Annotated in this window: 48 protein-coding genes and 2 tRNA genes (2 of these 50 cut by a window edge); 23 read left to right on the top strand and 27 right to left on the bottom strand. The window is 42.8% G+C overall.

Features of this window, described 5'->3' with window-relative positions; genetic code table 11:
- Together mpl and ACTUJY_RS17365 are read right to left on the bottom strand one after the other, a co-directional pair.
- Window positions 1-588, bottom strand: partial view of a UDP-N-acetylmuramate:L-alanyl-gamma-D-glutamyl-meso-diaminopimelate ligase gene (mpl, locus tag ACTUJY_RS17370; RefSeq protein WP_463617393.1) — the start only. It extends 759 nt beyond the left edge of the window; the window shows 588 of its 1,347 coding nt (coding positions 1-588); its start codon is at window positions 586-588; its stop codon lies off the left edge, out of view.
- The gene (locus tag ACTUJY_RS17365) at window positions 585-1,097 is read right to left on the bottom strand and encodes a hypothetical protein (protein WP_463617392.1); all 513 of its coding nucleotides are present in this window, start codon (window positions 1,095-1,097) and stop codon (window positions 585-587) included. The genes mpl and ACTUJY_RS17365 overlap by 4 nt, the downstream gene beginning before the upstream one ends.
- Window positions 1,098-1,191: 94 nt before the next feature.
- On the opposite strand from ACTUJY_RS17365, the gene ACTUJY_RS17360 reads away from it, so the two are divergent.
- The 5 genes from ACTUJY_RS17360 to ACTUJY_RS17340 all read left to right on the top strand — a co-directional run bounded on the left by ACTUJY_RS17360 (window position 1,192) and on the right by ACTUJY_RS17340 (window position 5,993).
- A complete protein-coding gene (locus ACTUJY_RS17360; RefSeq protein ID WP_463617391.1) occupies window positions 1,192-2,463 on the top strand; it encodes a 6-phosphofructokinase in 1,272 nt (423 codons plus the stop codon).
- Between the two features lie 263 nt (window positions 2,464-2,726).
- The gene (locus ACTUJY_RS17355; RefSeq protein ID WP_463617390.1) at window positions 2,727-3,536 is read left to right on the top strand and encodes a hypothetical protein; all 810 of its coding nucleotides are present in this window, start codon (window positions 2,727-2,729) and stop codon (window positions 3,534-3,536) included.
- 55 nt (window positions 3,537-3,591) lie between these two features.
- Window positions 3,592-4,494, top strand: coding sequence for a hypothetical protein (locus tag ACTUJY_RS17350; RefSeq protein ID WP_463617389.1), 903 nt, complete (start codon window positions 3,592-3,594; stop codon window positions 4,492-4,494).
- 609 nt (window positions 4,495-5,103) lie between these two features.
- Entirely contained in the window at window positions 5,104-5,307 is a 204-nt protein-coding gene (locus tag ACTUJY_RS17345) for a hypothetical protein (RefSeq protein WP_463617388.1), read from the top strand.
- Window positions 5,256-5,993: an IS110 family RNA-guided transposase gene (locus ACTUJY_RS17340; protein WP_463617387.1), complete on the top strand. Its 738-nt coding sequence runs from the start codon at window positions 5,256-5,258 to the stop codon at window positions 5,991-5,993. The genes ACTUJY_RS17345 and ACTUJY_RS17340 overlap by 52 nt, the downstream gene beginning before the upstream one ends.
- A gap of 482 nt (window positions 5,994-6,475) precedes the next feature.
- On the opposite strand, the gene ACTUJY_RS17335 is transcribed toward ACTUJY_RS17340, so the two are convergent.
- From ACTUJY_RS17335 to ACTUJY_RS17325, 3 genes are all read right to left on the bottom strand, one after another.
- Window positions 6,476-7,048: a hypothetical protein gene (locus ACTUJY_RS17335; RefSeq protein WP_463617386.1), complete on the bottom strand. Its 573-nt coding sequence runs from the start codon at window positions 7,046-7,048 to the stop codon at window positions 6,476-6,478.
- A 182-nt stretch (window positions 7,049-7,230) separates the two neighbouring features.
- Entirely contained in the window at window positions 7,231-8,604 is a 1,374-nt protein-coding gene (locus ACTUJY_RS17330; protein ID WP_463617385.1) for an HD-GYP domain-containing protein, read from the bottom strand.
- A gap of 215 nt (window positions 8,605-8,819) precedes the next feature.
- Window positions 8,820-10,109: a S8 family serine peptidase gene (locus ACTUJY_RS17325; protein WP_463617384.1), complete on the bottom strand. Its 1,290-nt coding sequence runs from the start codon at window positions 10,107-10,109 to the stop codon at window positions 8,820-8,822.
- A 226-nt stretch (window positions 10,110-10,335) separates the two neighbouring features.
- Between ACTUJY_RS17325 and ACTUJY_RS17320 the strand changes: the two genes are divergently transcribed.
- From ACTUJY_RS17320 to ACTUJY_RS17310, 3 genes are read left to right on the top strand one after another with little or no spacing between them, the layout of a single operon-like run.
- Window positions 10,336-10,830, top strand: coding sequence for an RNA polymerase sigma factor (locus tag ACTUJY_RS17320; protein ID WP_463617383.1), 495 nt, complete (start codon window positions 10,336-10,338; stop codon window positions 10,828-10,830).
- Window positions 10,827-11,579 (top strand): anti-sigma factor family protein, encoded by a 753-nt coding sequence (locus tag ACTUJY_RS17315; RefSeq protein WP_463617382.1) that lies wholly within the window; start codon window positions 10,827-10,829, stop codon window positions 11,577-11,579. Before ACTUJY_RS17320 ends, ACTUJY_RS17315 begins: the two co-directional genes overlap by 4 nt.
- 4 nt (window positions 11,580-11,583) lie before the next feature.
- The gene (locus ACTUJY_RS17310) at window positions 11,584-12,102 is read left to right on the top strand and encodes a CC0125/CC1285 family lipoprotein (protein ID WP_463617381.1); all 519 of its coding nucleotides are present in this window, start codon (window positions 11,584-11,586) and stop codon (window positions 12,100-12,102) included.
- 82 nt (window positions 12,103-12,184) lie between these two features.
- Here the strand turns inward: ACTUJY_RS17310 and ACTUJY_RS17305 are convergent, their stop codons facing one another.
- From ACTUJY_RS17305 to ACTUJY_RS17275, 7 genes are all read right to left on the bottom strand, one after another.
- Window positions 12,185-15,325 (bottom strand): error-prone DNA polymerase, encoded by a 3,141-nt coding sequence (locus ACTUJY_RS17305; protein ID WP_463617380.1) that lies wholly within the window; start codon window positions 15,323-15,325, stop codon window positions 12,185-12,187.
- Window positions 15,326-15,345: 20 nt separating this feature from the next.
- Entirely contained in the window at window positions 15,346-16,821 is a 1,476-nt protein-coding gene (locus ACTUJY_RS17300; protein WP_463617379.1) for a Y-family DNA polymerase, read from the bottom strand.
- 11 nt (window positions 16,822-16,832) lie between these two features.
- Window positions 16,833-17,636, bottom strand: coding sequence for a translesion DNA synthesis-associated protein ImuA (gene imuA / locus ACTUJY_RS17295; RefSeq protein ID WP_463617378.1), 804 nt, complete (start codon window positions 17,634-17,636; stop codon window positions 16,833-16,835).
- 287 nt (window positions 17,637-17,923) lie between these two features.
- Complete coding sequence (locus tag ACTUJY_RS17290; protein ID WP_463617377.1) at window positions 17,924-20,971, bottom strand: WD40/YVTN/BNR-like repeat-containing protein; 3,048 nt, start codon at window positions 20,969-20,971, stop codon at window positions 17,924-17,926.
- 30 nt (window positions 20,972-21,001) lie between these two features.
- Window positions 21,002-21,754, bottom strand: coding sequence for a hypothetical protein (locus tag ACTUJY_RS17285; RefSeq protein WP_463617376.1), 753 nt, complete (start codon window positions 21,752-21,754; stop codon window positions 21,002-21,004).
- Window positions 21,755-22,037: 283 nt separating this feature from the next.
- On the bottom strand, window positions 22,038-23,279 hold the full coding sequence (locus ACTUJY_RS17280) for a DUF4124 domain-containing protein (RefSeq protein WP_463617375.1): 1,242 nt from the start codon (window positions 23,277-23,279) through the stop codon (window positions 22,038-22,040).
- A 133-nt stretch (window positions 23,280-23,412) separates the two neighbouring features.
- The gene (locus ACTUJY_RS17275; RefSeq protein WP_463617374.1) at window positions 23,413-25,074 is read right to left on the bottom strand and encodes a type IV pilus assembly protein FimV; all 1,662 of its coding nucleotides are present in this window, start codon (window positions 25,072-25,074) and stop codon (window positions 23,413-23,415) included.
- A 277-nt stretch (window positions 25,075-25,351) separates the two neighbouring features.
- Here ACTUJY_RS17275 and ACTUJY_RS17270 point away from each other — a divergent pair, with 277 nt between their 5' ends.
- On the top strand, window positions 25,352-25,999 hold the full coding sequence (locus ACTUJY_RS17270) for a class I SAM-dependent methyltransferase (RefSeq protein WP_463617373.1): 648 nt from the start codon (window positions 25,352-25,354) through the stop codon (window positions 25,997-25,999).
- Here the strand turns inward: ACTUJY_RS17270 and ACTUJY_RS17265 are convergent.
- The 7 genes from ACTUJY_RS17265 to hemA all read right to left on the bottom strand — a co-directional run bounded on the left by ACTUJY_RS17265 (window position 25,985) and on the right by hemA (window position 34,786).
- Window positions 25,985-26,467, bottom strand: coding sequence for a hypothetical protein (locus ACTUJY_RS17265; protein ID WP_463617372.1), 483 nt, complete (start codon window positions 26,465-26,467; stop codon window positions 25,985-25,987). The two genes, ACTUJY_RS17270 and ACTUJY_RS17265, sit on opposite strands and share 15 nt — an antisense overlap.
- Window positions 26,468-26,534: 67 nt before the next feature.
- Entirely contained in the window at window positions 26,535-27,407 is an 873-nt protein-coding gene (prmC, locus tag ACTUJY_RS17260) for a peptide chain release factor N(5)-glutamine methyltransferase (RefSeq protein WP_463617371.1), read from the bottom strand.
- Window positions 27,408-27,431: 24 nt separating this feature from the next.
- On the bottom strand, window positions 27,432-30,836 hold the full coding sequence (locus ACTUJY_RS17255; protein WP_463617370.1) for a M4 family metallopeptidase: 3,405 nt from the start codon (window positions 30,834-30,836) through the stop codon (window positions 27,432-27,434).
- A gap of 22 nt (window positions 30,837-30,858) precedes the next feature.
- On the bottom strand, window positions 30,859-31,374 hold the full coding sequence (locus ACTUJY_RS17250) for an outer membrane beta-barrel protein (RefSeq protein ID WP_463617369.1): 516 nt from the start codon (window positions 31,372-31,374) through the stop codon (window positions 30,859-30,861).
- A gap of 99 nt (window positions 31,375-31,473) precedes the next feature.
- On the bottom strand, window positions 31,474-32,355 hold the full coding sequence (locus ACTUJY_RS17245; RefSeq protein WP_463617368.1) for an aspartoacylase: 882 nt from the start codon (window positions 32,353-32,355) through the stop codon (window positions 31,474-31,476).
- A 57-nt stretch (window positions 32,356-32,412) separates the two neighbouring features.
- Window positions 32,413-33,501, bottom strand: a complete 1,089-nt coding sequence (gene prfA / locus ACTUJY_RS17240) for a peptide chain release factor 1 (protein WP_463617367.1) — start codon at window positions 33,499-33,501, stop codon at window positions 32,413-32,415.
- A 13-nt stretch (window positions 33,502-33,514) separates the two neighbouring features.
- Entirely contained in the window at window positions 33,515-34,786 is a 1,272-nt protein-coding gene (gene hemA, locus ACTUJY_RS17235) for a glutamyl-tRNA reductase (protein ID WP_463617366.1), read from the bottom strand.
- Between the two features lie 256 nt (window positions 34,787-35,042).
- Here hemA and ACTUJY_RS17230 point away from each other — a divergent pair, with 256 nt between their 5' ends.
- From ACTUJY_RS17230 to ACTUJY_RS17190, 9 genes are all read left to right on the top strand, one after another.
- Window positions 35,043-37,022, top strand: coding sequence for a tetratricopeptide repeat protein (locus tag ACTUJY_RS17230; RefSeq protein WP_463617365.1), 1,980 nt, complete (start codon window positions 35,043-35,045; stop codon window positions 37,020-37,022).
- Entirely contained in the window at window positions 37,019-37,660 is a 642-nt protein-coding gene (lolB, locus tag ACTUJY_RS17225; RefSeq protein WP_463617364.1) for a lipoprotein insertase outer membrane protein LolB, read from the top strand. The genes ACTUJY_RS17230 and lolB overlap by 4 nt, the downstream gene beginning before the upstream one ends.
- Window positions 37,653-38,528, top strand: a complete 876-nt coding sequence (gene ispE / locus ACTUJY_RS17220; protein ID WP_463617363.1) for a 4-(cytidine 5'-diphospho)-2-C-methyl-D-erythritol kinase — start codon at window positions 37,653-37,655, stop codon at window positions 38,526-38,528. The genes lolB and ispE overlap by 8 nt, the downstream gene beginning before the upstream one ends.
- 11 nt (window positions 38,529-38,539) lie before the next feature.
- Window positions 38,540-38,614, top strand: a tRNA-Gln gene (locus ACTUJY_RS17215).
- 192 nt (window positions 38,615-38,806) lie between these two features.
- A complete protein-coding gene (locus ACTUJY_RS17210; protein WP_463617362.1) occupies window positions 38,807-39,754 on the top strand; it encodes a ribose-phosphate pyrophosphokinase in 948 nt (315 codons plus the stop codon).
- Window positions 39,755-39,970: 216 nt separating this feature from the next.
- Window positions 39,971-40,588 (top strand): 50S ribosomal protein L25/general stress protein Ctc, encoded by a 618-nt coding sequence (locus tag ACTUJY_RS17205; protein WP_463617361.1) that lies wholly within the window; start codon window positions 39,971-39,973, stop codon window positions 40,586-40,588.
- Window positions 40,589-40,615: 27 nt separating this feature from the next.
- Complete coding sequence (pth, locus tag ACTUJY_RS17200; protein WP_463617360.1) at window positions 40,616-41,203, top strand: aminoacyl-tRNA hydrolase; 588 nt, start codon at window positions 40,616-40,618, stop codon at window positions 41,201-41,203.
- A gap of 254 nt (window positions 41,204-41,457) precedes the next feature.
- Window positions 41,458-42,549 (top strand): redox-regulated ATPase YchF, encoded by a 1,092-nt coding sequence (gene ychF, locus ACTUJY_RS17195; RefSeq protein ID WP_463617359.1) that lies wholly within the window; start codon window positions 41,458-41,460, stop codon window positions 42,547-42,549.
- 362 nt (window positions 42,550-42,911) lie between these two features.
- Entirely contained in the window at window positions 42,912-43,925 is a 1,014-nt protein-coding gene (locus ACTUJY_RS17190; protein WP_463617358.1) for a class I fructose-bisphosphate aldolase, read from the top strand.
- Window positions 43,926-43,939: 14 nt separating this feature from the next.
- Here ACTUJY_RS17190 and ACTUJY_RS17185 read toward each other — a convergent pair whose 3' ends face one another.
- On the bottom strand, window positions 43,940-44,365 hold the full coding sequence (locus tag ACTUJY_RS17185) for an SRPBCC family protein (protein ID WP_463617357.1): 426 nt from the start codon (window positions 44,363-44,365) through the stop codon (window positions 43,940-43,942).
- Window positions 44,366-44,474: 109 nt separating this feature from the next.
- Window positions 44,475-45,104 carry a peroxiredoxin-like family protein gene (locus ACTUJY_RS17180; RefSeq protein WP_463617356.1) on the bottom strand — a complete coding sequence of 210 codons (630 nt, stop codon included), beginning with the start codon at window positions 45,102-45,104 and terminating at the stop codon, window positions 44,475-44,477.
- Window positions 45,105-45,280: 176 nt separating this feature from the next.
- Here ACTUJY_RS17180 and ACTUJY_RS17175 point away from each other — a divergent pair.
- Window positions 45,281-45,357, top strand: a tRNA-Met gene (locus ACTUJY_RS17175).
- Window positions 45,358-45,436: 79 nt separating this feature from the next.
- Here the strand turns inward: ACTUJY_RS17175 and ACTUJY_RS17170 are convergent.
- The 6 genes from ACTUJY_RS17170 to ACTUJY_RS17145 all read right to left on the bottom strand — a co-directional run bounded on the left by ACTUJY_RS17170 (window position 45,437) and on the right by ACTUJY_RS17145 (window position 50,024).
- Window positions 45,437-46,492, bottom strand: a complete 1,056-nt coding sequence (locus ACTUJY_RS17170) for an RES family NAD+ phosphorylase (protein ID WP_463617355.1) — start codon at window positions 46,490-46,492, stop codon at window positions 45,437-45,439.
- Window positions 46,492-47,463: a sce7725 family protein gene (locus ACTUJY_RS17165; RefSeq protein WP_463617354.1), complete on the bottom strand. Its 972-nt coding sequence runs from the start codon at window positions 47,461-47,463 to the stop codon at window positions 46,492-46,494. Before ACTUJY_RS17165 ends, ACTUJY_RS17170 begins: the two co-directional genes overlap by 1 nt.
- A gap of 13 nt (window positions 47,464-47,476) precedes the next feature.
- Window positions 47,477-48,331 carry a sce7726 family protein gene (locus ACTUJY_RS17160; protein ID WP_463617353.1) on the bottom strand — a complete coding sequence of 285 codons (855 nt, stop codon included), beginning with the start codon at window positions 48,329-48,331 and terminating at the stop codon, window positions 47,477-47,479.
- A gap of 676 nt (window positions 48,332-49,007) precedes the next feature.
- Window positions 49,008-49,151, bottom strand: coding sequence for a hypothetical protein (locus ACTUJY_RS17155; protein ID WP_463617352.1), 144 nt, complete (start codon window positions 49,149-49,151; stop codon window positions 49,008-49,010).
- A gap of 9 nt (window positions 49,152-49,160) precedes the next feature.
- A complete protein-coding gene (locus ACTUJY_RS17150; RefSeq protein ID WP_463617351.1) occupies window positions 49,161-49,358 on the bottom strand; it encodes a hypothetical protein in 198 nt (65 codons plus the stop codon).
- A 126-nt stretch (window positions 49,359-49,484) separates the two neighbouring features.
- Window positions 49,485-50,024 (bottom strand): hypothetical protein, encoded by a 540-nt coding sequence (locus ACTUJY_RS17145; protein WP_463617350.1) that lies wholly within the window; start codon window positions 50,022-50,024, stop codon window positions 49,485-49,487.
- A 450-nt stretch (window positions 50,025-50,474) separates the two neighbouring features.
- Here ACTUJY_RS17145 and ACTUJY_RS17140 point away from each other — a divergent pair, with 450 nt between their 5' ends.
- The 4 genes from ACTUJY_RS17140 to ACTUJY_RS17125 all read left to right on the top strand — a co-directional run.
- Entirely contained in the window at window positions 50,475-53,834 is a 3,360-nt protein-coding gene (locus tag ACTUJY_RS17140) for a zinc dependent phospholipase C family protein (RefSeq protein WP_463617349.1), read from the top strand.
- Window positions 53,835-54,357: 523 nt separating this feature from the next.
- Complete coding sequence (locus ACTUJY_RS17135; RefSeq protein WP_463617348.1) at window positions 54,358-56,316, top strand: TonB-dependent receptor plug domain-containing protein; 1,959 nt, start codon at window positions 54,358-54,360, stop codon at window positions 56,314-56,316.
- A gap of 169 nt (window positions 56,317-56,485) precedes the next feature.
- Complete coding sequence (locus tag ACTUJY_RS17130; RefSeq protein WP_463617347.1) at window positions 56,486-56,680, top strand: hypothetical protein; 195 nt, start codon at window positions 56,486-56,488, stop codon at window positions 56,678-56,680.
- 306 nt (window positions 56,681-56,986) lie between these two features.
- On the top strand, window positions 56,987-57,671 hold the 5' end (the start) of the coding sequence (locus tag ACTUJY_RS17125) for a phytoene desaturase family protein (RefSeq protein ID WP_463617346.1). It continues 1,034 nt past the right edge of the window; the window shows 685 of its 1,719 coding nt (coding positions 1-685); it begins with the start codon at window positions 56,987-56,989; the stop codon falls past the right edge of the window.

The following is a 57,671-nucleotide window of genomic DNA, read 5'->3' as shown; positions in this document are numbered from 1 at the left end:
ATCGAATATATCAGCATGATCAAACTCCAAATTATTTAATATGGTCGTTCTTGCCCGATAGTGTACAAACTTGGATCGTTTATCAAAAAACGCCGTATCGTACTCATCGGCTTCGACTACGAAAAAAATGGAATCGGTTAAACGAGCCGATACCCCAAAATTTTCGGGCACACCGCCAATTAAGAATCCGGGGTTCATTTCTGCGTATTCCAGTATCCAGGCTACCATACTCGACGTGGTGGTTTTTCCGTGTGTCCCGGCAACGGCAATGACCCACTTGTCGTGCAAAATATTTTCGGCCAACCATTGTGGACCAGAACGATAGTTTAGCCCTCGCTCTAACATATACTCCACTTCTGGGTTGCCACGTGACATCGCATTACCGACTACCACGCAGTCGGGCTCCGGCTTTAGATTATCGGCGTTAAATCCTTCTATCAGGTGAATACCAGCTTGCTCCAGTTGCGTACTCATAGGTGGGTAACAGTTTTTATCGGATCCAGAAACACGAAACCCTTTTTGTTGCGCCAACTGTGCAATACCTCCCATGAAAGTACCGCAAATTGCAGAAATATGAATATGACTCACTCAATCGCTCCTGTGGCATAACCCATTGCAGCCGTAAGCATTACATTGGCTACCAATATAATGAGCACTAATGCAAACGATTTAAACCAGCTGATTTGCAGTGCTATTTTGTAAATGAAACCGCCCACCATCATTTTCCAGGCAAAGATCAGTTGAAACAATAATACCAGAAACAGATTTTCCTGAGAGGCATCAATCAAGTGCAACGCAATAAATAATGGTAAATACAAAATAATCTCGACGCCAAACAACGCCGTTAACCCTTGAACGGCACGATTCGAATACCCCAAAAGTTTAAAAGGTAACCAACGCAACAACAGAAATAACCCAATACTCAAATAGCGCAGGCTGTCATAGGCGTCATCGAGCGATTGCTGTTGTGCGAAATATTCCATTGTGACCAACAACAATACAATAATCACCAGGTTGCTGTAAGAATGTTTGAGTTCGCTTGGAGAACGCTTTAACCAGATAATTCCCCATAGTTTTACAATTTCATTAAATAGCACAAAAAGTCGTCGCTGTATGATTTATGATACGTACCGAATACTCTATAATAACGCCTTATAAACCTACCAGGCCAATAAAAACAGAGGATGCCCCATGGCTCGCGCGAAAAAATACAACGCATTTTACGCTCAATCCGGTGGAGTAACCGCCGTAATCAATGCTTCCGCCTGTGGAGTGATCGAAGCCGCTCGCGAACACAAAGATAAAATCGGTAAAGTATACGCCGGTCGCAATGGTATCATCGGCGCATTAACGGAAGATCTCATTGACACCAGCAAAGAATCCAAAAAAGATATCGCTGCGCTTCAGTACACACCGTCAGGTGCATTCGGCTCATGTCGTTACAAGCTTAAATCGTTAGAACAAAACCGCGCAGAATATGAACGACTCATCGAAGTATTCAAAGCACACAACATTCGCTACTTTTTCTACAACGGTGGTGGCGACTCTGCCGATACCTGCTTGAAAGTTTCTCAATTATCCGAACAGATGGGTTATCCGATACAAGCGATCCACATACCGAAAACCGTCGATAACGACCTACCCTTTACCGATAACTGTCCGGGTTTTGGATCGGTTGCCAAGTACATTGCTGTCTCTATTCGTGAAGCCGGTTTCGATGTTGCCTCAATGGCAAAAACGTCTACCAAAGTTTTTGTTATGGAAGTGATGGGACGTCATGCTGGCTGGATTGCCGCTGCTGGAGGTTTAGCCGCCGAGAATGAAGGCGACTCACCGCACATTATTTTGTTTCCCGAAATTCCATTTAACGAAGAGAAGTTTTTGAAACGCGTGGATCGTTGCGTAAAAAAATTCGGCTATTGCGCTATTGTGGTTTCCGAAGGTGCGCAATATAAAGATGGTACCTTTCTCGCCGATGCTGGTACAACCGATGCATTTGGTCATAAACAACTCGGCGGTGTCGCACCAATGATTGCTCAACGAGTTAAAGATAAACTGGGTTACAAATACCATTGGGCGGTCGCGGATTATCTGCAACGTGCAGCACGCCATATCGCATCCGCCACCGATGTGGAGCAAGCTTATGCCGTTGGTCGTGCCGCCGTAGAGTTCGCTTTACAAGGCAAAAACTCGGTTATGGTGACGATTGACCGCAAAAAAGGAAAACGTTACGGTTGGACTATTGGTGAAGCACCATTGGATAAAGTCGCCAATGTCGAAAAAATGATGCCTCGCAATTTTATTACCCGTGATGGCTTTCATATTACCGACGCTTGTCGCGAATACCTGTCACCTTTGATCAAAGGTGAATCCTACCCTCCGTATAAAAATGGACTACCTCAATACGTCACGCTAAAAAACGTTGCCGTTGAGAAAAAGCTAAAAAATAAGTTTTCAGTTTAGCGAGTACAGAACGCACACAGTACAACTTTGTACTGTGTGCTTTTCCATTGAAACTCTGCTGACGCCTAGTCTGATGCAATCATTGGCACTTCAACAATAGCCTCGCCGACCCGCCTTATTAACACGCCTTAACTTACTGAGCAGAACTGTGACAAACCTCACAGTTTCTACATCATTAGAGTATTTCTTTATTTCCTCGTGAATAAACCTCATTGCTGAGTCGTCACCCTAGTGAAATCACCGACAACAAAGAGGTAATCACAATGAACTCTAAATCTGAACTTTTAATGCTTATTGCAGCTTGCACTCTAGCTTCCAGCTCTGCACTTGCCGCTAAGGTTGATGCATCAGCGAATGCTAAAACCGAAGCTGAAGTTAATGTCGCTGTTAAAAACAAAGCACACGATGAAGCCAAGCCACAGCAAAACAGAGAGGGCGAAACTGAGCAAAAAAGTGATGACCAAACCACTCAAGGCAGCACTTCTGCGTCTGCTGATACTCGAGCATCGGTTAGTGTTCAACTTCATGGCAAAGCAGAAAATAGCAACGAAGAACCTGAAGAGCCAACCGAAGAAGAAATGGAAAGCGCTGGTAAGTTAGCGGTTAATCAGCTCACTCAAGTCGCTTCCGAAGTCGATGTTGAAACCACAAGCTCTGAACTATTCGCTTCTGGTGAAGCACTCGTTGATATGTCTTCCGAAGTCGCTACCGAAATGACCAGCGAAGCGGAATACCAAACTTCTGCAGCGATTGAATCATCACAGCAATTAGCTTCGGATGTTACAGCGCAGGTTGAAGCAACAGGCTCAGAAGCGATCGATGCCACATCGCAATTAGCCTCCGATGCATCAGCGACGGCTTCAGCAGCAATCGATACGACATCCAGTTTAAAGGGATCTGCGGAAGCGAGTAACCATAGCGAAGCTGCAGTAAACCAGGCAAATGCAATAAAAGGACAAGTGGCAGGTCAAGCCAATGCTTCGGTAGACAAAGCCGTTAAATCAGCTATCGAATCATCTGTGGATGCGACAATCAACTCTGCTTTGAAGCAAAGCCTGAATATTGACATTTAACCCAAGTTATATCGCCGGTGTTTTTGCACCGGCGCATTTATATGAGGAGTCGATCATGAAAAACCAATTATCATTATCAGTCATACTGGCATTAATAAGCATGCAACCCGCTTTTGCTGAAAACTATAAACTTAACGCTCAAATAGAAGCAGGACACCTTTCAGACAGTCACCTGAGTATCGATGACATTGATAGAAACACCGAACAAGGCGACAATGCCAGAACGTATCAATTAGGACTCTCCGGCGAGCTTATTCCTTTTGAAAACCTAACCATGAAAGGCAGCTACAGTTACTCAGATAAAGATTTTGAGCAACAGTCTAGCTACGATCAAAATTTAAGTTTTCTTAACCTAGAAGTGGCTTATGATTTTTCACCATTGACAATAGGGATAATGCGAAATTACGCCGACGCGGATTTAGCAAACGAAAGCTTTCTTGAATTAGAACAAAACTCGCTTTACATCTCTAAACTTATGTTTAATCAATTATTTGTTCGATTATCTAAAGAGCAACAAAAAAAGCGCTATGATACTTTAGTAGAGTACGATGCCAATACTGAAGGCTTTACTGGCGACCTATTCCTATTCAATCCGTCTGCCACTTCTTTTATTCAGTTTTCCTTCAATTCACGAGATGAAAATACGCAGGATGACGCCTTTGACTATACCGGTAAAAAATATTCCATTCGCCTCTCCAATCAATTTTCTTTATTTGACTTTGAAAACCAAGTACAACTTGGATGGCAAAAGCAGAAAAATGACTATAAGCATCCGCAAGAATTTTTAGCCGATACTCGAAAAGACGAAATCACTCAATTAGAGCTAAACTGGAAGTTTAATATTAGTGAAAACTTTGCACTGATCAGTAAAGCAGAGCGTAAAGAGCAACGCTCAAACCTTGAAGAACAAAACTACGATTCAGAACAATACTCACTGCTCATTAGAGTCGAGTTTTGATACGAAACACCCATTACTATAACGGGTAATGGGTGTAGTTTTTTGCTCGTTCAGTTTCAACTCCGCCTTTAGCCTCTTCAACATCATTTCACTTCAATTTGATATCTTTAGGCTTTGCAGGATGGATTAATTCCCATTCTATTTGCTACAATCGCGTTCTTCCGTAGTATGTGGTGGAGCGCAGCGTAACCCATCAATAAAAACAGCATTGACTCGATATAAACATCCAAATTTAATCATTTGAAAGAGATGGGTTAACACCCATCCTACAACTGCTAATTGCTACAAACGTGTTTTCCGTAAGATGTGGTGGAGCGCAGCGTAACCCATCAATAAAAACAGCATTGACTCAATATAAACATCCTTATTTAATCACTTGAAAGAGATGGGTTAACACCCATCCTACAACTGCTAATTGCTACAAACGTGTTTTCCGTAGGATGTGGTGGAGCGCAGCGTAACCCATCAATAAAAACAGCATTGACTCGATATAAACATCCAAATTTAATCACTTGAAAGAGATGGGTTAACACCCAATGGCATGGACTCCTCCCCACTCAAGTAAAATTTCGCTAAAGTGGGAGGCGACAAAACCAAAGGAGCCATACCATGAACAATAGTACAACAATTTGTATCGATTTAGCTAAAGGTGTTTTTCAAGTTGCGGTTTTCAATAAATTCGGAAAAGCCAAATCAAACCAAGAAGTATCCGCGAAGAAAATGTGCGCAATCATTGACAGCATCTCCATGCTGACATTTATATGGAAGCTTGTGGTTCTGCGCATTATTGGGCCAGGCGTTTTACAAAGTTAGGGCATAAGGTAGGTTTAATACCGCCCCATATTGCGGCTAAGTTTCGCACAGGAAATAAAAATGATCGAAATGATGCTATCGCCATATATGAAGCCAGCAAAAGCTCACGACTTCACTGTGTTCAAATCAGAACGTTAGAGCAGCAAGATATCGCCACATTGCATAAATATCGACAAGGTTACAAAAAGGAGCGCGACCAGACTGCCAATCGAATAAGAGGGTTTGCCAGAGAATATGGGGTTAATTTTCCGTTAGGGATTAATGCACTTCGCCAACAAGTACCGGAAGCGTTGGAAGACGCAAGTAATGAATTAACCGCTATCAGCCGAAAAATATTACTTGAACTGTTAGAACACCTTATTTATCAAATTGAACGATTTGATAAAGTGAGCAAAGAAATTGAAGCGTTGGCTAAGCAAATTGAACCATGTAAAAGACTGGTAATTATGCCTGGGATTGGTTGGCTGAGTGCTAGTATGTTGTACGCCAAGTTAGGTTCGGGCGATGGATTTCAATGTGGAAGAGATGCGAGCGCCAGCTTGGGTTTAATACCGGCACATAGTGGCAGTGGTGGTAAAGTGAAAATTGGTTCCATCACCAAACGCGGTGATGTTTACCTAAGAAGTTTGTTAATTAATGGAGCACGTTCTGCAGTGATCCATGTGAAAGATAAAAGCGACGGTTAGAGCTGTTGGATTAGGCAGTTATTAAGCATCAAAAGTTTTAATAAAACGGTCGTGGCTGTCGCCAACAAACTGGTCAGAATGGCACTCGCCATTCTGAAAAGTGGTGATGAATATCGTCAACCTGTCGCAAGGTAATGATGTATTCAATCAGAAAGTAAAAAATCAGTACTCACCTAAACAGTTAGCAGTAAACATTAAACGGAAATAACAGCAGCGAGCTAATCAGACAAAACCTGAGTAGGATGGTGGTTTTACAAAACCTCTGCACCCAATAAGGAGTCTGGTTTACGGCGAATGCCGTTTAGGCCAGGAGTCGCTCTCCATCAAAAGGCCGAATATACGACAGCTAACGCAGTCTGTGAAACGGGTAATGAAGAGAGCTAAATGCCATGAAGTACGAAAGATTTTTTAAATGAGAAGCCAGGGGAAAGCAATTTATATTGCAATCCCTGAGGAGTCCATATACATCCTACACTTGCTTACTAAAGTGAATAATCGTCTCCAACCGAAAGATCACTCCGCATTTCTTTAACCAAATTATCTTGCATTTTACTGAGGATCGGATGTAGTTCACTATAAATACTTGCTCCTATTTCTATAACCTCAGAAAGAGTCTTTGCAGAGAAAATAGCTTGATCAACCTCACACTTCTTCTTAATGTATTCATCGATTAACTCATATACGGAAGGTGAAAAATACAGTTTGTTTGTCGCATTTATCTCAGTAACTTTATTATAGGTAAAATTTATGTCCTGCATTCGTGCATTCAGATAGGGTTCGTCATATAAATCACGGCGCTGAACGCTGTAATTAAACTGGTTAACCGCAAGAAAGTATGCGTCAACAGCTATCAATAGCTGCTCATATCGCTCTCTCTTTATATCCCAAAGTTTTTCATTTTTGCTTTTTCTCAATTCTGCATTAAGTTTGACTTCGGTAGTCTTGTTAGTTCTCCACCAAGTGGCAAAAAACGTAATTACACCTACAGCTATTGGCCACAATACTGCGAACCACCCCACAATATTGCTGGGCACTTCACTAGATTCGACTGCCATTCTAACTAACCCCTCGAACCAAAATCAATTCTATCATTCATACTCAACAAAAATCACATTTCAAATTATATTAGATGAGTGACAATATTCGCTTGAAGATAAAATCCGGCTATTACACGCCACGCAAAATCGAATTTCACTCTCCTGCTTTACAAAATCAGATTCCAAACAATCATCTAATCTTAACATTCAGCCTCTACTCGGTACATCAACATCACTTTTTCCAACTTATCAATAAACTTACGATCAATTTCCTGAAGCACTTTTTGCTTTTCTTGAGCCTTCGTTTTAACCGTTAATTCATGAAACACCAACCAGAATCGACGGAAAGCAAAACTCAATTCGTATTGCAAAATATAGAGCTCAGCTATATCTTGCTCGTCTAGAGGATGACTCTCCATATCGTCCAGCCAATTGTTATATCCTTCATCAAAAATTCCAGCGCGTTGAACCGTTGTTAAAGTACACGTTCCTGCATGAATCACAACATTAATACTTTTCACACTGGGTAAAGTTTTCAGTACTTTTACCGCATTAATCATCAATAAATTAAGTTCAATTAAGCGGTGATTTTGCTTAGGCAATTTAGCTAGCACGTCCACCACTTTTTTTTCATTAATTCGAAGTTGTTCAGGACGTTTCGCATGTATAATAACGCCGTAAGCCGCTTGATAAATCTTCATAAAACGCGTTGCGTTGTTTACTCGAATGTAAGGGATCGCATTATTCAGGCTTTGATTTTTTGTAAATGGGCATTTTCTTATACCGTACAGCTTATCCGCCAACCCAACGAGCTGCCCGGACAAACTTAAATCGTCGCCGTACAAATGGTGTGGAAAGCCCGTTCCATCGCAACGCTCGTGATGCTCTTCTACTCCTTTTAATACGTCTTCAGAAAACATGCCAGTATTTGCTAAAATTAATTTCCCAATCCTACCGTGACTGTTTTTCGCTCGTTGCTGCTCTTCGGTAAGTCCTTCATATTTCTCTACAATGCTATGTTCAATATGAAGCAACCCTAAATCGTGAAACAATCCGACATAAAAAGCATCAAGAACGGTTTCGAAAGGCTCTTCTGCTTTGGTAGCAATTACCGGCCCTAACCAGGCACAAAACAACGAGCGTTGATAAATATTGGGAAACCGCTCTTTTAGAACCGTTAATTTTTGCATGACCACACGAGGTAAATCACGAAAAGTGCATAAGTGATATAACGTTCCGGAAAACTCCATACGCAAATGAATGATGGCTAAATCTGAGTTAGTACTGATAAATTGATCAAAGTCTTCAACCAGGCTTTGTTTATTCAAACACTGTGCGACAGACACCACTTCATCCAATGGTTGACTCACACGGTGCTCAAGCAATTGGTCTCTGATTTTTCTTGATATGAGCGTACCTCTTGGAACCAATAAGGCACCTTGCTGATTGAAAATATCTTGATGCGCAACCACTTGTTGGGAATCGGCAACGCTGTTTAAATGTTCCAAATAGCAAGCACTTTCCTGTGACATTTTTTCTGAGTCTGACTGACTAACATCCACTTGTTGATTCATGTTGATTTAAAGGATCCTGTATTAAGTCGGTATCCTTTTGAGTCTGGAACAGAGGTTGACGTTTTGCAAACCAAGTTAAACCGACGCTTCAATAAACCTCAAAAAGCGATTTACTTGAAAGCGAAAGTTATAAATATTTCAAACCCTGATAATAGAGAGCCACTTTTGATTTTTAAAATTACGATGGTGAGATATTACGAGATAAACACATTCAACTACTTAAGCCATCCAAAACCAAATACGGGATCTTTTCCAGGCTTGCCCAAATCCATAACCCTTTGCTGTAGCTTTTGAACGCTTTTTTCAAAAGGTATTGTTGCCAACTGGCACGCCAAATAAGCTGCAACAACAGGAGAAGCGAGTGATGTTCCGCTTTCAAAACCATACTCACCATTGGCTCTTGCTGTTTTTACCGAAACTCCGAATGCTGAATAGTCGATGTAATCGCCCTGGTTCGCCCATCGATAAATTTGTCCTTGATGATTCACCGCGGTCACAGCGATAACCCCTTCATAAGCTGCAGGAAACATTGGAGGTGCAGCCGGCCCTTCATTACCTGCAGCAGCCACCAAAACAATGCCACTGTTAACCACGTGGTTGATAACACGCTTAAGCATTCGATTATCGGGCCCGGTTAAACTGAGGTTGATCACCGGCACTTTTTGTTCTGCCATCCAATTTAAAGCGGATAATAAAAAACTCAGCGGAGCACCTTGTGAATAATCGTTGCGGGAATAAAAGACCGAAGCTGCAAATAACTCTGCCCTTCGTAACAGTGGCACAAGCTCCGCACTTTGACCGACTAATATTCCTGCGACAGCTGTTCCGTGATTTTTGGGCATACTTAAAGAGTCGGGCAAAAAGTTTTGGCGTTGAATAGAGGCCTGTTGAAAAGCGTCGTGCGTGTGTAATATATCCGTATCAATCATGCCAATTCGCGTTTCCGTGTCACAAAACGTACGAGAAATATTACGATCAAACGAAGCCTGTGCCGAATCACTTTGCGACGCATACACATGATTACGATCGAGCGTGTCTAAAATATGTTTGGGTAAATGTTTCGCTAAAACATCTCGACTGTCGAACGCACTTTCAACTTTAAAGCGTGTCAGTATTAAGCCGAGGCCTTTCATATCTTGCCTGGACAAAACACGCGCAGATAGGGATTGAAGATGCGTTAATTCCGATTCTGAGAAAATTCCAATCCATTCACCCGCAATGGCACGAAATCCCTTTTCAACTTCAACATCGACAAATAAAGTTTGCCCCAGCTTGTCAACCACCGGTATTTCGGCAGGAAGCTGATCCAACGATGTCGCTTGGCTCACCTTATCATTCAGCGACTGTGTCGTTTCAGTAACAGACTTCAGATTTCGCTTTACGTCATCCACCACAGGAGGTCTGATTGTCGGCAGGGTCACCTTTGGAGGTTTTACCAGTTCAGCAGCCATCAACCAATGACAACCGAACACCGAAAAACTGATAAGAAATTGCTTTAGATTCATACCCATAACTTTACTCACTTTCATTGCTACTATACTCGATCATAAGGGCTTCAAGTACCTCAAATCGACGAAATATGTGAACGGATTATCGCCCTGATGGTCGATTAATTAGTGAAAAAACACCTTGTGTTTCAATAAAATAACGTATGAGCAGAGAAAATATTCATTTTTTAAAGAATAAATTGGGAGGATGTTTCGTCTTCTTAGTGAGAGAAGAGGAAAAGTAATGATGAAAGAACAATTACAGACGCTTGTACCGATGATTCGGCGCTTTGCCTACTCCTTAACCGGAAGCTTGCACGATGCCGATGACCTGGTTCAAAACACCATTGAACGGGTACTTTCACGCGAATTACCCAATGATGTGGATCTCACCAAATGGTGCTTTCGGGTGTGTCGTAATTTATGGATCGATGAATACCGAGCCCGTAAAGTTCGTCAAAAAGTGGTGGATGTCCCCGAGTTGACCGAAAACCAGGTCATTGATGGCGAAAAGCACATTCATAATCAGCTAACGGTAAAGCAGGTTGTCGAGCAGATTGAGCAGTTACCTGAAGATCAACGCTCCATTCTTTCGCTGGTGGCCATCGAAGGCCTTTCCTACAAAGAGGCCGCAGAAACTCTGTCGGTTCCGGTAGGTACGGTTATGAGTCGACTGGCAAGAGCCCGGCGCTCCATCGCCGACTGGATAAACACACAACCCGGAGGGGCTTGCGCATGACGATTACTGACCAACAATTATCGGCATTTCTTGATAGTGAATTGCCCGAAAATGAGATGGAAGCGATTCGCAATGCGATTGTAGAAGACGAATCACTGGCCGGTCGACTGGCGGAGCTGGCGTTAGTGGATAATTTGGTACAACAAAGCATTAAAAAAATTGATGACGTACCGATCCCTCAAAACATTTCTGAAATATTGCAAACGCCAACAAACAGCGAAAACGTGATTACTTTTCCCTGGTGGAAAACGGCAAAACAAAAACTGCAACAAGCGACGCCTCAATACGGAATGGCTGCAGCGATCACGTTGGTACTCGTCGGCGCACTATTAGGGCCCGGGATGTTTCATGTGGATACATCGCTAGAGCAACAACAATGGTCGATGGTTAGCGATGCTCTTAACAATCAACCCAGTGGTTTTGAAATCAGTCTCAATCATGAGCAATCCATCAAACCACGCATCAGTTTTAAAAACAAACAAGGCCAGTTCTGTCGACAGTTTCAATGGCATTCAACACAGGGCAGTAGTGAAAACATTGCTTGTTTTCAAGCGCAACAATGGCAACTGATTGCCAGCGTTAATACGGAAAAACGCAACAACGCTGAATATCAAACGGCGTCTGCAAATCGTTCGCTCGATGCTCACATCGATCGCATGATTGAAGGTAACTTTTTTAATGCCGAACAAGAAGCCAGCTTGATTCGTCAAAACTGGACCGTCGAAACCGAGTTGAAGAATGAGGAGTAACATCATGAAAACGTTTATCACCAGTTTAACCACACTGATTTTACTTTCCGCTTGCGCTTCGCAACCCGCTTATCGGCCAGCAACAGGCAGCGGATACGGTTATAAAGAAACCGCCATCAGTAACAACCAATATCGGGTTCACTTTAAGCTTCGAGGACAAGATGCCAACAAGGCACGCGACCTGGCATTACTGCGCGCCGCTGAATTAACATTACTTAAAGGATACGACTGGTTTGAAATCATTGAGCGCGAAACATTGGTTGAAAGAGAAAAACAGCCACAAAGTGGGATTGGAGTAAGTCAACGCACCAGAGTGACACGCGACTGTGGCTTATTAAACTGCACCACCCGAGTAGAACCAGAACGCGAATACCACATGCAAATGCATATGGGCGATCAACGCGATCAAATTGAACGCTCTATAGAAATCATGATGGGTAAAGGCATGCGACCGGATAATCGCACCACGTACAGTGCAGCAGAAGTTCGTGAAAATTTATCGCGCAGTTATCAAATCCCTTAAGTTTAGCGAATTCGTTGAATTGACCTAATGAAAACGCAGACGGTTTTTCTGCGTTTTCGCCGTTTTAAAATAAAGAGTGCGTTCAATGAAAATCACGCGACATGCGTTTAAATTGCGGCAATTGTTCACTGATGTCCTGAATGTAACCCGCGATCACATGCACAACTTTATGCTCACGTTCAATCGTGCCTTTAATCAATAGCAGTCGACTGCCAAGAATGGCTTTACGAAAGCGCTCCACTTTGTCTTTCCAAACAATAATATTCATATTTCCAGTTTCATCTTCTAAAGTTAAAAACAATACACCTGCAGCGGTACCGGGTCTTTGTCGACAAGTGACAACGCCAGCCACTTTCACAAATTGCCCCTGATGCATACGCCTTAAATCGGATGCCTTTTTACATTGAGCGACAGGCTGCGACTCTCTCAATATCGACAAAGGATGACGATTGAGTGTCAAGCCTGTGGTTTGATAATCCATCAGCATGTTATCGACTTCTTTTGGCGCAGCCAAAATCACATTGTCATTTAAATGGTCACTGTCTTCTTGCTCCATGGAAGAAAATAACGGTTTGCTTTCTTCCAAAGCCATGGCTTGCCACTGTGCTTGATAGCGGTGCTTTGAAAAACGCAATGTACTATTAGCACGCACCAAAGCATCGCGTTCGGTTTTATTCAACTCGGCACGCATGACCAAGTCGCGCAAGTTACCCCAGGGTTGTTTATCCCTTTCGTTAGTCAGACGTTCCGCTGCCTGTTGATTAAACCCTTTAACCAGGTGTAATCCTAAACGCAATGCCAATTGCTGCTGATGCTCTTTAATTTTATCGATATGCTCTTCCAGCCGGCCATGCCCAATAACTTCCAATGTGGAATACCATTCACTGTGATCCACATCAATCGGCAAGATCGTAATACGATGTCGTCGCGCATCCTGGATCAGTTGCGACGGCGTATAAAACCCCATCGGTTGACTGTTTAATAACGCACAATAAAAAGCGGCGGTATGGTGTCGTTTTAACCAAGCCGAAAAATACGCAAGAATGGCAAAACTGGCGGAGTGGGACTCGGGAAAACCGTAACTGCCAAACCCTTTCATCTGTTCAAAAAGTCGATTGGCGTAATCTTCGCTGTAACCGTTTTTTAACATACCGGCGATCAACTTTTCTTTAAATTGATATAAATCACCATTGCGCCCCCAAGTGGCCATAGCTCGTCGGAGCTGATCCGCTTCACCACCGGAAAAGCTCGCCGCCACCATTGCCAGTTGGATCACCTGCTCCTGAAAAATAGGAATACCCAATGTTCGCTCCAAAACTTTCTCGGTCGCTTTATCGGGATACTCAACCGGCTCAACACCTTCCCGCCTGCGTAAATAAGGGTGCACCATATCCCCCTGAATAGGCCCGGGCCTTACAATGGCAATTTCAATAACCAAGTCGTAAAAACGTTGAGGCTTTAAACGCGGTAACATACTCATTTGCGCGCGCGACTCCACCTGAAACACACCCACGGTATCGCCATTACACAACATGTTATAAACCCGAGGATCCTCTTTCTGAATATCGGCCAGTTCCCGTACATTGGAATACTGTGCTGTCATTTCCAACGCGCGGCGAATCATCGACAACATGCCCAGTCCAAGCACGTCCACTTTTAATAGCGCAAGGGCTTCAATATCGTATTTATCCCACTGGATCACGGTACGATCCGGCATGGACGCGTTTTCAACCGGCACCAAAGTAGCAATGGGACGATTAGTAATGACAAAGCCGCCGACATGTTGTGAAAGATGGCGAGGAAAACCTAAAATTTCCATCACTAAAAAACAAAAATTTTTCGCCATCAACGCCGAGTTCGAAAGTTGATTGGATTGAAAGTATTCACTCAATGCCTTTGGTTTATCCCACCAGGCCAACGACTTGGATAAATAGTTAACTAAGGCTTCATCAATACCCAAAGCTTTACCCACATCACGAATCGCGCTTTTCATACGATAAGTAATCACAGTCGCCGCTAAAGCAGCACGTTCTCGACCGTACTTTTTATAAATGTACTGAATCACCTCTTCACGTCTTTGATGTTCAAAGTCCACATCGATATCAGGCGGCTCATTACGCTCTGCCGAAATAAAACGTTCAAACAAAAGTTCACTTTTTTCCGGGTCCACCTCGGTAATCCTTAAACAATAACACACCACAGAGTTGGCAGCCGACCCTCGCCCCTGACATAAAATATTTTCTCTTCGTGCAAAAGCAACAATATCGTAAACGGTTAAAAAATAATGCTCATACTTTAATGTTTCGATAACCGAAAGCTCTTTTTCTAACGTTGCGAGTGTTTTTTCAGAAACACCATCGGGCCAGCGTTGTTTCACGCCGTCGTAACACAAGCTTCGTAAATAATCGATGGGTTTTAACTGCTTGGGGATCACTTCGTGTGGGTAGTCGTACTTCAAATCACTTGGCGAAAAGCAACAACGTTCTGCAATAGCATGCGTTTCTTCTAACAACAACAGTGGATAAAGCTCATTTAACACACTCAAATCACGCAAGTGTTGCTCTCCATTGGATAGCAATTCACTCCCCAATGACGGAATGGTTTTATTTAAACGTATAGCGGTTAAACAGTGTTGCAACGGCAAGCGCTCAGGGGAATGCATTAATACCCGGTTATGCGCCACCATCGGTAACTGAAACTCTTCAGCCAACGACAAACACTGACAATAAAAACGATAATCGTCATGATGCAGCAACCGATGAAATCCTATCCAGAGTCGCTGAGTAAAAATAGCATTCAATGCCACCAACTGTTTTTTCGCTTGTCCTTCTGACTTTGGGGGCAGCCAGATCGCCAACGCTTGCTCGACAAACCCTTCCAGATCAGAAAATTTAAGCTGATATTTTCCTTTTTCAGTACGACGTCGAGCGCGTGTAATTAATGATGAGACTTCTGCGTAAGCCTCTTTAGTCGGGCATAAAAGCAATAACTCCATCTCTTTTTCGGATGCAAAATCCACACGAAAATAAGCACCCACAATCAGTTTTATATCGTATTTTTCTGCTGCCACATGCGCACGAACAATTCCAGCAAAAGTACATTCATCGGTAATCGCAATACCGGCATAACCTTTTTCCTTGGCTTCACGAACAAGCTCTTCCGGGTGCGATGCGCCGGTAAGAAAAGTAAAGTTACTTTGTACAAACAGCTCGTAATAATTCATCACTTTCATGCCCATAAAAATCAGGCAAATACACCTTGAACAAACCAGCGTTTTTTTTCAGTGTCAAAAAATACCCAATAAAACACGCCATTTTGATGCTGAGCTACGTAATAATCGCGAACCACCTTTTTTTTCCACCAAAAATGTTCAATACGTTCCACTTGAGACACGATTGATAACTTACCATCCCAATATAAACCGTGCGGTTCATGCCCAATAAACTGAGGCTCAGGCAATAACCAAGCCGGACGCTCAGGCGTACATTCCCGATCAGTATTAGAAGATGGTTGGTTGGAATACAAAGCCCCCGCTTCAGCAACGTTAGCCGAAAACTTTGACGCCAACTCCGGCACACATTGATCTTTTTCAATTAACCCTACGCAACTGCCTTGCCCAAAACGGGCTCGAATTTTATTGGCAAAATGCAGATCATCTTTGAAGGTTTCACATTGCGAAAACAATGACGCTTCCGTCGTTGTTAAGTCGCTCAGCTGAACCGCTGATAAAACAATACGCTCAATAGGCCCTGTTAAACGGATCGACTCGAGTCGTAATCGCGTTAACTCCAAATAAGACGTCACATCCATGTAAGCATCCACCAGGAGCACTTCAAACTCTGTCTGTTGTCGATAACTGTCTTGCAGTTGCCAAGATAGGCACTGAGTCGTTTTTTGATAAAGCCTTAAAAATTGCAATAAGTCTTCCAGTAATCGACGCATAGGAAATAACAAAGCTTGCTGATGATGAATGACATCGATAAATTCCAGCGACTGTTCAAAGGTAATGTCCGGTTGAAAGCACGTTTGTACGTCTGGCAAGTCTCCCGTTAGCTGCTGCAAATAACGCACACAATCACGACCTAATCGTTTTGCCAGTGCGCGCTCTGATAACTGGTAAAGCTCACCGACTGTTTTAAGCCCAATGGCAGACATTTTTTGATGAATAGCACCGTCTAGTTGCAACTGTGCTAGCGGTAAAGCATAAAGTGCTTCCCGAAAACGATCTTGCTCAAAATATTGTTCGTCCTCATCCCACAATTGAGTCGAGTCACCGAGAGGTGAAAAAGAAAACACCTCCGCAGCCTTGGGAGTAGGTCCTATTGCCATGGCAAAAGACATTGCCTGCTGCAAAAAACAGGATTGCAATGTTTCCAACAAATTTGTCAGGCCATGAAACAAACTCAGGCTGCGACCAATTTCGATTAACAGGGCATTCGGTCGCCACAACGTCAGCACCGGAGAAAATGGGTAAGCCAATAACGCCATTTTTTTAAGCTGCAGCCACTCTTGTTCTGGATTACGTTCAACGACTTTTAACTCATCGCATACCGCATAACCGGTCGATACACTTTGTCCGACTCGAACACCCTGTTGATGAGCGATAGCGTTACAACAAATAATGTGTTGTTGCTCGCTAACCGCAATCGCTTGTTTCAAGTCAGTATCAAGCCACAAAGCCTCCAACGGCAATAAGGTAAAACGAATGCACAGCCACATTGCTATTCTCCTTAATGGGTTAGAACCTGTTTGTGAGTTTCAGCTGCGGCCTGCTCCATTCCAGCTAACCAGCGCTTCAGTTCTTGAGCCGCAGATGAAGCTTCAGAGCCCAAAGGTGTTTGCTTTTGCTGAGAATAAAACACCGGCCAGTCACAGGCAGGTAACGCACTCCAGTGTTGTTGCTCCGGCCATAAGTTCAGCGATACGTGTTGTCCACTCCAACCGCCCGCCTGTTTAAGCACCGTTATGTGACCTTCTCCATTTTGCTGCATGGCTAATTGAAGGCGTAACCGTGCCGGTGACGGGTGCACCGACGCCCTGTCGCTGCGCAATACAATGCCCCAAGACTGCGCCTGCCGCGCAGCCACCGACAATTTACGCAGCTCATTTTTGTAAGCGCCCGCTCCTGGCAGCCAGATAAGTACCACCGAACAGGCTTTCGAGATCAGCGCCTGATAGGCTGACCAAACCTGTTGCTCAAGCTTGGAAACACGAACCACCAACAGCCGACTAAGCGCTATCCCCAACTTGTTCATTCCTGGCGCATAAGGTAGAAACGGGGGATTGATCCACACCTGATAACCGGCTTGTGAAGCCAGGTGCGTTAACAGCGGGGATAATAAACGCAGCTCTCCAACACCATTGCCGGTCAGTAATAACTCACTTAAAGCCCCCTGCGGCCAACCGCCATCGTGTAGCAAGGCATCAAGCCTGGCAAAACCGGTACTCGCCACCGGCCGTACTGCCATTACACTTGATGCCTGCCACAACGCAGGGTTATTCAGTAATTGGTTTAATGAGTTTTTTGATGACACTGGACTACTTTGGCGATAACAAACAACAATAACTACTTATATAAGTAGCATTTATTCAAGTGGTTATCCAGCTCTTTTTAGGGGTGAAAAGCTAAATGCTTGAAAGTGGGTGATTTTTAGTTGGGCGGGTAATGGTGGAGTGGCCGGCCTTAAAAACGCAAAGGCAATAGAGAAGAAACAGGTGAAAGAACGTGCGGAGTAAAGTGCCAACGTACTAATACAGATTTATAAAAAAGCGACCTCAAAGAGGTCGCTGGAGTTTTCAAACGATTAATTCATGACAACGATTATTCCATGACAAAGTCATCGAAGCTTTTAAGGGCAACTTTCAAGTCCGATTGATTACTCAATTCATTTTTGTAATGCAACTTAAGCTCCGCAAACTTTTGCTTGGCCAGGTTAAACTCTTCTTCCAGCAAAGTCATATTATTCAGCTCGGCTTCCGAAGGCGCCACAAAGCCAGCGGTCACTTTGCTGTACAACTCCGCCAGTTTTTCACGCAATTCCGGCTCAGCAGATCCAACATAGTTATCTCCGGTAGTGATCACCAGACTTTTCTTGAGCTCAATCAGTGATTGCTTGAAAGGATTCAAACGTTCATTGTCATCACCGATAGCAGCAACATGTTGATCCACCTGATAAACAAAATAGGCCAGATCCTGCGTCATATCGTAAAGCTTCATGGTGGTATCTTGTAAACGACGACGCTCGCGGCTGGATAACAATGAGCTTGGATCGTTTTTCAATTCGATCTGTGTCTCGTAAGTTTGCTTACCTTTCGTTAATACCACTTTGTAAGTACCCGCTTTTGCTCTAGGCGAAGTAAATCCACCAAAAGAGAACGTTTTACCCGTCGCAATTTTCGGTGGTTTTAAATGATAATCCCAACTGACGACATTGATGCCTTTCGATTTTCCAACCGGCAGATCAGCCACTTTGTTGCCCGCTTCATCAAACACCTTCATTTCCATTTTTCCAAAGATGTGACGCTTTTTCAGGTAGTACGTAATTTTTGCCGAACGGTTCGGATTTTTGCCCACAAATTGAGTTTCCCCACTTGCGCCCCCAAAACCGCTCTCTTCTCGAATGATGGTTGGCTTAGTACTAAAAAAGTGAACGTCTTTTTCCAAAACTTCCGAATTCAATTCACGCAATGGGCTGATGTCGTCAAGAATAATAACGCCACGTCCGTGGGTCCCCATAACCAAATCGCTGGTGCGATTGTGCATTTCAATATGATGTACCGCAGTGGCAGGCATGTTATTAGTAAAACGATACCAATTATCACCACCATCAATCGTAATGAACAACCCAAACTCGGTACCTAGGAACAACAAATCCGGGTTAACAAAATCCTCCTGAATACTGCGAGCAAAACCATAGAGATTGTCTTTTGCTAACGACTTCCACGTTTTACCGTAATCACTGGTTTTATACACATAGGTATTCCCATCATTAGCGGTATGGCCATCAAAAACAGCATAAGCCGTGGCTTTATCGTGGCTACTTGCTTCTATATGGTACACCCAGGTGTTTTTCGGTAAGCCTGAAATGTTACCAACAACATTACGCCAGTCGTCTCCGCCATTCGTGGTTATTTGAACGTTGCCATCATCCGTTCCAACCCAAATCACATCGTCGTCCAGTGGTGACTCTGCAATGGTAAAAATCGTCGAATGGTTTTCAGCGCCAGAGTTGTCTTTTGACAAGCCTCCAGAATCGAGCTGATTTTGTTTGGCAGGATCGTTCGTCGTTAAATCGGGTGAAATTTTTTCCCAAGTGTCACCCATATCATCCGATTTATGTAAAAACTGACTGCCAATATAAATACGATCCGCTTCGTGCTCGCTTAACGCAATCGGCGCATTCCAATTAAACCGTAAATCCGGATCACCTTTTTCCGGTAACGGTTGAATGGTTTTGGTTTGATTACGTTCAACATCGTAACGCCAAACATTTTCGGCGCCCTGCATTTCCGAATAAATAATATTCTTTTTGCGATGTTTCAGAACACGGAATCCATCACCATAGCCAACGGAATTCCAGTCTCTCGCTTCGATACCGCCCGGCGATTGTGACGGTCCATACCAAGAACCGTTGTCTTGTAAGCCTCCGTACACGTTGTAAGGTTCTGCATCATCAAGACTGATATGATAAAACTGGGACACCGGCATATTTTCAACCATTTCTAACGTTGTACCGCCATCCCAAGAGCGATATACACCACCATCGGTTGCCACATACATACGATCGGAATCGTGGGGGTCAAACCAAATGTCATGAATATCAGGGTGCATGTTGCCCAAATTGGTAAACGTTTTACCACCATCACGACTGATGGAACCCCGCAACCCGCCTTTAACAACCACATCGGGATTTTTAGGATCAACGACAATCCGAGAAAAATAAAAGGGACGTACAACCAGACCAAAATCGCCGTTTAAATGCTGCCAGCTTTTACCCGCATCATCGGAACGATAAAGGCCTTTGTCTTCGTCTTTCTCCGTTTCTAAAACGGCGTATAAGCGATTGGGTTGAGAAGGCGCAACCGATACGGCAATTCGGCCAAGCTTACCCTCCGGAAACCCGTTATGAATTTTATTCCAAGTTTGGCCACCATCGGTTGACTTGTACAAAGCACTTTGATTACCGCCAGAGTTAAATGACCAGGCGGTTCGACGAAACTCCCACATCGCCGCATAAAGAACATTTGGATTTTTCGGATCCATGATCAGATCATTACAACCGGTGGACTGATCGAGATACAGCAACTGCTTCCAACTTTTCCCACCATCGTTCGACTTATAAACACCGCGTTGATCACTGTCGCCCCACAGAGCTCCTAACACACCTACGTATATTTCGTTGCTGTTTTTAGGGTTAACAATGACGCTGCTGATCCTTTCCGATCCTTCAAAGCCCATTTTTTCCCAATTCAATCCGCCGTCTTTTGAGCGGAATAAACCATCACCGACCGATACGCTGTTGCGTGTCCAAATTTCACCCGTACCAACCCAAATCGTATGATCAGGATCATTCGGATCCACTTCAATGGCGCCAATAGATTGTGGGTGCTCATCGAAAATCGGTTGAAAGGTTGCGCCACCATTTGTGGATTTCCATACTCCGCCACCAGCAGCACCCGCATAAATCACCCGACTGTTCGATGGATGCCCTTCCAAGTCACCAAAACGTCCACTCATTAAAGCAGGACCAATATGACGCGCCTGGAGATCGCCGAACAACGTTTTACCCGATAATTTGGCAGCGTCGACAACCGGCGCTGCCAGAGCAACCGTCACGCCGACCGCTGCCCCCAACAGTGTTTTTTTCATATTGTGACTCCTATTTAAAAAGGATCCTGATTATTTTTGCTCCGGAAAAACGAACTCCGCATCGGCAACTTTTGGATTCAACTCATAGGACTCGATTGTCATAGGCGTCTCTCCCTGACCTTTAATGCCTTGCGTTAAAGTAAAAGGAAAGTAAAGCCCATCAACTTCTTGGTAGTCACTCATTTTAATTTGCTGGATCATACCTTTACTTTGACCGCGCTTTATTTCACTTTCAACCATCAATGGGATCATCGCTTCAGTATCAAAATAATAATACGAAACATTGGCTACTTCTTTACCTTCGACTTGGATCGGCTCAAGTTCTACTTTCACTTTATAGGTTTCTGCACCGTCAACGGTTTCTTTTCCCATCAACTCCAGGGTATAACCTTTTTCTTTGTAGTTTAAAAACACATCTGGAAAATCATTAACATCGAGCTTTCTATTGTGTGTTGCTTCCGCTTCCGATTTTTCAGCCTTCATAGTCATAAAATTGATGTTCCATAGTGTTTCACCATCAAATACACCCTGCTTTATTTCCTTACCTTGAACCGAAAGTTTGTTGTACTGTTTGCCCGAAGCGAGCTGAACGATCTCCATTGGAAATTTTATTTGCCCCTGCTGAAAAGTCCCTTTAATTTTAATCCCTGTTAAACTGGCTAGCTTATCGGCACCACCAATATTTTCATGGTAAGTGGAAATTATTTCGTCAACATTAACAGCTTGTGCCAACATAGAGCCCGAAACCAGCAAAGAAGCGGCCAAAGTTTTCATGAATGTCATTGTGTTTTCCTATTTTGGTGAAGGTGTGGTGTGACACCGGTTTATTATGGTCGCCAACATGCTAAATCAGTCATATTGGCACTCCCAGTTTCCAATTGCTGTAGATTTGCAACAAATTATGTCGTTAACTGTTCACAAAACACATCAACGAGCAATTGTTCGCCCTAGTCTTTCATCACCATGGAATATTACAGAGAAATATCAATCAACACTTTTACAAATCGTTCTGAGCATTAAATAAACCCTCAATGGTAAAAAATAAACATTTAAATCCGTAATACGATTATTCATAGATGGAGCTACAAGCCATAGAAGCCATAATAGCTTCAGGAAAACTACCGAAGCACTGCCACTGCACATGACTGTGTCTTAAGTTAGGTTTGAAAGAAATAAAACCATGCTCTTCAAAGTCAACATACGCGGTAAGCGTACCATCCGCTTCCAATTGCAAGCGTTTGATACCATAGTTTTCAAGGTACTCCGGGGCTCCCAGGTTTTGCAATTTCATTACATCATCCGGCCAAGTTCCTTCTCGCATATAATATTCCAGCAAAACCATTTTCGCGTTTCTCATATAACTCATTACTTTTGCTATTTTGGCTTTGGTCATGTAATTGCTTATTCCAATGCCCGAAAAAAAAGAAGAGTCGTTGCTGTTTTCTTCACGAGATTGGCTTTGTAAATGAACAACAAACTTTGGATCTGCCAAAAGATTGGTAGCGGCACCTTCTAAAGCACTCAGCACACCATCTGCTACTGAGTGTGTCTCAACCCAAGGAGAAGTACTGAACTCTGTTTGAGAACGAAATAGCAACTTGTTTCCACTGCTGTTTTGAATCCACCAATTAATTTTGAGATACACCTGAAAACGTCGAAACTTACTCCAACCAAACTGTGTTGGATCGTATCCCGAACGAGGTCCTTTTTTACGGTACTTTTCCGGTGATGAATAACACACTCTCAAATCGAGCGCATGAATTTCCAAAAACAGTACATTAATTGGACGCTTTTTAAGTTTATCTGCCAAACTTGCGTAATCAGAACTAACCGCTTTGTAACCTTTCTGATTTAACGTTTTTGCGACTCGATAAGACCACAATGACTCATGAGGCAACAACCTCGAATGTTTACCATTATTAATGAGATTGTTAAATTCTATTGCGGTAGGTGAAACGCAGTTTTCACCAAAATAATAATACCCTGCCTTACCTGATTTACGCACAGCATCTGCAAATAAATCAGGGCGAGTCACCACCCAAATGGTGGAAGGAAAAAGATCCGGCGCCGGTGGTATTGGAGCAAGGTTTTCGCTGCTTGAAAAATGCGACTCAGCGGATAATTTTTGGCTGGTATAATCGTGTTGAGAAGGTGGCTTATCGGAATAGTGCACTTTTCCTTTTTCATCAACCCACCGATATAGCTTATCAGCAGCATCGAGTGGAACGGCACTGAAACTCAACAACGCTAAACAAATATTGATACGAACCAAGGCGTCAAGTAGCGGCTGAAACAGGTTCCGGAACATGTCACACTCTAGTGCTGAATAGATTATCGATAAGATACAACAAACAAAGGGCCATCAGCTATGCTAATGGCCCTTGATTATAAGTAGCCATCTCAAAAAATTTCTTTGTGATGGCTTCTAGTTGGTAATTAACTTAGGAAACTTTCTTATCCCATAAACCTGAATCGACATAGTTGAGTTCATCTTCAACTTGCATTTCTGACTCAGAGTTGCGTAATGCATCCAATTCTTCCGGCGTCAGTTTGCCTTCCATATCATGTTTGACATGTTCATCAATGGCTTTTTGGATCCAACTTCTTAATTCTTCTAACTCATTAACAAAATAACTGTTACCAGCAAACTGTATCAGTTTGGAATTAACAACCGCTTTCGCCAAGTCGTAACGTCCGTGCTCAATATAAAGTTCAGCGGCCGCTTTTAACTGAGTAATTTGTTGTGGTACTGAGTAAATGCTGGGTAATGGCAAGTCTTTAATTTCTGGAACACGCAAATGTTTTTCACGTTCAATATGAGTGTCAGCTTCATCAAATACCTGTTGTATTTTGATTAAATTGCGACGTGAAGAAAAGCGTCCCATCAATTTCATTAAGAATAAGAGTAAGGCGCTACCTGCAAGTAACCCCGTCCAAAAATTCCACCAACCTGGGGTCGTGACTCGGTCATCGCTTACCTTTGGTTGAGCACTAATAGGCGCATCATTGACGAAAACAGAGTCTGTTGATTCTGTGGTTGTGAGACTCACACCAGGATGCCACTGCGCCTCAGCTGAAGTAGCAGATTGCGACGACTCCACTTGAGGTGTTTTATTAATCACAGGCGTTTTAAGAATTTGACTGGCCGCATCTTGTAATCGAATATTGCCCATCTGTTGTTGCAGTAACAATAACCGTTGCTTTAACTGTTGATTAGTCGCACGTGCATCTTGCAGCCGTTGTTGTTGCTCGGCTAACTCCGTTCGTAATGATTGTGTAAGTTCAGCGTTTTGCTCGGCTGTAACTTGACCCTCTAGTGAAGTAAGCTGCGGTGCACTTAAAGTTGGAGAAGACACACTGGGTAGAGTACCGGCTGTAGACTTAACGGAATCCGGATAAATGAAAGAGGCCCCTTCCATTAATTGGCTCGGATCACGATTCAAAAATGCGCCGGTATTACGCTCAAATAATATTGTCATTTTCTGCCGCAGCGAAACACCTTCCATTTGCCAGTTTTTCGCCAGAGCCCACAAACTATCGCCTCGCTCAACCAACCGACTGGTACCAGACGCATTTCTTACGCCCTGTTTCTGAGAACTGCCTGCCGTAATTCGTGAGGTCGGTAAAGTCTCTGGCGCTTTAGCAGTAATCGCCGTTGTTGTCTGAACCTTAGAAGTCGATTCAGATTCAACCGTTGAGGCTCTTACCGATTGCAATGAACGAGGATCGAGTAACAAAACCACTTGTTTATAAAGCGTTCCTCCAGGAAAGTCGACACGCACTACAATATCAACATAAGGCTCTTTAATTCGCCCCAATGTACTCAGTTCCAAAAAGTGCCCGCTCTGCTGCTGTAATACTCGAGCTCTCAGTCTGGGCATCACCATCGGATAAAGACTACCCACTCGTTCGTGAGCTTTTTCGTCAGCCAGCCGGGCTGTTAGCATTTCAAAGTCGAGAGGATCACCGTATAAAGGAATCAGTACGTTAAGGGGTTCATTAATAAATCCATTATTCTCTGCGTTTCCTAATCCAATAGCTAGGGAGGTAGATGCGCCGACCAGGCCAACCCCCAAAGCAATAGAGCGTGAAATTAACTGCATACATAACTCCAGCGATATTGTTGTGCCTACTGCGAAACCCTCTAAGGAGTTCCAATAGACGCCTCTGTAACAATTCTTTTCAGAGGCCCCTCAACTAACTATAGGAGATCCAAATGCAATCAACAGTAAGCTTTGATAACAAATATCCATAAATAAAATATTTTTGATTACTGATTAGGGTAGAATTTTACTTTCAAAATAAGGAAAATGTTTCAATAGAAAGAAGTTCGTAGTTTAGTGCTTTGATTTTTATACACTTTATTTGAGGGGATAGGTTTTGCCAGAAGTTATTGAGTTACCCGAAAACAATTTATTTAATGTATTCAATATCATATTGCTGGAAAACAAACACCGGCTGGTAAAACAGCTGAAGAGTTGTTATGAGCCCAACGTACATGGCCATAAAACCTGGGCTTCCAGCTACCTGTTAATGGACTATTTTCAAACTCACAATGTTTTAAAACGAACATCCGATGTGCTGGAACTCGGTTGTGGTTGGGGAGCCGCCGCCATCTATTGTGCCAAGAATGGTGTGCGTTCTGTAACGGGTCTCGATGTTGACGAAAATGTCTTTCCGTACTTGGAGGTTCAAGCGGCACTTAACGATGTTTCAGTTAAAAAGCTAACGCGCTCATACGATAAACTGACCAACAAGCAGCTTTCAAAATATAACTTGTTGATTGGCGGCGATATTTGCTTTTGGGACGAGCTGGCCGAAATGCTTCGTAAAATGATAATGCGCGCATTTAACGGAGGTGTGAAACGCATCATTCTGGCCGATCCGGGACGAGAACCCTTTTTAAACCTTGCTGAAGCCTGTAACGATTTTGCAAAAGTCGAGTTATGCGAATGGTATGTGTGCGACCCCGAGTACTACGAAGGTTATGTGCTTGATTTAAAGCCTAAAAAGTTAAAACAAAAGTAAACTGACTCGTAAGCCAGGGCTTTGCTTTGGCTTTTGCCAATACTTCACCCCTTCAATAAATTGGTAAACGCGACTTTGAATTTTAGACGGCGTTTTCTTTTGCTGGTTTAGAAAGCGCCAATAACTGCGATAAGCATTTTCCGCTTCCAGCTCAAGCAACTCTTTGTACTTATGTGCAAAAGGAAAATGACTCCACTGCTCTAATTGGGAAAAACATAATCGATAATAGTGTTCAGCCAAATGCTTTTTACCTGCTAGCGCGGCACTGTAGGCCGTATTTTGACAGCCTAATACAAAACATCGAATGGTACAGGCATCCATCTTGGTTGGCTGAGTTAAGTGGCGTTGAATTGTATCTACCGCTTTTTCAAAACACACCGCAGCTTCTAAAAACTGTTTACGGTGAAAATAATCATCACCTTTTAGTATTTGATGCTCCCATTGTGCCAACCCTTTTGCATGACTCATCACAGACCGACCACCTTATTGATAATGATTATCATTTATATTTTAAATGCGTTGGTCTGTCAAGCCCTCAATCGTGAGTGTGCCATCCTTCGGTAAAACGATCCTGTTGGCCATAATCCTGATGAGTGCGTACCTTTTGAAACCCGGCGCTCCGAAATAACTTTTGAACCGGTAATTTTTGGTTGTAGCCGTGCTCTATCAACAAAGCACCGCCCTTTTTTAAAAAGCACCGACTCTGATCTGTGATGGTAGAAATGTCTGCAAGTTCATCGACACCAGCAGTCAAGGCAGACAAAGGCTCGTAAGGTAAATCACCCTGTTTTAAATGTGGATCATCATGGGCAACATAAGGTGGATTGCTAATGATCACGTCGAATTGCAAACCGGAAGGTAATGGCTCAAACCAGCTACCAAGATAAAAATGAAGGTTCAAATCGAGCTTTTGTCCATTCTCTTGCGCAACCGCCAATGCGCCGGAAGAATACTCAATGGCGTAAACTTCCGCATCCGGTCGTTGATGTTTTATCGCCAAAGCAATCGCGCCGGTTCCGGTGCCAAGATCAAGTACTTTCGGACGCTCAATACTTTTCAATAACGCCAACGCACGCTCCACCAGCAATTCGGTTTCCGGCCTTGGAATTAAAGTATCGGGCGTCACCTTAATCGGTAACGAAAAAAATTCCCACTCACCCAGTATATATGCGACTGGCTCACCTTTAATTCGACGATTGAACAGTTTTATTGAGTTGCTGAGTTGAGCTTCGTTCAATGCTTGGTCTGCGTATGCTCGTAACGACGCCCGGTTTATGTTCAACTCATGACTCAGCAAAATTTCGATATCCAGGCGGGCGGTGTCCGGATCGGGAAAAAGAGGTTGAAAGTATTGCGAAAGTTGAAGAGGAGAAATGGGCATAAACAGCAGCGATAAAAAAAAGGGCATCTTACGATGCCCTTGTTGGTGTTATCAAGCCTTTCGTCGGAATGCCAGTAATCCTAGCATTAACAGAAGGTAATAGATCGCACCACCGCTTTCGGTCCAGCGACTGCCGTCGTTCGGGAAAAGATCGGCATTATCATTGACACCATCGCCATCTGAGTCTGCACTCTTTGGATTAGTGTGATAGATATTGATTTCATCACCATCGGAAAGACCGTCACCGTCGGTATCGGCTAGCAAAGGATCCGTACCATAGGTATCCACTTCTTCACCGTTGGTTAGCCCATCGTTGTCAGAGTCCATATTCGGAGCAACGAACATAAACGAGTCAATAGAAACGCGATCAGTGACCGTCGATAAGTAAGTGTTTTTACTGTACTCCAAACGGATCGTATGCTCTCCAGATGCTAACTCAGTAGAAACCAACTCACCGGCAAAAACACCACTGTATTCAGCTCGTAACTCATCGTTAACATAGAGCCGGAAGTAATCCATATCTTGCTCAGTATCGGAGTTCAGATGGAAGCTTAAGGTCCCGGCATGGAACACATCCATAAACTCGATAACCGCCGATTTATTATTAGAAATAGGATCAGCAATCAATCGACCGTTAGCAACATTCCAAGTCTCAGCAAAGTTTGCGGCTTGAGTCCAGCTTTCGTTTAACGCTCCACCAAAGTGATTGATAAAGTAAGCCTGTGCATTGGGAGTACTCGCACCGTTATCCATTTCGCTTTGATACTTAGCTTCTGTTCGATTATCAAAACCATCGGCATCCAAGTCTTCAGTACCATCATTTGCATCCAATGGATTGAGTCCAACACTCAACTCCAAACCATCATTAATGGTATCCCCATCCGTATCGGACGCACTCGGATTAGTGAAATGTGTATTCAACTCATCGGCATCGGAAAGACCATCGCCATCGGTATCGGTTTGAGTCGGATCCGTGTAAGCGTTGTACTCTTGTAAATTGGATAAACCATCACTGTCTAAGTCACCGTCGACATCAGACGCATCGTTAATGTCCAGGCCATAAGTGATTTCCCACTCATCAACCATGGAATCACCATCAGTATCCGTCGCCATTCCGGTATAAAACACGTTGTCGATCCAAACACTATCGTCACCCGAGCTAATACTACCGTCTTTCGCATAAGCAAAAGTGATGACATGCTCACCCGCAGTAATCGGAACAGAGACCTGTTGCCAATCTTTTTCGCCAGACTCCGAAAACACCTGTTCGTAATCAATGTACAAACGGAAATAATCCCATCCCGATTCGGTGGATGTTTTCAGATCAAACGTTAAGAAACCGTCTTCGGCTTGAGCCATTAACTCAACCACAGCCCACTCACTGTTATTAATATCAACACTTTGTGCGCTATAGGTTCCACCGGCAGCGTGATTGTCGGTAATTTCAAATCCGTCATTAATGCCCGGATACAGTGTAAAGTCCGGCATTTCCTGACTTTCAAAATCGTAAATTAAATTACGATTAATGTAGTTAACAACTGCAGGATAACTGGTTTCATCATTTGGATCCGTCGACGCCACATACTCTTCTAAATTCGAGTAACCGTCTTCGTCCGCATCAAGTGCACCATCGCTCGCCAACATAGGATTAAGCCCATTGGCAACTTCCCATCCATCAGGAATTTGGTCATCATCTGAGTCAGAGTCATCAACCAAAGTACCTATATTGAGGTACTCATCACCATCGGATAAACCATCATTATCGCTATCTTTGTCTTTCGGATCGTAGCCGCGTATAAACTCGATTTTGTTGGTAATGCCATCGCCATCAAAGTCAGAGTCGGCGTCACTAGGATCGGTAGGGTCAAAACCGTAAATCAGCTCTTTGATATCCGACATATTATCGTTGTCTTCATCTACCGCGGCATTTTGACACTCAGTACCAACCGTTTGTGTTGCAACGTAAACCGCTAGCCAATCATACTCTAAGTCGTTAGCCGCATTTATCAATCCGCAAGCACCATTTGCAAAGGTTTCACTAGGCGTCCAATAAGCTTGATTGGCTAAAACAAATACATCAAACGCTTTTTTCGGATCCCAGCCTTCCATATTCGAGAGCAAATAATACGCTCGATTAAAAAGCCCACTACTGTAATGAACATTGAGGCCATCATAGTATTCTGAGTAATGGTCGATAGAAATACCGTCATTAGAAGGTGTTTCAAAATAACGCAACCCACCTTCGCTTTTCATAATATCGCCACCAACAAACCAGTCTACTGAACCCTTCCAGTAATACTCACCTGCCTCACCGGCGATATCCGAGAACGCTTCGTTCATTCCTCCAGACTCGCCACTGTAAATCAGATCGGAGTTAAAATCGGTAAACCCATGACTCACTTCATGAACAGAAACATTAATATCAACTAATGGATAAAATGTGCTGGCACCATCACCAAACAACATTGCTGAACCGGTCCAATAAGCATTTTCATGACTTGAACCGTAATGCACTTTCATTGACAACTGAAATGGAAGAGGCGCTGTGTTGTACCAGTCATCAAACATATCAAAGGCAACATTTCCAAAATAGAAGGCATCATTAATGGGCGAGTAAGCACCGTTAATTTCTTTATAGGTATTTTCTGAACAATCAAATGAAAACGGTGTATTAATGCTGGAACTCGTAGAGTGATTCAGATCGACTGCACGAACATTTTCATTTTCTAAAACGCACGTAACTTCATCATCCGTTGTAGCGTTTAATGCATCATAGTCAGTGCCAAACTCGTAGCGACCAACCTTTTCGTTACCACCCGGCCCAGTCACGTCAAAATGTTGAAGCGCGTTCCAATGCTTTAACACGGCACCATTATTTGCGTCCACAATAAACATATGACGAATCAAATAACCACTTGCGTCATGTGCCATAATTTCAACGTGATACGCTAAATGCGCCTTCTTCAGTTTTTCTTCAAAATAAACAACCAACTCAGCTTCTTCACGACTAAAGTCAGTTAACTTACCGAGTTTAGTTTCAGCTTTCTTTTTCACAGAAGAAAGAATGTCAGTTTTCGCTAATTTAGGTGAAACAGTGTTTCCTAAATCTTTATCGAGCTTAGTCAGTAAATTACCAGAATAATAAACATTACCACTGCGCTTATTTTCATGCGTGGTAATTTGCTCACCCCAAATTGGAACACCCTTATAATACTGTTGATATCGGTTATGGGTATTTCCTTTCGCATCAACCAACTGCTTAATGCTTTTAAAACTATTGTCTTTTTCTAATTTAAATTGATTCTTTAAAATATCTTGCTTAGATAAATTGGCTTGTTTATTCACATTTTCAAATGTGCTCTCAAATTGAGCGACACTGACTTTTTCCGCAGCCACAGCCTGATTTCCAGCAAAAAGCGCGGAGATCACACTGGTCCAAATTATTGTTCGTTTCATTCTTTAACGTCCTCTATTCTGCTTAAAACTCAAACTCAACACCAAGGTTATATGATGTCATTTCAACTTGGCTTTTATCGACCATTTGCTCGCCTGCCAAATAAAACTTTAGTTGAGGAGTTAAACTGTAATCCGCTCCGAAACTGTATGCGATATCACTTTCGCTTTGACCCATTTCAACACCGGCAGCTTTAGCGGTCATTTTTACTTTGTTGTAACCCAAAGCGGCAAAGAGATTGAAATCATTATCCGGCAAAAAGTCATACTTAACATAAACGCCCGCAAGGTAATCAATATGAACTTCAGGTTGAGGGTTCATCGCATCAACATCATCGTCGAACACTCCCACGCCGACTTTACCTATAACGGTTAAATGATTATTTATCGGATAGTTGTATAGCCCGGATAAGCTGTTTGATTGCGCTTCTAATGTTGAATCTTCGAAAGAAGTTTTATTAAACTCTACCGAAAAACTCTGCTCCGATAGAGCCGACAAAGAAGCACAAGCCAGTAACGAAGCTACTGCCATTTGTTTCATGTTTTCCCCTTTTTTTCAATCTATTGATAGGCAAACTGAAACTAGCACTGAACACATTTGAGATACAATGATGGAATAGTGTGAATATTTTACAATTAACTAATTTAAATTTATTTTTCGTTTGATTAACGTACAAAAAGCAAGTTTTTGATCATAATAAGCCGCTTCATTCACAAAACTGATATAGCAGTCTTCTCCTTTATACAAAACATCCTCACCGCTCATGCTTCGGAAAATTGGGTCTTCTGAATTCAATTTACAATAATCTCGATTTTGAATATTTGGATGAATATAACCGACAATTTCACCTTGCTCATTTAATGGAAATCCCACTTTTCCGGTGTACTCCATAACTTCAATTTGCTTGGGCAAGTCTGTCAGTTTTTGCTCATTCCAAAGAGCGACAAAATCCAATAATTGATAAACGGCCGTCTCGGTTTTTTCAATGGGCTCATAATGCAACAATCCTTGCGCTACCGGCCCAACTTCCACAATGACATTATGATCGGCAAGGGCACATAAAAAGTGATGGTCTTTGATCATTTCTGCTTCGGAAGTCGCGACAACGTCTTTACGTTGCTGTGTCATATAACCCACCATGGCGTGATGAAAAGGATCGTGCTTCGTTAAAACAAGGTTTACCCCCATATTGGCGGTCGACGTATGCAAATCAATGATCATATCGTAACGGCACGAACCTTTTGCTCCCAATTGATCAACTAATTCATGCGCCCGGTTAATTTCTCTTCCTTTCAATGCACTGTCATTCAATACCGCAGAACTGAAGCAGCGATTCAAGTCTTTATCAAGATAACGACGGTTTGCTTTTACCGCATCCGGATTGGCGAGCAACAAGTCGACTTTAACGCCAGGGCGTTGAATTTTGTCTGAGTACGTTTTCCATTTATTGATTAAAAACACTCCGGTTAATTCATTGCCATGAGTTCCACCGACAATCAGAATGTTTTTAATCGTTTTCATGACTTCTCCAAAAGTGAAGTTCTAAGTTCTAAGTTTAGTACTTAGCACTTATGAATATCAATTCGCCTCCGACATGGCCGCTAATTGATCCGCTTGATATTCGTTGACCAAAGGCTCAATGACCTGATTCAGATCGCCTTCCATAATTTCATCGAGCTTGTACAAGGTTAAATTAATTCGATGGTCAGTCATTCGACCTTGTGGAAAATTATAAGTGCGAATACGTTCACTGCGATCGCCACTCCCCACCAAATTGCGACGCGCTTCCGTTTCTTCACTTTTGGCTTTATCTTCTTGCGCAGCAAGTAATCGCGATTTCAGCATCGACATCGCTTTCGCGCGATTTTTATGTTGTGAACGCTCTTCCTGGCATTCCACAACCACTCCTGTTGGCAAGTGAGTAATCCGAATAGCAGAGTCGGTTTTGTTAACGTGCTGACCACCGGCACCCGACGCACGGTAGGTATCGACACGCAAATCGTTTGGATTAATATCGATTTCGTCCATTTCATCAGCTTCAGGCAATATGGCAACGGTGCAGGCTGATGTGTGCACTCGCCCTTGCGACTCGGTTTCGGGTACGCGTTGTACGCGATGCGCACCTGACTCAAATTTGAGTCGCGAATAAACACTGTCACCAGCGATACGACAAATGATTTCTTTGTAGCCGCCATGTTCCCCTTGGTTTTCACTCAATACTTCCATTTGCCATCGGTTTCGCTCAGCATACTTGGTATACATGCGGAATAAATCGCCGGAAAAAATAGCCGCTTCATCGCCACCGGTACCGGCACGAATTTCTAAGTAAATATTTTTCTCGTCATTGGGATCTTTCGGCAGTAACAACTTTTGAAGCTCGAGTTCAAGTCGTTCAACATCTTCTTTTCCTTGTTTAAACTCTTCTTGCGCCATATCACGCATATCCGGATCCGAGTCCTTCAACATTTCTTCCGCCGTTTCTACGCTTTCCACCGCAGATTGATAATCTTTAAATGCCTTAACCACATCTTCCAACTGTGAATATTCTTTCGATAAATCACGAAACTTATTTTGATCACTGATTACATCGGGATCACCAAGCAGAGCAGCAATTTCTTCATGACGCTCTACCAGCGATTCCAGTTTAAAACGGATCGAATCTTTCATTGCAGGCTTCCAGTTATTTTTGCGAAGGGTCCGAGTTCAATCCCAAAATGTTTTTTACTAATTGCACTTCGGGATCGGTAGCGGATGAATTATTCAAATTACGTAAGTATTGCGTAGGATTGTGCATTACCTTATTGGTCAGGCGATGCGCAAACTCCTGTAAAACCTTCTCAGCCGACTCGCCCGACTGTAATTGTGTAATAGCGCGCATCAGTTCTTGCTCTTTAACGGATTCGGTATGATCGCGATACTCGCGCACCAAATCAACCGCATCTAGCGACTTAACCCAATCCAAAAAATGTTCAGACTGGTTCGCAACAATATCTTCCGCTTCCTCTGCCGCCTGACTGCGTGCTTTTAAATTCTCATCAATCACATCTTTTAAATCATCAACACTGTACAAGTAAACATCCGTCAACTGACCGACCTCCGGCTCAATATCGCGTGGCACAGCCAGATCAACCATAAATATGGGTTTATGTTTACGACGTTTGATGCACTCTTCGATTAAACCTTTCCCAACAATGGGCAACGGACTTGCGGTTGAAGAAATCACAATATCCGCTCTCGCCATATGTTCGTGTAACTGATTTAAAGTAATGGGCACACCATTAAATGGACGGGTTAATTCTTCAGCGCGTTCCAGGGTTCTGTTAGCCACTATCATTTGACTAACGCCCTGATTATGAAAATGACGTGCAGCCAACTCAATGGTTTCGCCCGCACCAATATAAAGCGCTGTAACTCCGGACAAATCAGTGAATATTTTACGCGACAATGTCACTGCAGCGTATGCGATCGATACAGCACTGCTACCTATTTCAGTATCAGTACGCACTTTTTTGGCTACCGAAAAGGTGTGTTGAAACAGCCGATCTAACAACAACCCCAGCGTTCCGGCACTTCGCGCAAACTGAAACGCATCTTTCATTTGTCCTAAAATTTGCGGTTCGCCCAACACCATGGAGTCTAATCCGCAAGCAACTCGCATCACGTGTTGAATAGCTTGTTCACCGCTATGCACGTAACTGCAGCGTTCAAGTGCTTCAACTTCCAACGTATGATAATTAACCAACCATTGCTTTAAACGCTGATGGGCTTGCTCATCACCACGAAAGTAAACTTCCATACGATTACAGGTGGAAAGCACCGCAACTTCTTCCAATTGTGCTTCTTTTTGCAATTGGCGCAAAGCATCCTGAATAGAGGCCGGGTCAAAAGCGACTTTTTCGCGAATTTCAACCGGTGCGGTTTTATGATTAATGCCAAAAGCAGAAACGGCCACAAGCACACCCTCAGCCTATTCGGCAACAACGTGTCGAAGCATTGCTGCAGCAGTGAACTGAAACGGATTCGGATAGGTCAAACGGGTATTGGCCATTGAGTTAAAATACTAACAGATATGAATTTGGCGGCATTATAACATCGACCCTAATGAGAGGTAATGCCCTTAAAGCGGTTCATCACATTGGCTTTTCGTAGCAAAAGTCTCATAATGACGCCTTCTTTAAGCCTCAGATTAAAGATCCAAGGATAATCCGTTGCGTATCCAATTAATAACGCTCATTTTGAGCTCAGTGCTTTGTATTGCTGGTTGCCAGACCGCAACCAACGTTATTCCGACGCCAGTAGAAAGCGAGATGATCGAACGACAGCTTTCCGATCGACTGCGTTCAGAGGTCTACCAGGCAATTCTGACCGCAGAACTTGCGCAAGGCAAAGGCGATCTAGAATCAGCATTGACGCAATACTTGTACGCATTAGCCATTTTACCCGACGCCGAAATAGCCGCCGAAGCCATTGTACTTGCTCAAAAAACCAAAGATCCCGCGGCCATCATACAAGCCTCTCAAAGCTGGCTTCAGGTCGAGCCAAGTAGCGAAAAGGCACTCGAGGCCAATATCCTTGGCCACCTCATGCAATTCGATCAAAGCAATGACCTGCGTGAAGAATCACTGCAGTCGGCCTATGAAGGCACTCGCAAGCTCATTCAACTCAATGGTGACTTACATAAAAACTTTCGAGAGTTATCGGGATTGAGTCGTATCTATTTACAAAATTCGACACTCGCATTGTGGCAAGTATTGGTTCGCGATCAAAGCGAAAGTCCACTCGGCTGGGCTTTACTTGCTGATGCTTATTTAAAAGTCGCCAACTTATCACGCGATACCAGCTTTCACGAGAAAGCGGAACAAGCCATAGAAGCGGCTTTACGACGAGATGAAACATTCTCACCAGCCATTAATTTAAAAGTAGATTGGATGCGCATTCAAGGCAAAGAAGCGCACATTAACAATTTTCTTGAAACGCTGCTGATTGAAAACCCCGATAATGTTGGCGCCTATACCGCGTTGGCTCAAGATCACTACCGTAACCGACGATATCAGCAAGCCATTATTGCAACCAAACGCTGGCAACAAATGACCCCTGATGATCAAGAAGCTCGTTACATGCTTGCTGCCAGCTATTACGGCTTACAAAACTTTGAAAAGTCGCACCAAGAATTTTTACACCTGATCAACTCCGGCTATAACCGTCAGGTCACTTATTATTATTGCGGAGACACTGCCGAGCGTATCGAACACTTCAACCAAGCCATTGCCTGCTATCGACAAGTTGACGAAGGCAAGTATTGGTTACCGGCACAACAACGACTCAGCTACATATTGATCAATCTAAATCGTGAAAAAGAAGCATTGGAAAGGCTGGAGCAATTTGCTCTCAACGCGGCTCCCGAGAAAGCCGAACAAAGTATTGTGTTGCGAGCCGACTTATTAATGCGACTCAATCGCCACCTGGAAGCCTTAGACTGGCTCACTCGGTTCATCAATCGCGATCTTTACAGTTTGCAGGTACCGTCCAAACATCTGCAAGCCATGATGCATATCACCCCCGAACAAAACTGGCCGGAATACAGCGATACCATCGCCAACCGATTAAATGAAAAGCTGAAGCCCGGATGGTACTTACAAGTAGCTGCGGAATTGAACGAAAAACAATCGGCTACAGCATCCATTGATTTAATTGATCACGCGCTTAATTATTTTCCAGAAAATGTCGATCTACTTTACTCTCGCGCTCTGTTACGCGAACAAACCGGTGAATTAGCCAAACTTGAAACCGAACTAAAATACGTTTATTCACTGGCTCCAGATAATCCTCATGTACAAAATGCATTGGGGTATACCCTAGCCGATTTAAACAAAGAGCTTGATTTCGCGCTCGAGCTGATTGAAAAAGCACAACAACGATTACCGCAAAGCAGTGCAGTCATCGATAGCTTAGGTTGGGTTCATTACCGGAAAGGTAATTTGCAGAAAGCGGAAAACTTGTTAAAAGCAGCCGTAGAGCTGGAAGCGGCACCGGAAATTCTGGCTCACTTATTGGAAGTATTAGTAAAAAACAACAAGGCCGAAGAAGCTCGAAAACTTTGGCAAAAATTTCAGAACGAATTTGGAGACGATCCTCACCTGGAAGCCATTATCCAGCAATTAAACTTGAATCTCTCGACGGATCAATGATGCTGCTTGCTTTGCCTCTGACCATCTCAAAGTGTACTCACATTTTTAAGCAAAGCCTGCTGCTTATTAGCATGATGTTTTTAGCGAGCTGCTCTTTATTTAAACCCGCGCCTGAGCTACCACAGAACCTGACGCCAAAACAGCGAGTCGAATACTTAAAGCGACTGGATTACTGGAAGCTCACCGGACGCATCGCCATAGTGACCCCGGAAGAATCCAACTCAGCCAATATCAGCTGGGAAAAGCACAACCAAAGAATGACACTTCGAATCTACGGCGCGCTCGGTGCAACCTACGCCTTGCTGACCAGTGAACCCGGATGGGCAAAAATAGAGCTTTCCGATGATCAAACTTCGGAAGGCGACGACGCCGAAATGTTGCTCTGGCAAACGACCGGCTGGCATATTCCGGTTAATCAGATGCAATATTGGATATTAGGCTTGCCACAGCAAGCACCGAAAAGCCAACTCAACTCCGAAGGCTATCTGCATTCTTTGGCATACGACCAGTGGCAATTACAATTTCAAAAATACCAACCTTTTTACGGTTTAGTAATGCCGAAAAAATTGCGCGCAAAACACCCAGAAGTGACGTTAAAGTTTGCTATTTACGATTGGGAATTCGTAAAACATGATTGACTCTAGTAAGTGGTGGCCTGCACCAGCCAAGTTAAATTTGATGTTGCATATAGTCGGTAAAAATGAAAAAAACTATCATTTGCTGCAAACGGTGTTTCAAATTCTCGACTACGGTGATGCACTTAGCTTTAACATAACCCCTAACAATCGAATTGATCTGCAATGTAATGTTTCAGCTCTGGAATCACGCGACAACCTGGTAATTAAAGCGGCAGAGCAACTCAAACCTTTTGCCGCACCAAACGCTGGTGTAGAAATTAATCTAAACAAAAAACTCCCAATGGGGGGTGGCATTGGTGGCGGTAGCTCTGATTGTGCGACAACTCTGGTAGCACTAAATCACCTTTGGCAGTGTGGGTTATCCCTCGAAAAACTGGCGAGCATTGGTTTGTCTTTAGGCGCCGATGTGCCTTTGTTTGTTCATGGCAGATCGGCTTGGGCAGAAGGCATTGGTGAGCAGTTATCCGCGCAAGAATTACCCAAACTTTGGTACCTTGTTGTGTACCCAGAATGTTTTGTATCCACTGCCGAAATTTTTTCAAATAAAGCGTTGACACGCGACTGCGAAATCAGCACAATACGCGACTTTCTCGCCCGGGGTGGTCCGAAACAGGGTTTCAATGTTATGGAATCTGTGGTTTTAGAACGTTACCCAAAGGTGAAAAAGGTGCGGGATTGGCTGCTTCAGTTTAATCCTCATACAAGAATGACCGGTAGCGGAAGTTGTTTGTTTGCACCCTTTGACAACGAGCGAGAAATGCGTAAAATAGCGTCCCGATGTGAATGGCCTCACTTCATGGCCCAAGGTGTTAACACTTCACCGCTTCACATCAAACTCGCAAAACTTAACGCTTTAACAAGCGGTTAAGTGACCTCTACAGGGGTGTCGCCAAGCGGTAAGGCAACGGGTTTTGATCCCGTCATGCGTTGGTTCAAATCCAGCCACCCCTGCCATTTTCCTCTTTCTAAGTTCTATAAAGATTTTCAGCGCAGCAATCACAACCTGAAGCGGTTATTCCTTGCTCCTCGTACCAATTACCTTACTCCTTATCCGTTCCTCCGGTTTTCAAAATCTCGATTTCAAGCTAAAATTCAGTCTTTCTCACTCGACTCCATCGAACGCCTTAAACTATTGGGAACTCTTCCATGTCCGACATGATGCTTTTCCGTGGTAATGCCACACCTGAACTCGCCCAGAAAATCGCAACCAACCTTGAAATTGAACTCGGTGACGCTACCGTAAGTCGATTCAGCGATGGTGAAATTAATGTAGAAATTCTGGAAAATGTGCGCGGTAAAGACGTGTTCATTATCCAATCAACGTGTGCCCCAACCAACGACAGCTTGATGGAAGTTGTGGTGATGGCAGACGCACTACGACGCGCCTCTGCTGGTCGAATTACTGCTGTCGTCCCCTATTTTGGCTACGCTCGGCAAGACCGCCGCGTACGTTCTGCACGTGTTCCTATCAGCGCCAAAGTCGTTGCCGACATGATGGCGATCGTTGGCATTAATCGCGTATTAACCGTCGATCTTCATGCCGACCAGATTCAGGGCTTTTTCGACATTCCGGTCGATAACGTATACGCAACCCCCGTGTTGCTGGATCACATTCTTAACCAAAAGACCGATAACTTAATGGTTGTCTCACCCGACGTTGGCGGTGTGGTTCGAGCGCGAGCGGTGGCCAAACGCCTAAACGATGCCGACTTAGCCATCATTGATAAACGACGCCCAAAAGCCAATCAAACCGAAGTCATGCACATTATTGGAGACGTAAAAGATCGAGACTGCGTCATTGTGGATGATATGGTCGATACGGCAGGCACCTTATGTTTAGCAGCGAAGGCGCTTAAAGATAATGGCGCTAAGTCCGTAATGGCCTACTGTACACACCCTGTACTTTCAGGAAAAGCAATCGATAATATCAACAGTTCAGCGCTCGATAAACTGGTTGTTACGGATACTATTCCACTGTCTGACGACGCTAAATCCTGCGAACGCATAGAGCAGTTAACCATGTCTAACGTTCTCGCCGAAGCCATTCGTCGCGTAAACGAAGAAGAGTCTTTATCCACCATGTTTTTGGACTAACCTCATTCCATAGGCCAGGTTATTACGAAGGAGCTATCGGCTCCTTTTTTATTTTACCCTTCATTCGGTACCCACTTTTTCAAATCGGTTTACCTACTCACGTGGAAACTGTATAATTTGCCGCCCTTTTGAGGCCTGCTTAGCAACGTCTCTCGGGAAAGCTCCGACTTTGGTCGCGAAGTCGGAAGTGTTTATTCTAATTTTTGGAGAAAAACCATGAACTTATTTGAACTGAATGCCGAGCTGCGTTCGGACATGGGGAAAGGTGCGAGCCGCCGCCTACGTCGCGAAACAGACAAAATTCCAGCCATTTTATACGGTGGTGATAAAGCACCACAGCCCCTTGCACTGGATCACAACGAAGTATTACAGCACGTTGAACACGAAGCGTTTTACTCACACATTTTGACTCTGATGATTGATGGCAAGAAAAACAAAGTCATCTTGAAAGACATGCAGCGTCACCCTTTCAAGCCGAAAGTCACTCACATGGACTTCCAACGCGTATCCGATAACGCTGTGATTACCATGCAAGTCCCACTGCACTTCCTGAATGAAGAAGGCAGCAAAGGTGTTAAAGCCGGTGGACACATTCAACATCACATGAACACCGTTGAAGTATCCTGTAAAGCCAAAGATCTTCCGGAATACATCGAAATCGACATGGCTGATGTTGATGTAAACGATGTTGTTCACCTGTCAGACATCAAGTTGCCTAAAGGCGTCGAAATTGTTGAGCTGGCCCACGGTGACGATCACGACCAATCCGTTGTTTCCGTTCACCGCCGTGGTGGTGCAGCAGAAGCCGCTGAAGAAGAAGCAAGCGAAGAGTAATTCTTCGTGACATTTGAATACTGACAAATGTCCGCTATCAAACTCATTGTGGGCCTGGCCAATCCCGGCCCACAATATCAAGACACTCGCCACAACGCCGGCGCCTGGTTCGTCGAAGAACTGGCTCGCCATTATCAAATTTCTCTCAATCCAGAATCCAAATTTTTCGGCTTAACCGGTCGAGGCTTAATTAACGGATCCGATACCCGATTACTCATTCCCACCACTTTTATGAATTTAAGCGGAAAAGCGGTTGGAGCCATGGCACAATTTTTCAAGCTGGAACCACAAGAAATTCTGGTAGCGCACGATGAGCTTGATATCAATCCCGGAGAGATTCGATTAAAAAAAGGCGGTGGTCACGGTGGGCACAACGGGCTGCGAGACATCATTGCACAACTGGGTAATCAAAAAAATTTCTATCGATTACGTGTTGGTATTGGTCATCCGGGAGACAAAAACAAAGTCACCGGTTTTGTCCTTGGCAAGCCCTCAACCACAGAGCGTAAAAATATAGACGACACAATTTACGAAGCCGTTCGTTCTATTGATGATATATTAACGGGTAAGCACGACAAGGCAATGCAGTACTTACACAGCTTAAAAGCAAGCTAGCGAGTTGCGAGTTGCGAGTTGCGAGTTGCGAGTTGCGAGTTGCGAAAAATTGTAGTGTGTGGTTATAACCCACCAGCAAAAGTTTCCGGATTTATCCGGGCAAATGACTATAAGTTTTAAGTTTTAAGTTTTAAGTTTTAAGTTTTAAGTTTTAAGTTTTAAGTTTTAAGTTTTAAGTTTTAAGTTTTAAGACATTTTGTTTATCAAATTAAAATTTACAACTTCAAACTTCCACCTGAAAGAAAGGTTTCACTATGGGTTTTAATTGCGGAATTGTTGGCCTGCCCAACGTAGGTAAATCAACGTTATTCAATGCTTTAACCGATGCGGGTATCGATGCACAAAACTATCCGTTTTGCACCATCGATCCGAATACTGGCGTTGTTGGAGTGCCCGACCCTCGTCTTAATAAACTGGCCGATATTGTTAAGCCGCAAAAAATACTTCCAACCACCATGGAGTTTGTGGATATTGCCGGCTTGGTGGCAGGCGCTTCAAAAGGTGAAGGCCTAGGTAATAAGTTTTTGGCCAACATTCGCGAAACCGATGCGATTGCTCACGTTGTGCGTTGTTTTGAAAACGACGACATTGTTCACGTTGCGGGCCAAATCGATCCGATTGCCGATATTGAAGTGATCAATACCGAATTAGCCCTTGCTGATTTAGAAAGTGTGGAAAAAGCCATTTTACGAGCGACCAAATTAGCGAAAGGTGGTGATAAAGAAGCAAAAGCACGGTTGACTGTTTTAGATCGTATAAAGCCCGTTTTAGATGAAGGCCACCCGGTTCGCTCTATCGATTTCGATAAAGATGAACGAATCATTGTGAAGCAATTGCATTTAATCACCTCAAAGCCGACGATGTACATTGCCAATGTGAATGAAGATGGATTTGAGAATAACCCAAACCTGGATAAAGTGCGCGAATTCGCAGCCAAAGAAAATGCGGTTGTTGTTCCGGTTTGTGCAGCAATGGAATCCGAAATCGCCAGTCTGGAAGACGACGAAAAAGTCGAGTTTCTGTCTGAAATGGGTTTAGAAGAACCCGGATTAAATCGAGTGATTCGAGCGGGCTACGAATTATTAAACCTTCACACTTACTTTACGGCTGGCGAGAAAGAGGTTCGCGCCTGGACCGTTCGTGTTGGTGCGACAGCGCCTCAAGCTGCCGGCGTGATACACACCGATTTTGAAAAAGGTTTTATACGTGCCGAAGTTATCAGCTACAACGACTACGTTGAGCTGGGTGGTGAACAAGCGGCGAAAGATGCTGGTAAATGGCGGCTGGAAGGTAAAGAGTATATTGTGAAAGATGGTGATGTGATTCATTTCCGATTTAATGTTTAAATCATAGTTGCGAGTTGCGAGTTACGAGTTACGAGTTACGAGTTGCGAGTTGCGAGTTGCGAGTTGCGAGTTGCGAGTTACGAGTTACGAGTTACGAGTTGCGAGTTGCGAGTTGCGAGTTGCGAGAAATAATAGACCACTTCAAACTTGACTTGGTTTCCTTTATTCAAAATCTCTGTTGAACCATACAGGATTTAACTCGAAACTGCTTTTTTGCTTTTTTGCTTTTTTGCTTTTCGCTCCTCGCCACCCGGACCTATTTCCATTCTCTACTCGAATCTCGTTACTCGCAACTCACAACTGCTCGGCGTATTTTCGTCTATGCTTACTCAACGAGTTATAAAAGACGCAGAGGGAATACGATGAGCGTTGTTCAGGATCTACAAAACACCATCAACGATATGGTTGATGACCACCGGGGAATCCTCGCCGCCGATGAAAGCAGCGGTACCATTGCTAAGCGATTTGAATCCATCAATGTCGAATCCACCGAAGAAAACCGGCGCTTTTACCGTTCGTTATTACTGACCACCGAAGGCTTAGGTGAATACCTCAGCGGTGTGATTTTATTTGAAGAAACGTTATCGCAACTCAGTGATGAAGGAGTGCCATTACCTGATGTTGCCTGGGCTCAAAAAATCGTGCCTGGAATAAAAGTTGATAAAGGCAAAGGCCCGTTACCCGGTGCTCCAGGAGACATGATTACTTATGGTCTCGATGGGTTAATGCAACGGCTCATTAACTATAAGGAAAAAGGTGCTCGTTTTGCCAAATGGCGAGAAGTTTACCCCATCACCAATAATAACCCGACGCAATTAGGTTTAACCGCCAATGCCGAAGCACTAGCCCGATACGCAGCCGAGTGCCAGCAAGTGGGCATCGTCCCCATTGTTGAACCGGAAGTATTGATGGATGGCGATCACGATATTGAACGCGCTAGCGAAGTGATAGAAACGGTTTTGCACGAAGTATTCTACGCACTTTACCGTCATTCTGTTTCTTTCGAACACATGATTTTAAAACCCAGCATGGTTACACCCGGTAAAGACGAAGCCTGCGCGACACCCGAGCAAGTTGCTGAATACACCTTAAGTGTTTTTCGGCGAAGCGTTCCCGCGGCAGTTCCCAGTATAAACTTTTTATCCGGAGGTCAATCACCCGAAGAAGCCACTGAAAATCTCAATGCCATTAACCAACAAAAAGGAAATGCCCCTTGGCAACTCGGCCTTTCTTATGGCCGGGCATTACAACAACCGGTATTACAGGCCTGGGCAGGGCACGTAGCAAACAAGCAGGCTGCTCAACAAGCGTTACTCAAACGAGCTAAATTGAACAGCCTTGCGCGTAAAGGTCAGTACACTCCTACGCTCGAATAATTACTTTTTCAGCCTCAGCCTTCAAAGTAGGCTTTAAGAGACTGTAGCAAAGCAGCGTATATCGGATCGCAAAACGCTTTTGCGCCTTCACCTCCGCTTTGCCAAGACGATTTCCAAATGACTAAAGTGCTTTGATCCAAAGTGGATGGATGCAGCTCTATTTCACCCACATAACCCACCACATTGTCTTTCGATACCGCATCAGGTCCATCATCAATACTGTATTTCAACACTTTATTTACATCGTCTAAGGCAAGTAGGGTTTCATGAAACACACCGTTTAAAATTCTTTGAGCACCTACCGTTTCGGCATCCTTAGTCCCTACTTTTTCAACCGACTCCACCACCTGTGGACACCAAGAAAAATCATGAAAATTACGCAGCGTTTGCCAAACTTTTTCAACCGGTGCCGGTATCACAATTGAGTTATAACAAGCCATTTCCATCTCCTTATTTAAGAGTGATTCATAACCATAGATCAAGTTCGGAAGATTAACACGCTAAACGCAATCATTTCTTCTTTCACCAATACTTTAATCAACGTTACCGCTATTGCAGAGCAACTTCTGCAGCTTTCACTAATAGCTCTGGATGCAGTCGAACTTTGTAGTTTGGGTTCACATAAGAAAATTGAATGACACCTTCTTTATCTACAACAAATACCGAAGGTACGGGCAATATCGATAATGTTTCCCCTTGTAAAGTCGGTAAAGTCGCCCCCGTTTTTTCCTTCACCAGTTGGGTATAGCGTTCTTCTACACGAAATGCGATCCCGAAAGCGCGCGCAGCTTCTAATCGGAAGTCCGACAATAAGGTGTAGCCGAGGTCGCGTTCTTTTTCGATTTTCGCAATAGTGTCCGGCAGCTCAGGGCTGACAGCAACCAGCTGATACCCCAATTTAGCCAATTTAAATTCAACTTCTTTGAGTTTGTTTAGTTGATGATTGCAGTAAGGGCACCAACCTCCTCGGTAAAACACTAAGATTAACGGTTTTTGAGACGCCAATTTTTTTAAAGAAACAGGCTTACCAGCGGAAGTCCAAACGGCGGTATTCGGCAGAGTATGCCCAGTAAACAGCGGATGAATTTGATCCGGCGAATCGGCAATGGAACTGCGCTGCTCAGCCACAAGCATCGATGTGAAAAATATCAGTATAAATATCAATAGGTTAGCTTTCATAATTGCCTTTCATTCGGTTTTTGGACAACGATCTAGACGAAGGCTAACCCATATTGTTACAGCAAGCCGAACAGAGCGAAAAAGAACCCCATCAACCCTTGACAGACGCGCCTTAAATCAGCAAAATACGCGCCTCCTGACGCAAGTCGAGCGGCTTCTCGGGTTAACTCCAAAATGGCAAGGTAGCTCAGTTGGTTAGAGCACATCACTCATAATGATGGGGTCGGCAGTTCAAATCTGCCCCTTGCTACCAGTATTTGCAAAAGCTAGCGCGTTAGTAACCGCTAGCTTTTTTTATGCCTGAAATTCAGTAAGTCCACGGTAAGCTCAGTTTACTCTTGTATTTCGGAGGCTTTCGCTTTGATATCAACACTCTCTACTTCGTGCAGTGACAATGATTCAACTCTTAGTAGGTCTTGTTTAAATATAGCTAGATTTGCTCCATCACTTACACCACTGTTATAAATAACACCATCAAACCCGAGTGACTTTATATATTCACACAAAAATTGTGATGGCAGGTACTTCAATTGAGCTTCGTACTCCTGAACTGGCTTACTCAAATCTTCACTAAACCTTTTAAGTAGTGCGATGTCAGCAAATAACTTTTCATCAATCTCAGGATAGTCAAAGGGAGATATAGTTTCTGCAGGACTTCTTAAATCAATTAATATCAAATCTTTATTATTATTAGGTATCAGTTTTGCTGTTGTGATTGTTTCTCCAACATGCGGCCTTAGCTCCGCAATAGCCGTTGCTTCAGTTGAAGCGACATATAGATAGGAAATACCAAAAGGATTCGCGCGACCTCCCGAAGCAATATTTGGAGGTGGAGCTTTCATATTTTTAGCTTCGTGCTTTTCGATGCCATTATTTTTTCTAGCTCTATGGAATGAATTATCTGGGAAAACCTCACTTAACTTTTTTTGAAGTCGCTCGATTATACTCCTTAGCTCCTCTTGCTTCCCATTGAGTTCAGTAAAAGTTTTAGGGAAAAAGCGATTGTCATGCATTAACTCGTCTGCAAGCACCTCCCATAGCCTAACTCTTCTTTCATCAATTTTTTTAGGTTTATAAAGAGTATCCTTTAAATCTGACTTTTCTAATATAGTACTCAATAAGAGCACAGCTGTATTTTCATTGAGCTCTTTAAATAGTCCCCAATCATTTCTCAATAAGTAAGCTAAATTTTCTCCTTGCTCATTTTCAGCGCAAACTTGATAAAAGTCAGCTAAGGGGTTGAACTTATCAAAAAGCCAGAGTGATTTAGATTCGATTACATCTACGTTATTAGCGCCACAGTAATAACATGAAGCTTTTTTTTTCGATTGAAATCGAATACCTTCAGCTAGTTGCTCATCATTAAAACAATTCCCACAACATTGCATTACTCGCCATCCAATTCCATTACATAATAAGCCATTAGTTCTATATGATGTTGCATAGACAAGCGCTTTACTACACCTAATCCTGGAAAATGCCGTTTGTCATAAAGTTCCTTAAATTGCCAGCAAGCATTTGTTGTAAAAGCTAATTTTTGATTGTCAATATCTGAAACCAACTTACTAACAGCCTCAAGAAACTTCCCACCAGGGTCGATTGGTGTAGAGTTCGAGTCGGATTTATAATGATTAATCATCATAATATAACCTTCATCTAACTCATCATCTTCATCATTAGAGCTTTCTAGATCAGTAATGTGAATTGCTACGGTGTAAGCAGGACCACCTGTTTCAGAGTAATCATCTCCTGTAATTGTAAAGTCGCCAAATCCTTGATAATTATTCCATTTATATGTCAAATGCAAGTCTGAAAAAAAGTCTCGCGTGTGATATTCTCGATTTACTTTTTTCTCAAAACCATCTCTAATCAATACTCGAAATTCTGCGTCATGAAATTGTCGAAGGTATAACTCTGAATTAACTCCTTCAATGAAGATATGCTGTCCTACATTTCTATTTTTCAGCATCCTTTTTAAGGATTTTGCTTTCTTAAATCCATAATGAATTAAAGATAAACGCCCTTCAGGATGTGCATCGAGTATCTTTTGAACATCTTCCAGCTGCGTCTCTTCTGTCAAGACTATCCCCAACACAAAATGTTTAGATGACAATCTATCATGAAGTTCTTGGGTGAGAACCTCATCATGATTATTCTTAAACTCTCCGTGAACTGGATTAACAATAAAAATAAAATCAGCTTTATATTCGATTAAAGAGTCAATTGCTTTCAAAATACTACTTCCATGTTTTTTAACCGGCTCTATAATCGGAACAAATCTAGAACCAGAGAAAGTGTTTGCATTATCTCTCAGCAAAATCAATTCGTTTTGCTTTCCGCGAAAGTATGGAAAGTACATAGCAAAGTCCTATTTACATAAAGTTCATCAATTTTTTTGATAGCAATCCATCATCTTCAAAATACTTACCTGACAAAGCCACCGACTTAAGAGAGTATGGCGCAGAGCTAATCTTGGTTTTATATTCAGCTGCTCTACCTTTCAATATGGCGAGAAATTCTTTGTGCAAGATATTCTTAGGTATTTGAACAAAAAGTTTTTTACACTCTCTTCTCAGTAGCGCACTCGGAAATGAAGGCCGGCCACCGTAGTGTTTTTCTAATACTGTTAGGTACTCTTCCTTTCGTAGAGTATCAAATATATATTCTTTATCCACATTCTCAAAATTGGATTTTGCTTCATTATAAACTCTTATTGAACCTCGCCTTGTCAGAGCAAGTACTCCAATATTTTCAGGGATGATTTCAATAACTTTTTCAACTAACGTTTCAGAAGTAAAAACACTAACAAATTCAGATAGCTTCACATAGTCTTTAATTTGCTTTTCAATTTTAATGAGAGAGTCATACTCAGTTTTAATTTCATATATGTGCGATGACCCATTTATAAACATTACATCAGCTTTTGAAGTACCTACTCGTAATTCAGTTAGCATTGCTGATGTGTTTAAAGAATGCCTTCCAAGCAAAACTTTATTTATTAAGAAGTTTTTATAAACATATTCGTTTCGGTAGTACTTATTCAAACCGTCAAATGCATCCTCAAAAAACTCTTTGAGTGTAGCTCGCTGCAAATAATCATGACCAAGCTCTGCATCTTTGATAACACTTGATAAAATACTCGAGCGTCCTGACTGCCTGAGTTCGTCAAACACTCCCATCGAAAATGAGCTGGCAAGCAAATTATATTTCTTTTGAGTTTCAGACATTTACAAGCCTTCTGCTCCATTAATACAATATTCAATGATAAGAATAATAGAATTACCAGTTTCAATCAATCCAGTTGAGGTATAGATATTTACAACTCCAAGGTTATTAAACATTCGATTTTCAATTTTTTCAACTACCATTGGTGCAATTGCGTGACTATATTTTGAGCACCAAATTTTAACCCAATCAACCGCTCAATAATTGTCCCTCCATTTTTAGACCCCTATATCTCGTCCGCAGATAAATCAAAGCAAACGCTATAGTAAGGCCGAAATACCTGCTCATTTCGTTTACAGAAAAAACCTCCCGTTAGCTGATTAAACTTACACCAGTCTGCTTCATCCGCTGCATTGCGGATTTCTTCAACCCGTTCTGGTAAATCTTGCTCCTTTGGCAACCGCCGTTATTCACGCCAGGCGGTCACGCTATACCCCCCAAATAAACTCAAATTGACGAATGCCCCAAACAGATCACCAAGTTTCTACCCTTTGAGCCGCTAAAATTGGTCTTCCCAATGTTAATCTTTCCGGGACACCCATAACTCAAATCCAATAATTACAGCTCGAACACAACTTTGAAGTGCAGTACTAAACCAAGTTGGTTAAAAAAAATTAAACGTCGTAGCTTATGAGTTATGAAAATTAGAACGACCTAATGGTTATTTTTCTTTCCATCTTAATTATTAATAAGTTTTTCATATGATTTAATGCGATCTTTTATTTCATTCTCATAATAAGATATTAACTCACGAGAACCGCCACAAATTCCTATTCGCTGACTTTCATGAAGAAAAATTAAATATTTTTTAGATACTGTCATTGAAACACCTCAATCACCACCACCAAACCCAGTCTGCAATACAATATTTTCTTGAACAGTCCCTTTGAGCGTTTCTAAGCGTTTAAAGTTTGCTTCAATATACGGTAGTTCGTATTCGTCTTTCGGTGTAACAACGCTTGCAGATGTTAACTTAGCGACAAATACAGCTTTAGTGTTTTTGTACTCCTGTTGTTCGTTTAATTCCACGCAGCTACAAGAGTATGCGTAGCTACTAACAACTAATAAAATTGATAAGTAGAGTAATTTCATATTGCTTCTAATACCTAACTCAACGGCTAATACTCCGCAGACCTTTTTTGTGTAACCTTTAGCCTACCTGCTAGCCTTTCCAACACCCGATTTAATATTAAATATTGCTGATGGCCCAATGTTTAAAGCGTTTGTAACAAAAAACGCTTCGACCTGAAGGTCAAGTGGGAACTGATATTTCGGATGTCCATCCAGCCATGCGAGTAGAAGCGTCATTTTTCCATCCTTAATAGGACCGACCAATGGGATATCTGGAAAGATTTCATCGGGTAATTTTCCGCTAATCACCCGAAAATACAGTGCAAACTCGTCAATTTTATAGGTTGAAGAAGCGGGTAGCGAAATTTCTAGATTAATTACACCAGCATCTGAACAAGAACTACCAGGCGATTTAGAGCCACGAGTAATATTTGTTACATTGACTATGGGCATCGGTACCTTCTCCCAATAATCACCTTCAGCATTTCTATCCTTCTGCTTGGGACCAGGATGTTGCTCCCATCGCTTTAAAGTAGGATTAAAAACATCTGCCCCTCCAAACGAACAAGCACCTACTTTAAAAGATATAACCATTAAGGTTAGTAATATTACTTTTTGATACATTCTAACTCCAACGAAAGTATTGAGAGATTCAACCACCACTTAAAGTACAAACGAAGTAAGTGCTGTTAAGTTTTAATACGATCTTTAGTTTTAAAAGATAAGCTAGAATTGAACCAATTCAAGTAAAGTACTGCACTTTTATTTTTTCACCTGAATAGAAAACAACCAACCTCCATCAATAGGCATTGCCATGGCCCCATCTATTCCGCGAAGTAAATGAATAAAGTTATTGCCTGAAACCCCGGTATTTGGCCAATTCTCGCAAGAAATACCAAAAATTGAAGTCATCTGTCGAAATTTTAAAAGCCCGATAGCGCCCAGTTCATTATTATCTCGCCGGCTTTAAAGGCAATGTTCCACCTTTAAAGATTTACGACTATCAGATACCTCAAGTTAGACATTCTTACTAAACCTTAATACTTCAAATTGATGTTAGGAAGTTCACGTACTATGAGAAACAAACTCTATTTTTTATTCGGCTTACTGCTCTTGGTTTCCTTTGAGTCCCACGGATTCAAAGTGGGAACCCATGCTTGGATTGGCCAACAAGTCATCGATGATATAAAAGACGATGGGAAAATTTCGCTTTACATCAACGGTCGCTGGGAAACCATAGCGGTTAACCCCGCACTAGTCGATGCTATTCTCCAAAATCAATCCGATTATTTAATGGGCAACATTGGCCCCGATGCGGTACCGGATGTGATTATTGGTCAAATGTATGTTCACCCTGGAATTGATGGCGCCTGGCAAACCAACGATTGGCTTCGACATATTGTCGAAAGCGGTAATGCCAACGACAGTGGTAAAGCTTTTGCCGCCGGCTACTTAGCTCACGCGGCGGCGGATGTTTTTGCGCACACTTACGTTAATCAATACGCTGGAGATGTGTTCAGTTTGATGGATGACTCACTCGTTGAGCAGCGTCACTTTATGCTCGAGAGCTATATCGATAAATTTAAGCCTCCGTTTAATGGCCCCGCGCTCATTAACAACGACGATGACTACGCAGAATTCATTCGAGACTATTTAATCTATAACGAAACGGCGCAAGAGCAGTATCGAAAAAGCCCCGAGGGTGCACATTTAGTCGCCTATCATGAGTACCGAAAGGCCATTGATAGCCTCGCAGAAGATGGCCTCTGGCACGAAATCGATGTTATTGCCGCCATCATTGTTGCGGAATATTATAATATTGAGCTGTCACCCGAAGAAGCGAGTATTTTAGTTAACGCAGCAAATCAAGTGATTGATTTTGCAAATGAAGAAATCACCGAAAATATTCAACAGTTCACCAATCATTTGTACGATCTCGTAAGAAAATATGAAAACATGGGCTTCACACGGGTAACGAATGCAGCCAATGCGGTTCGTGAGTCGGAAGCCAAATTAATCAATAAAAAACAAGAGTTGGATGAAAAAGTGCTTGAGTTGGACTCTCGCTTACGGAACTTGTCTTGCAATATATTGGGTGATGTTCACGACCCTCTCGGTATTCTTGAGGCGCTTAATATACCTACGCCAGAAAGCATTGTTGAATTTATTTTAGACATTGATCCAATACTGGGTGGTATTTTCGGCTCATTCAATTCACCTCCCCCCCAGCCTAAACGTTATTGGGAAATAACCGGTAATCGTGCGAAATATTTAGAAGTAGCGCAATATTATCGTAACTACGCTATTAACCTAAGACAGCAGTTTAATTGTGATGCAAATACCGATCAATCTGCATGTGATGCAACAATAAAAATGTGGCAACTTGCGGAAAAGCTGGAATCAATGGCGCCGAGTATACCAGTTGATCAAGAAGTCACCTACGTTCAATGGACCAATAGTTGGGAGGAAATTCACTACGCTGATGGCAATGGTTTCTTCTGTGCTACCGCTAATAAAGTAACCGACTCCATACTAAAAAACACCTTAAAGTACATTCAAGATTTAGAAGATGAAATTGTCGATGAAAAATACGAGTTCATTGACCATGTAGCCGCACTAAGAGAAGAGTCGTTAAATACGCTTGACTCTGTGCGAGCGATGGAAAATGCCATCATCGACCTGGGCCAAATGGCCAGTGGAGATGTCTCTCCGATTCAATCGCTGCTCCGCGGTTGGCGAAGTGATGTTGACTTAGCATTACGTGAGTATGTAAAAGCAACAAGCCAAATGATGATCAACACAATGGACCCAAATGCTTCATCCATCGAGCCGATTCAAACGTGGTTCGATTGCTATCAGTTGTCATTAATTGGCTTAAGCAATACGGTCACTGGTTGCGACTTTAGAAACGCAATACAAACGGTTTATCGGCATTTAGGCAATGTATTAACCATTCTTCACCATGCCGAATTACCCGCAGGTGTCGATACCGCTGTTGAAAAACTCAAAGAACTTAAAGAGCGAAAAGTTGAAGAAATAAAAGGAAAATTGGAAGAAAAAATCACAGACAAAGTGATAGGTTTGCTTCCGCAAAAATATCAGGACTTTATCGCGGTAACCACAATGGAAGTCAATGACCAAACGTTAAATCAAGTTTTTACCAAAGCAGAAACATTCGAGCCCAAAAAACATTTACTGATGTTTGATGATATGGCTGCGCGTGTTAAAGCCGATATGCAACTCTCGGGTGATACTTTTGATCCTGAACGTTATGCCGTGGTTCATAACGCCATTGTGCTTTCAAAGCTAGCATTGCTGGATGCGCAAGGATTAAAAACGTTAAGAAATTACATTTATAATCAACCGAACAACACGGCTAATGTCCCTTTTAATAATGTCGTTATTGATGCCTTTGCGAACATCGATGGTAATCACCAGTGGATGCCTTATTCTCCGCCGCTTCCAAACTCACTTGGAGAAAACTATTTAAATGATGGAAAGTCTTACGCGAGTGCTTATGGCTTTTATCCTTGGACGGATGATCGAGTTGCATTCTTTAGTAAACTATTCAAAGGGCCATTGTCTCCTGGTGTAGATGATCCAGAGCGACTGGGCTTTCGAGATCTGGTTCCCGCATCTTACCCTTACAACCCTACCGTTTCGGATCCGTATCCCGACTATAATATATGCGAGTCGGATTGTGAAACACCCGCTCCAACGCTTAGCTTTAAAATGACACCTACAAAAGTGGCGGCAGGTACTCGAGTGGCCCGCTTTTATGAGTCTCAACATGCAACGATGTGTACCGATGAATCAAACGTAAGCATACCTTTGAGTCAAAGCAACGGGTTAACAGTACCTTTATATCAATCGAAAACCTTTACGATTACCTGTAGCGGAGCGGGAGGCTCGGTCACTCGCTCTATTAGAGTTGAAGTCATCCCAAAACCAATCGTAAACTTTTCCATTAACCCAGTGAAAGTCGCTTATGGTAGCCGAGCGGTTCGTCAATACAGTACAAAATACGCAACCTCTTGCCGTGACGAAAATGGAGCCAGTATTCCCTTATCGAGCAGTCATTGGATTACGAATCGAATATATAAATCGCAGTTTTTCAAAGTCACCTGTTCTGGCATTGGAGGTTCAACTATTCGATCCATTTGGGTAGAAGTGAATGCGCCACCAACGTTAACCTTTACCGTAACACTCGATACAGTACCACAAGGCGGAAAGGCCATTCGTCAATACGTTTCGAAAAATGCAACGTCTTGCAAGGACGAAACAGGTGCGGCAATTCCACTCAGCAGTGACCGCCTGCCAACGCGTCAAATATTCAGACCACAAGTGTTCAAAATTACGTGTACAGGTCCAGCTGGGTCTGTGACTAAATCTGTTTATGTAGACGTCTTTAGCGGTGGCTTCGACCCACGTTAGTCATCTTCATTTGTTGCCTTCACTTTCCATAGTTTGGAAAGTGAAGGTATATTCCGTTAGGCTCTTAAATCCAAATCAATTAATTCAAAACAAATGGCCATAGCCATCCTTAACAAAGCGACTCTCCTAGTTTACCCATTGTTACAACACAAACTGATAACAATATCACTCAACCAACTTCAATACGAAAGCGCTGACACTTATCAATCTTCAACGTATTACCTTTCTAATTTGAGATGTTAAAAAGTGATGTATTTCAAAGCTAAAATGCGTGCAATTAAGCCGCTTCTAGCCCCCTAGAACTCTTGCAGTGACACCACTCGACAAACCATCAAACCTTTACTATTTCTTATTTCAAGACTACTTTAAATGAGTCAAACAAATAAAAGTAACCAGGTCTGCTATGTTTTGCTCCAACCATCCACCCACTAGTTTATTGGGTGTGATATTCTTTTCATGCTTAACATTCATATCCACACCCACCCATGGCAATTCGAGTTCGCCAGAAGGTGACTTATTCTCAATGTCACTTGAAGAGCTTTTAAAAATAAAAGTGACGGTCGCTTCGCAATTTGCAGAAAATGAATTAACCGTTGCATCAACGGTGGAGTCCATCACTCAAAAGCAATGGCGAGATTATGACGTTCGCACAATAAGCGATGTGTTAAATCATTTACCTTCAACCATGACTTACCCAACCCTCTATGGCGGATCGGCAATTGCCATTCGAGGTTACACGTCTTCCACTTCGGTAAGAGGTATTGCAACGGTTTTGGATGGTGTACCTCTCAATCATTTTAACAATGGAACCGCGCTCTACGATATTCGCAGCATTATTCCTACGTCTTTAAATAGAATTGAAATGATCCGTGGCCCAGGATCCGCACTGTATGGTAGCGACGCATTTCATGGTGTTCTGTCTCTTAACACATTTGAATCCGATAGGAATATCATGGAAGCTGGCGGACAAGCGTCCGTTGAAGGGTATCGAAACATTTATTTTAACGTCGCCCATAACGTCAATAGTGATGCCGATATGGATGCTTCATTCAGTATTGCGGAGCAAAACGAACAAAACCTTGCTTATCGTTATACCGATCCATTTACAACAACCGAAGAAACCGGCACTCGCGCAGATGCTTACGATGCCCACACCGCCTTTATCAAGTTTAATTATCATTTTACGGATCACATTAAAACCCACTTCGGCCTCTACTCTCGTGCACACGACTCACAAGAGTCACCGGGGTCAGGACAAAGCATAGGGGGTGCGAGTTTATCGTTAGACAGAGACTATTCTGGCCGAAAAGACGATTTTTTAATGTATAAACTGGCCATAGAATGGGAATTCGATAATCAAATGAGCCTAACTTCTAAAGCGTATTCGTGGCAAGCCGAAAGCCAACCGCTAACCGACCTATCCAATATTCCTGGAATAAACACGCAACTTCTCAGTGACTTTGAAGAAGAGCTATCGGGTATTGATATCGTCTTAAAAAATCCGTTAAAAGAAGGATCAAACACGCAATGGGCCACTGGTTTAAGCTACAAAGATCAAAATATTACCAAAGACCGACTTTTATTTCTCGACGCAGATGGAAATTTACTGCTTGAAACCGACGGTTCTCTTGTTGCTAAGCGAACGGTAAAAAGCTTAACAGTAGAGGCAAAGTCTCAATTTTTCTCAAATGATTTTTCAGTGGTATACGGTGGCCGACTCGATGACTACTCAGACTTTGGCAGTCAAACAAGTCCAAGGCTAGGATTTATTTATCGTTTAAAAACCGACTCGGCATTAAAGCTTTTATATGGCGAAGCGTTTCGTGCTCCTGTCGCAAATGAAATGTACAGCACCAATATTGTAAGAGGAAATCCTAATTTAAAGCCTGAAGAAATCGAAACCATAGAAATGGTCTATATCACCCAAAAAGACAATTGGAAACTGAACGTCACGCTTTTTAAAAGCGAATGGACAAACGGCATAACCATCGTACCGATATCCGACCCGAACTTCACCGTCGAGTTTGCAAACGTTGGTTCAAACGAATCAAAAGGATTAGAAATCACCTGTCGCGGACATTCCCATCAATGGAGGTGGGATTTGAACGCGTCCTATGTGAATAGCAAAGCCACAGACACAAATGGAGAAGTAGACTATGTCGCCTTTCCAAAATATATCGCAAATCTTAACGTTGGCTATCACTTTGATAATAAAGCGATCGACCTCTATTTGAGTAATCGATTTCTTATCGATTTTAAAGAAGGACCGATTACCAGTACGGTAAACAGCCCAGAAAAGCTCGACAACTACCACAGAGTCGACTTCAATCTTGACTGGTCAGTATCTCAATCGTTAAACATTACCGGAAGCATAAGAAACTTACTGGATGAAGAAAATCATGTTCCTGGAATATTCAATGCCGAAAACGGCATTCCGGAACAAGGCGTTGACCTTTTGATAGGCATTAACGTTAAGTTTTAGTCATTACTTGACATCCGCATTTACTCTTTTGTTTGAAAGTATAAAACGATAAAATCGTCAAATATGCATCGCGATATAACTTTTCCATAAAAATATCTCATTTGGTTTCTCGATCAGGCTTTCACAAACGTATTAAAATAAAAATAAATAAAACAAAAGGTAATTGCCTATGAATGACTACCGAGAACTCATGCTACAAACCCAGGATCGCTTAATTCACATGCTAGAAACTCAACCTAAAGGAACAACGATCGAGTACCATTATGGAAGTTCCGGAAAGTTCGTTTTGGCTCACGGTAATGGTCAAAACTACTGGTACAAGAATGGTCGATGGGAAGCGATTGAAGGGGTAGAAATTAACTAGCGACGTTTAAATTATCCATGAAAGAACAGCCAAAAACGCTCAACAGGGAGCGTTTACCGTTCTTATCAAGCCATTTAATTAATACAATGCAAGCCGCAGTAACGACATTACAATATCACTTACTTCACTCTGATTCTCAACTCAATCGATGCTTTGCATCAAGCATTCATTTGCAAGTGTTAAATACTAGCGATATATTGACCAATGAACATGAACGAATTCTCATAAAGCAACGCAACTAACCACAAGCAATTGAGTTTGCCTATTTTGCATTTAATAACGCTATAATAAAGGATGCATCGACCTGTGACTTCAATCAGTACTGTACAAAAGCCTGAAGAGCAATTCTCAGCTTCACCCTCTAGCAAGCGTTCGAAAAAACCCAGCACCATTCGCATTGGTACTCGTTATCGAGCGAGTCGATTAAAAGGTCCTTATGACGCTATCGTAATTGGCTCAGGCATTGGAGGGCTCACCAGCGCTGCGTCGTTAGCGGCCATGGGAAAAAAAGTATTGGTGCTCGAACAACACTACACGGCAGGTGGGTTCACACACGCTTATTCACGAGAAGGTTATGAGTGGGATGTGGGCGTGCACTATATTGGTGATGTAGGTTACCCCACCGTTACAAAACGACTCTTCGACTTCGTTAGTAACCATAATCTAAAATGGGCACCAATGGACGACAATTACGACCGTATTTTTCTTGGAGAGGAATCCTTTAACTTTGTTGCGGGAAAAGAAGCGTTTATCGAAGAACTTGCTCGTCAATTTCCTAATGAAAAAGAAGCGCTAACGACTTACTTAAGTATGGTGAAGAAAGTGAATAAATCCATGAGATTGTTTACTTTTTCTAAGGTACTGAATCCATTTTTACAAAAGTTATTAGCACCGCTTATAAAATGGCGAATGCCGAGCTATTTTAACCAACCCACTTACGATGTGCTTCGTACGCTTACTAAAGATGAAAAGCTCATTGCCGTTTTAACTG

This window comes from Pleionea sp. WD8-19 (genome assembly GCF_055326765.1).
This window is presented reverse-complemented; position numbering and strand designations above follow the sequence as displayed.

Bases quoted from the DNA above. Each gene is read 5' to 3' on its own strand.
- ACTUJY_RS17360 (WP_463617391.1), top strand. From the start codon at position 1,192: ATGGCTCGCGCGAAAAAATACAACGCATTTTACGCTCAATCCGGTGGA.
- ACTUJY_RS17355 (WP_463617390.1), top strand. From the start codon at position 2,727: ATGAACTCTAAATCTGAACTTTTAATGCTTATTGCAGCTTGCACTCTA.
- ACTUJY_RS17350 (WP_463617389.1), top strand. From the start codon at position 3,592: ATGAAAAACCAATTATCATTATCAGTCATACTGGCATTAATAAGCATG.
- ACTUJY_RS17345 (WP_463617388.1), top strand. From the start codon at position 5,104: ATGAACAATAGTACAACAATTTGTATCGATTTAGCTAAAGGTGTTTTT.
- ACTUJY_RS17340 (WP_463617387.1), top strand. From the start codon at position 5,256: ATGGAAGCTTGTGGTTCTGCGCATTATTGGGCCAGGCGTTTTACAAAG.
- ACTUJY_RS17335 (WP_463617386.1), bottom strand. From the start codon at position 7,048: ATGGCAGTCGAATCTAGTGAAGTGCCCAGCAATATTGTGGGGTGGTTC.
- ACTUJY_RS17330 (WP_463617385.1), bottom strand. From the start codon at position 8,604: ATGAATCAACAAGTGGATGTTAGTCAGTCAGACTCAGAAAAAATGTCA.
- ACTUJY_RS17325 (WP_463617384.1), bottom strand. From the start codon at position 10,109: ATGAATCTAAAGCAATTTCTTATCAGTTTTTCGGTGTTCGGTTGTCAT.
- ACTUJY_RS17320 (WP_463617383.1), top strand. From the start codon at position 10,336: ATGATGAAAGAACAATTACAGACGCTTGTACCGATGATTCGGCGCTTT.
- ACTUJY_RS17315 (WP_463617382.1), top strand. From the start codon at position 10,827: ATGACGATTACTGACCAACAATTATCGGCATTTCTTGATAGTGAATTG.
- ACTUJY_RS17310 (WP_463617381.1), top strand. From the start codon at position 11,584: ATGAAAACGTTTATCACCAGTTTAACCACACTGATTTTACTTTCCGCT.
- ACTUJY_RS17305 (WP_463617380.1), bottom strand. From the start codon at position 15,325: ATGAATTATTACGAGCTGTTTGTACAAAGTAACTTTACTTTTCTTACC.
- ACTUJY_RS17300 (WP_463617379.1), bottom strand. From the start codon at position 16,821: ATGTGGCTGTGCATTCGTTTTACCTTATTGCCGTTGGAGGCTTTGTGG.
- ACTUJY_RS17290 (WP_463617377.1), bottom strand. From the start codon at position 20,971: ATGAAAAAAACACTGTTGGGGGCAGCGGTCGGCGTGACGGTTGCTCTG.
- ACTUJY_RS17285 (WP_463617376.1), bottom strand. From the start codon at position 21,754: ATGACATTCATGAAAACTTTGGCCGCTTCTTTGCTGGTTTCGGGCTCT.
- ACTUJY_RS17280 (WP_463617375.1), bottom strand. From the start codon at position 23,279: ATGTTCCGGAACCTGTTTCAGCCGCTACTTGACGCCTTGGTTCGTATC.
- ACTUJY_RS17275 (WP_463617374.1), bottom strand. From the start codon at position 25,074: ATGCAGTTAATTTCACGCTCTATTGCTTTGGGGGTTGGCCTGGTCGGC.
- ACTUJY_RS17265 (WP_463617372.1), bottom strand. From the start codon at position 26,467: ATGAGTCATGCAAAAGGGTTGGCACAATGGGAGCATCAAATACTAAAA.
- prmC (WP_463617371.1), bottom strand. From the start codon at position 27,407: ATGCCCTTTTTTTTATCGCTGCTGTTTATGCCCATTTCTCCTCTTCAA.
- ACTUJY_RS17255 (WP_463617370.1), bottom strand. From the start codon at position 30,836: ATGAAACGAACAATAATTTGGACCAGTGTGATCTCCGCGCTTTTTGCT.
- ACTUJY_RS17250 (WP_463617369.1), bottom strand. From the start codon at position 31,374: ATGAAACAAATGGCAGTAGCTTCGTTACTGGCTTGTGCTTCTTTGTCG.
- ACTUJY_RS17245 (WP_463617368.1), bottom strand. From the start codon at position 32,355: ATGAAAACGATTAAAAACATTCTGATTGTCGGTGGAACTCATGGCAAT.
- prfA (WP_463617367.1), bottom strand. From the start codon at position 33,501: ATGAAAGATTCGATCCGTTTTAAACTGGAATCGCTGGTAGAGCGTCAT.
- lolB (WP_463617364.1), top strand. From the start codon at position 37,019: ATGATGCTGCTTGCTTTGCCTCTGACCATCTCAAAGTGTACTCACATT.
- ispE (WP_463617363.1), top strand. From the start codon at position 37,653: ATGATTGACTCTAGTAAGTGGTGGCCTGCACCAGCCAAGTTAAATTTG.
- ACTUJY_RS17210 (WP_463617362.1), top strand. From the start codon at position 38,807: ATGTCCGACATGATGCTTTTCCGTGGTAATGCCACACCTGAACTCGCC.
- ACTUJY_RS17205 (WP_463617361.1), top strand. From the start codon at position 39,971: ATGAACTTATTTGAACTGAATGCCGAGCTGCGTTCGGACATGGGGAAA.
- pth (WP_463617360.1), top strand. From the start codon at position 40,616: ATGTCCGCTATCAAACTCATTGTGGGCCTGGCCAATCCCGGCCCACAA.
- ychF (WP_463617359.1), top strand. From the start codon at position 41,458: ATGGGTTTTAATTGCGGAATTGTTGGCCTGCCCAACGTAGGTAAATCA.
- ACTUJY_RS17190 (WP_463617358.1), top strand. From the start codon at position 42,912: ATGAGCGTTGTTCAGGATCTACAAAACACCATCAACGATATGGTTGAT.
- ACTUJY_RS17185 (WP_463617357.1), bottom strand. From the start codon at position 44,365: ATGGCTTGTTATAACTCAATTGTGATACCGGCACCGGTTGAAAAAGTT.
- ACTUJY_RS17180 (WP_463617356.1), bottom strand. From the start codon at position 45,104: ATGAAAGCTAACCTATTGATATTTATACTGATATTTTTCACATCGATG.
- ACTUJY_RS17170 (WP_463617355.1), bottom strand. From the start codon at position 46,492: ATGCAATGTTGTGGGAATTGTTTTAATGATGAGCAACTAGCTGAAGGT.
- ACTUJY_RS17165 (WP_463617354.1), bottom strand. From the start codon at position 47,463: ATGTACTTTCCATACTTTCGCGGAAAGCAAAACGAATTGATTTTGCTG.
- ACTUJY_RS17160 (WP_463617353.1), bottom strand. From the start codon at position 48,331: ATGTCTGAAACTCAAAAGAAATATAATTTGCTTGCCAGCTCATTTTCG.
- ACTUJY_RS17155 (WP_463617352.1), bottom strand. From the start codon at position 49,151: ATGACAGTATCTAAAAAATATTTAATTTTTCTTCATGAAAGTCAGCGA.
- ACTUJY_RS17145 (WP_463617350.1), bottom strand. From the start codon at position 50,024: ATGTATCAAAAAGTAATATTACTAACCTTAATGGTTATATCTTTTAAA.
- ACTUJY_RS17140 (WP_463617349.1), top strand. From the start codon at position 50,475: ATGAGAAACAAACTCTATTTTTTATTCGGCTTACTGCTCTTGGTTTCC.
- ACTUJY_RS17135 (WP_463617348.1), top strand. From the start codon at position 54,358: ATGTCACTTGAAGAGCTTTTAAAAATAAAAGTGACGGTCGCTTCGCAA.
- ACTUJY_RS17130 (WP_463617347.1), top strand. From the start codon at position 56,486: ATGAATGACTACCGAGAACTCATGCTACAAACCCAGGATCGCTTAATT.